The following is a 57,671-nucleotide window of genomic DNA, read 5'->3' on the forward strand; positions in this document are numbered from 1 at the left end:
TCCTTGCAGGACCACGCCAGCCGCCTGACGGCGAGCCGGAACGAATAAGCGCACCCGGGTGCCCCCGTCCCCGCGGCGGGGCCCGCGGCTCCCCTCCGGCGAGGGGGCGCCCCTCCGCCGGGCGCGGTGGGTGTGCGGCTCCTCTTCGGCAAGGGGGTGCCCCTCAGGGGCGCGGGGAACTGCGCGCTCGGCCGTCCACAGGCCGGTGGTCCGGATCGAACCGAACAGCCCCTTTCGGACGGTGGCGACCCGCGCGCGGTCGGTGGCTGGTCGCGCAGTTCCCCGCGCCCCTGGTGGGCACCCCCTTCCCGGAGGGGAACCGCACGAAGCCCCCCGCCAGGGGAAGGGCGCTCACCTGGGTAGGGGTGACCGCCCCGGAGGGGGACCGCGCGTCCCGGACGGGCGCAACGGACGAGACAAGGCGAGGCATGTACCACCTGTTCTTTCGGCTGGTCTTCCGGCGGATGGACGCCGAAAAGGCGCACCACCTGGCCTTCAGATGGATCCGACTCGTCGCGAGGGTCCCTGTGTTGCGAGCACTCGTGAGTGCCGTATCGGCCCCGCGCAACCCCGCCCTGCGGACCGTGGCGTTCGGGCGGGAGATGCCCGGCCCCTTCGGCCTGGCCGCCGGCTTCGACAAGAACGCCGTCGCCATCGACGGCATGGCGATGCTCGGGTTCGACCACGTCGAGATCGGCACCGTGACCGCACGGCAGCAGTCGGGCAACCCGACCCCGCGGCTCTTCCGGCTGGTGGGGGACCGGGCGCTGATCAACAGGATGGGCTTCAACAACGACGGCTCCACGGCGGTCGCGGCGAGGCTCGCCGCGCGGCGCACCGTCTTCCCGACGACCGTCGGCGTCAACATCGGCAAGACGAAGGTCGTCCCCGAGGGTGAGGCCGTACAGGATTACGTCACCTCAGCCGAGCGGCTCGCGCGTTATGCCGACTACCTGGTCGTGAACGTGTCGTCGCCCAACACCCCGGGGCTGCGCGACCTGCAGGCCACCGAGGCGCTGCGGCCGCTGCTCGCGGCCGTACGGGAGGCCGCCGACGGCGCGGCAGACGGCCGCCGCGTGCCGCTGCTGGTGAAGATCGCGCCCGACCTCGCCGACGCGGACGTGGACGCGGTCGCCGACCTCGCCGTGGAGCTGGGGCTCGACGGCATCATCGCCACGAACACCACGATCGCCCGCGAGGGCCTCGGCCTCACCTCGGACCCGGCGGTGGTCGCGCAGGGCGGCGGGCTGTCGGGGGCGCCGCTGGCGGACCGCTCGCTTGAGGTGCTGCGGCGGCTGTACGCCCGGGTGGGCGACCGGATCACGCTGGTCGGTGTCGGCGGTGTCACGACCGCCGAGGACGCCTGGCAGCGCATCCTCGCCGGTGCCACCCTCGTACAGGGATACAGCGCCTTCATCTACCAGGGACCGCTGTGGATGCGGGCGGTCCACAAGGGCCTGGCCGCCCGGCTGGCCGCGAGCCCCCACGCCACCCTCGCCGACGCGGTCGGCGCCGACACCAGGAAGGCCACCCCATGACGACCGAGCGGCAGGAAGACTTCGGTGTGCGGCTGCGCCGCGCCATGGACACCCGCGGACAGCTGTGTGTCGGCATCGACCCGCATGCCTCGCTGCTGGCCGACTGGGGCCTGGGCGACGGTGTGGACGGCCTTGAGCGCTTCACCATGACCGTGGTGGAGGCGCTGGGGGAGCAGGTCGCGGTCTTCAAGCCGCAGTCCGCGTTCTTCGAGCGCTTCGGCTCGCGCGGTGTCGCCGTGCTGGAGCGGGCGGTGGTGGCCGCGCGGCAGGCGGGCGCGCTGGTGCTGATGGACGCCAAGCGCGGCGACATCGGCTCGACCATGGCCGCGTACGCCGCCACGTATCTGGACAAGGACTCGCCGCTGTTCAGCGACGCGCTCACCGTCAGCCCCTACCTCGGCTTCGGCTCGCTGCGGCCCGCGCTGGACGCGGCGCGGGTCTCCGGCTCCGGCGTCTTCGTGCTGGCGCTGACCTCGAACCCGGAGGGCGCGCAGGTGCAGCGGGCGACGGTGGGCGACGGCCGGACGGTCGCGCAGCTGATGCTGGACGACATCAGGGCGGAGAACGCCGGCGCGGCCCCGCTGGGCTCGGTCGGCGCGGTGGTCGGCGCGACGCTGGGCGAGGCGGGCGTGGACCTGGCGGTCAACGGCCCGCTGCTGGCCCCCGGCGTCGGCGCCCAGGGCGCGACGCCCGCGGACCTGCCCGGGGTCTTCGGGGCGGCGCTGGGCAATGTCCTGCCGAGTGTGAGCCGCGGTGTGCTCAGGCACGGTCCCGACGCGGCCGCGCTGCGTGCCGCCGCGCTGCGATACGCGGACGAGGTGCGCGCCGCCGTGGAAGGCGCCTGAAGGCGATCTTCGGAAGGCCTCAAGGGCGGGGCAATAGTGCGGTAATACCCTCCGGTAATACGGTTGAATTTCGAACCTAGAAAGGGCCGCTTTCAACCACCTGCGGCATTGGGCCAGCGACCTGTTCCGCTTTGTCCCAAATATCCCCTCGGATCAAGGCTGACCAGGACTTTTCGACTGTTCTCGCTGACTTGAGCCGTCCGGACCGCTAGTCTCCGACAGGAGCGCGCAGTTCACCCGCGCGGCTCTTCATCCCGCAGGTGCGGGGTGAGTGTGTTTCACACGGTCCATATCCGATGCTCTACATCCGAGGTGACGTAGGCGTGGCACTTCCGCCCCTTACCCCTGAACAGCGCGCTGCCGCGCTCGAAAAGGCCGCCGCGGCTCGCCGGGAGCGCGCCGAGGTCAAGAACCGGCTCAAGCACTCCGGCGCCTCCCTTCACGAGGTCATCAAGCAAGGCCAGGAGAACGACGTCATCGGCAAGATGAAGGTCTCCGCCCTGCTCGAATCCCTCCCCGGTGTCGGGAAAGTGCGCGCCAAGCAGATCATGGAACGGCTCGGCATCTCCGAGAGCCGCCGAGTGCGCGGTCTTGGCTCGAACCAGATCGCATCCCTGGAGCGCGAGTTCGGCGGCACCCCCGCCTGAGGTCCCGGCTCCTCCGGGAACCAGGGATAATCGCTCCATGAGCTATGCAGTCTCCCGGGGGGCAACGCGCCCCCTCGCTTCGCAGGGGGTCGCCCCGACCCCCCCGGTCAGACGTCCGCGGCTGACCGTGCTCTCCGGCCCCTCGGGGGTCGGCAAGAGCACGGTCGTCGCGCATCTGCGCACGGTGCATCCCGAGGTCTGGCTCTCGGTGTCGGCGACCACCCGCAAACCGCGCCCCGGCGAACAGCACGGTGTGCAGTATTTCTTCGTCGACGACGACGAGTTCGACAAACTCGTCGCGAACGGCGAACTCCTGGAGTGGGCCGAATTCGCCGGCCACCGTTACGGCACACCCCGCCGGGCGGTGCTCGACAAGCTCGGCGCGGGCGAGCCGGTGCTGCTGGAGATCGACCTCCAGGGCGCCCGGCTGGTCCGGGAGTCGATGCCTGACGCCCACCTGATCTTCCTCGCCCCGCCCAGCTGGGACGAGCTGGTCCGCCGGCTCACCGGGCGCGGTACCGAGTCGCCCGAGGTCATCGAGCGGCGGCTGGCCGCCGCCCGCGTCGAACTGGCCGCCGAGTCCGAGTTCGACCGGACCCTTGTCAACACCTCCGTCGAGGATGTAGCGCGTGAGCTGCTAGCCTTGATGCAGATTGTCTGAACGGTCTTTGTGTTCGTCCCCGCCGGCCTTCGTCGGCAGGCACCATCAATCAGTAGGGGTAGGTAGAGCGTGTCCTCTTCCATCACCACGCCCGAGGGCATCATCAACCCGCCGATCGACGAGCTGCTCGAAGCAACCGACTCCAAGTACAGCCTGGTGATCTACGCGGCCAAGCGCGCCCGCCAGATCAACGCGTACTACTCCCAGCTCGGCGAAGGCCTGCTGGAATACGTCGGTCCCCTCGTGGACACCCACGTCCACGAGAAGCCGCTCTCGATCGCACTGCGCGAGATCAACGCGGGTCTGCTGACCTCGGAGGCCGTGGACGCCCCCGCGCACTGAGCGCTCGTACGACATTTCACAGGCCCGGCGGCGCGACCGCCGGGCCTGTGGTGTGTCATGGAACGAGTGGATTCGACGAGCGGTTCCGACGAGTGGATCCGACGAGCGGTTCCTTCGACACCGGCGGGAGAGACGATGACGCGCGAGGCCGACGAGGGGCGCACGGCGGGCGGCAGGCCACGGCCACGGGTGGTGCTCGGGGTGGGCGGCGGCATCGCCGCCTACAAGGCCTGCGAGCTGCTGCGCCGGCTCAGTGAGTCCGGGCACGACGTCACGGTGGTGCCGACCGCGTCCGCCCTGCACTTCGTCGGCGAGGCCACCTGGTCCGCGCTGTCCGGCAACCCCGTCTCCACCCGGGTCTGGGACGGCGTCCACGAGGTGCCACACGTCAGGATCGGCCAGCACGCCGACCTGGTGGTGGTCGCACCCGCCACCGCCGACCTGCTCGCCAGGGCCGCCCACGGCCTGGCCGACGACCTGCTCACCAACACCCTGCTCACCGCGCGCTGCCCGGTCGTCTTCGCGCCCGCCATGCACACCGAGATGTGGGAGCACCCCGCCACACAGGAGAATGTCGCGACCCTGCGCCGCCGTGGCGCCGTCGTGATCGAGCCCGCGGTCGGCCGGCTCACCGGCGTCGACACCGGCAAGGGGCGGCTGCCCGACCCCGCGGAGATCTTCGAGGTGTGCCGCCGCGTGGCGGCCCGCGGCACCCTGCCGCGCGACCTGGCCGGACGCCATGTGGTGGTCAGCGCCGGCGGCACCAGGGAGCCGCTCGACCCGGTCCGCTTCCTCGGCAACCGCTCCTCGGGCAAGCAGGGCTACGCGCTGGCCCGTACCGCGGTCGCCCGCGGCGCCCGGGTGACGCTGGTCGCCGCCAACACCGCGCTGCCCGACCCGGCGGGCGCCGACGTGGTGCCGGTCGGCACCGCCGCCCAGTTGCGCGAGGCCGTGCTCAAGGCCGCGGGTGACGCCGACGTGGTCGTGATGGCCGCCGCCGTCGCCGACTTCAGGCCCGCCGCCTACGCCACCGCCAAGATCAAGAAGAAGGACGGCGAGGAGCCCGCGCCGATCGCGCTGACCCGCAACGCCGACATCCTCGCCGAGCTGTCCGCCGACCGGCCGCGTACCGGACAGCTGGTCGTCGGCTTCGCCGCCGAGACCGACGACGTCCTCGCCAACGGCCGCGCCAAGCTCGCCCGCAAGGGCTGCGACCTGCTGGTCGTCAACGAGGTGGGGGAGCGGCGGGCCTTCGGCAGCGAGGACAACGAGGCCGTGGTCCTCGGCGCCGACGGCAGCAGCACCGCGGTGCCCTTCGGCCCCAAGGAAGCGCTCGCCGACACGGTGTGGGACCTGGTCGCGGCCAGGCTGCCCGCCGGTGCGGAACGGGATTCGTCCGGCCGGGCGTAGTAAAACGGGCAATTCACCCGATAAGGTGTGATTGCAGGACCGATCGTCGTACTGCCGGACGCGGCGACGCGGGTGTTGGCATATCCAAGGAACGAGATGTCGTGCCCGTACGAGCGGCGCGACCGATAAACTGGCGGCGGAGTGCCGGGCGCAGCCCTGTGCGCACTCCGCCAAAGATTCAGCCAGCAGCCGCTGCAACCCCAGGGAGCGATGTGTCCCGCCGCCTCTTCACCTCGGAGTCCGTCACCGAGGGCCACCCCGACAAGATCGCTGACCAGATCAGCGACACGATCCTCGACGCACTCCTGACGGCCGACCCGACATCCCGGGTCGCCGTGGAGACGATGATCACGACCGGCCAGGTGCATATCGCGGGCGAGGTGACGACGACCGCCTACGCGGACATCGCCACCCTGGTGCGCAACAAGATCCTCGACATCGGGTACGACTCGTCCAAGAAGGGCTTCGACGGCGCCTCCTGCGGCGTCTCGGTGTCCATCGGCGCGCAGTCCCCCGACATCGCGCAGGGCGTCGACACCGCATACGAGAAGCGGGTCGAGGGCGCGGGCGACGGCGCCGACGACGACCTGGACAAGCAGGGCGCAGGCGACCAGGGCCTGATGTTCGGCTACGCCTCCGACGAGACGCCCGAGCTGATGCCGCTGCCGATCACCCTGGCCCACCGGCTCTCCAGGCGCCTCACCGAAGTCCGCAAGAACGGCACCATCCCGTATCTGCGCCCCGACGGAAAGACCCAGGTCACCATCGAGTACGACGGCGACAAGGCCGTCCGCCTCGACACCGTCGTGGTCTCCTCGCAGCACGCCTCCGACATCGACCTGGAGTCGCTGCTCGCCCCCGACATCCGCGAATTCGTGGTCGAGGTCGAGCTGAAGGCCCTCCTGGACGACGGCATCAAGCTCGACACCGAGGGCTACAAGCTGCTGGTCAACCCCACCGGGCGGTTCGAGATCGGCGGCCCGATGGGTGACGCCGGCCTCACCGGCCGGAAGATCATCATCGACACGTACGGCGGCATGGCCCGCCACGGTGGCGGCGCCTTCTCCGGCAAGGACCCGTCCAAGGTCGACCGCTCCGCCGCCTACGCGATGCGCTGGGTCGCCAAGAACGTGGTGGCGGCCGGCCTCGCCGCCCGCTGCGAGGTCCAGGTCGCCTACGCCATCGGAAAGGCCGAGCCCGTGGGCCTCTTCGTGGAGACCTTCGGCACGGAGAGTGTCGACGTCGAGAAGATCGAGCAGGCCATCTCCCAGGTCTTCGACCTGCGCCCGGCAGCGATCATCCGCGACCTCGACCTCCTGCGCCCGATCTACGCCCAGACGGCGGCCTACGGCCACTTCGGCCGTGAGCTTCCCGACTTCACCTGGGAGCGCAAGGACCGCGTCGACGCGCTTCGCTCGGCCGCGGGGCTCTGAAAATCTGAAGACGCGCTGAAGGCGTTCTGAAGCGGCGCTGTGACCCTCGCCACTCGCGGGAGGCCGCTCCCGCCCGGCGGCGCCGTCGCGGGTGTTCGCGCCGTTCCGCCCCCCGGAGCTTCATCCGGGGGGCGGAATCGTGTGCGCCTCGCGATGCGGGGAGTCACGGCGCGCTGAAGGCGTCGGGGTGCTGCGGCCCTCGCCTCGCGGGCTCCTGTTCCCGTCGGGCCGCGCTGTCGTGGGCCTTCGTGCCGTTCCCCCTCGGAGCCGGGGGCCAGCTGTGCGACCCTGCGTGTCCGACCCCTCTGGGAGAATCGGACGGTGACCGTCGAAGAACCCCCTGCGGCCGAGCAGCTCGCTCTGATCCGCGCCACCGCGCGAAAGGCCAAGCCGCGCACCTGGCGCGGAGCGCAGCTGGCCGAGGGGCTGCCGGTGGCCCGCGTCCTGGTGGACAAGGGGCTGCTGCACCTCGACCAGTTCTTCGACTACGCGGTGCCCGCCGCGATGGACGCCGACGCCCAGCCCGGCGTCAGGGTGCGCGTCCGCTTCGGCGCCCGGGTCGTCAAGGGGCGCCGCGAGGGCGGCACCCTCCACGACGGCTTCATCGTCGAGCGCCGCGCCGACAGCGACTACGCAGGACCGCTGGCCCCGCTGGCCCAGGTGCTCTCCGACGAGGTCGTGCTCACCCCCCCGCTGCTCGCCCTGTGCCGCCATGTCGCCGACCGCTATGCCGGCGCGCTCGCCGACGTCGTCCAGCTCGCCGTCCCGCCGCGGATGGCTCGCGCCGAGCGGGACCCCTCGCCCGAGCCGCTGCCCGCCCCCGCACCGCCCGAGCCCGGCAGCTGGGAGCGTTACACCACCGGCCCCGCCTACCTGCAAGCCCTCACCCGGGGCGACATCCCCCGGGCGGTCTGGCTCGCCCTGCCCGGCCCGCACTGGCCCGCCGAGCTGGCCCGCGCCATGGCCGCCACGCTCGCCTCCGGGCGCGGCGCCCTGGCCGTCCTCCCCGACGGGCGCTCCGTCGCCCGCGCCGACGCCGCACTCACCGACCTGCTCGGCCCCGGCCACCACGTGATGCTCACCGCCGACGCGGGACCCGAGGAGCGGTACCGCCGCTGGCTCGCCATCAGCCGCGGCGCCGTCCGCGCCGTCGTCGGCACCCGGGCGGCGATGTTCGCCCCCGTCGCCGACCTCGGCCTCGTCGCCCTCTGGGACGACGGCGACTCCAGCCACGCCGAGCCCCACGCACCCCAGCCGCACGCCAGGGACGTCCTGCTGCTGCGGGCCGCGGAAGAGCGCACCGCCTTCCTGCTCGGCGGCCTCACCAGCACCGTCGAGGGCGCGCAGCTCGTCGACAGCGGATGGGCGCTGCCACTGGCCGCCACCCGCGACGAGGTGCGGGCCGCGGCGCCGCTGATCCGCACCGTCGGCGACGCCGACCAGGCCAGGGACGCCGCCGCCCGCGCCGCCCGGCTGCCCTCGCTGGCCTGGCAGGTCACCCGCGACGCCCTCGCCGGCGGCCCGGTCCTCGTCCAGGTGCCCAGGCGGGGCTACGTACCCAAACTCGCCTGCGACTCCTGCCGTACGGCTGCCAGGTGCGCGGCCTGCGCGGGTCCGCTGGAGCTGCGCGAACAGGGCGGCACGCCCTCCTGCGGCTGGTGCGGGCGGCCCGCGGCCGACTGGCACTGCCAGGAGTGCGGGGGGTTCCGGCTGCGGGCCCAGGTGGTCGGGGCGCGGCGCACCGCCGAGGAGCTGGGCCGCGCCTTCCCCCGGGTGCCGGTGCGGACATCGGGCCGCGACACCGTCCTCGCCTCGGTCGGCGCCGCACCCGCGCTCGTCATCGCCACGCCCGGCGCGGAGCCCGTCGCCGACGGCCCCGGCTACGCCGCCGCGCTGCTGCTCGACGGCTGGGCCCTGCTGAACCGGCCCGACCTGCGGGCCGGCGAGGAGGCGCTGCGGCGCTGGGCCGCGGCAGCGGCGCTTGTGCGGCCGGCGGGGGAAGGCGGCACCGTGCTGGTGCTCGCCGAGCCGACGCTGCGGCCCGTGCAGGCGCTCGTCCGGTGGGATCCGGCCGGGCACGCCGTGCGGGAGCTGGCCGAGCGGGCGGAGCTGCGGTTTCCGCCGGTCTCGCGGATGGCGTCCGTCAGCGGGCCGGCCGGTGCGGTGGCCGAGCTGCTCGCGCTCGTGCGGTTGCCGCCGGGGACGGACCAGCTCGGGCCTGTGCCGGTGGCCGGGCCGGGTGGGGGGGAGCGGCTTCTGCTGCGGGTGGCGCCGGGGGGTGGGGGGGCGCTGGCGGCAGCGCTCAAGGCTGCGCAGGTTGCCAGGGCTGCGCGGGGGGGTGGCGAGCCGGTTGCCGTCCGGCTGGATCCGACGGATATCGGTTAGCTCGGTTTTGCCGGCCCGCCCGTTTGCCCGCCCTCCCCCATGGCTCCGCATGGGGGTACCCCCATCTCGCCCCGCCCGCCCGTGCGGGGGGTTGGTCGGGTGCGGGTGCCGGTGGTGGTCGTGTCGGTGCCGCTCCGGGGGTATCTCCTCGGACTGCGCACCTGAGCCCTTCCCGAACGTTCCAGCGGGAGTCGTGCGCAGTCCTGCGGGGACACCCCCGGATCGTCCCCTTCCCACCGCCGGCGTCTGCACATCCGTGGAGGGCTGGGGGTGAGGCCGGTCGGGGGCGCCGCCAACGGTGAGTCACCCCCAGCCGGACTCTTTGTACCGCCGCACTCCGTCACGCACGGACCTGCAGCCGCCGACGGTGGCGCGGGCCCGCAGGGAGGCCCGCAGACGACATCGATCTGTCACGGGCGAGCGAAGCGAGATGGGGTACCCCCATGCGGAGCCACGGGGGAGGGCGGGAAACACCCCGCGCCGTCAGGCGCGGGGACCACGCACGGGCGCGCAGCCGCCGACGGTGGTGGGCACCGGATCGGCACGGGCGCCGACGGGTAGTCGGGTGTTCAGCCGTTGCGAGGGCTGGGGAGGACGGGATCCGTCGGCATGGAGCGGGCCGCCGGCACGGTGGGAAGGGGCTGCTCCTCCCCCGAGGAGGAGGGGGGCGCGGCAGGCCGGCGGCCCCCGTAGCGGCGGTGGACCGCCTGTTTGGTCACCCCGAGTGCGGAGCCCACCGCGTCCCAGGAGAAGCCGAGCGAGCGGTCGAACTCGACCGCCGCGGTGACCAGGGTCTCCACACTGTCCCGGAGCTCCTGCGCGAGCCGCACCGTGGGGGCGGGCGCGCGGCCGTAGACCACGAAGCCGGCGGTGGGGCCGCTGCGCCGCGGCCGGTAGACGTTGCCCAGTTGAGCGGTGAGGGTCCGCAGCGCATCCACCTGCCGGCGGACCCTTTCGATGTCCCGCACGAGCAGGTGCAGACTTGCCCGCGCCTGGGCGTCAGGGGTTGCGTGGTCGGGCATCAACAGGCCTCTCCAACCGACGGTTATGGGTCAAACTCTCTTGACCAACGCGCCACCGGCCCTCGGAGTCACGCCCCGGGGGCGTGGAGCCGGGTGTGCACCTCCTGGTGCGGGCCGAACTAGAATCGGCATTCGTCCCCCGTCCGGCAGGAGAAGCGCCCGTGACCGTCAAGCCCATCCGCCTGTTCGGCGACCCGGTGCTGCGTCTGGCGGCGCAGCCGGTGACGACCTTCGACGCGGAATTGCGCACCCTGGTCAGGGACTTGACCGAGACGATGCAGGCCGCGCCGGGTGCGGGGCTGGCCGCGCCGCAGTTGGGGGTGTCGCTGCGGGTGTTCACGTATTTCGTGGACGGCGAGCTGGGGCATCTGATCAACCCGGACCTCACGTTGACCGAGGAGGAGCAGGACGGCCCCGAGGGCTGCCTGTCGCTGCCGGGGCTGACGTACGACTGCCGGCGGGCGTACGGCGTGGTCGCCCGCGGGGTCGACATGTGGGGCGAGCCGGTGGTCGTGGAGGGCACGCAGCGGCTGGCGCGCTGCATCCAGCACGAGACGGACCATCTGGACGGCATCATCTTCGTCGACCGGCTCGACCCCGAGCAGCGGGCGGCGGCGATGCTGGCGATCCGCGAGGCCGAGTGGGCGGGGGAGTCCGCGCCGCAGGTCAGGATCTCCCCGCACGGCACGTCAGGCCGTGCTCTGTGACACCGTCGAACCGAGAGGCACACCCCGCACGATGAAGCTCGTCTTCGCCGGCACCCCCGAGGTCGCCGTTCCCGCGCTCGACGCCCTGATCGCCTCCGGGCGGCACGAGGTGGCCGCCGTCGTGACCAGGCCGGACGCCACGGCGGGCCGCGGGCGCAAGCTCGTCGCCAGTCCCGTCGCCGAGCGGGCGGCCGCCGCCGGGATCGAGGTGCTCAAGCCGGCCAGGCCGCGGGACGAGGACTTCCTCGACCGGCTGCGGGAGATCGCCCCCGACTGCTGCCCGGTCGTCGCGTACGGCGCGCTGCTGCCGAAGGTCGCGCTGGACGTGCCCGCGCGGGGCTGGGTCAACCTGCACTTCTCGCTGCTGCCCGCCTGGCGCGGTGCCGCGCCGGTCCAGCACTCGGTGATGGCCGGTGACGAGGTCACCGGCGCCTCGACCTTCCTGATCGAGCAGGGGCTCGACTCCGGGCCGGTCTACGGGGTCGTCACCGAGGAGATCCGCGGCACCGACACCAGCGGTGACCTGCTGGGGCGGCTCGCGGTGAGCGGCGCCGGGCTGCTGGTCGCGACGATGGACGGCATCGAGGACGGCCGGCTGTCGGCCAGGCCGCAGCCCGCCGAGGGGATCACCCTCGCGCCCAAGATCACCGTCGAGGACGCCGCCGTCGACTGGTCGGCCCCCGCGCTGCGGGTCGACCGGCTGATCAGGGGCTGCACCCCGGCCCCCGGTGCGTGGACCCTCATCGGGGGTGAGCGCCTCAAGCTGGGCCCTGTCGCGCTGGTGCCGGACCGTACGGATCTGCGGCCCGGGGAGCTGGCCGTCGGGAAGAACGCGGTGCATGTCGGCACCGGGAGCCACGCGGTGCTGCTGGGCGAGGTCCAGCCGCAGGGCAAGAAGCGCATGCCAGCCGCCGACTGGTCCCGCGGCACCCACCTGCCCGCCGGTACGGTCCTCGGCGGTTGAGCCCCGCTTGCGTGCCGCGTTGCCGTCAGCCGATGACGCAGGTCGTGGGCCCGGACGCAGGACGTAGGCTGGCGGGGAGTCGAGGACGAGGATGCGGAGCACATTGAACGCGAAAGACCAGCAGCGCCGCCCGCAGGGCACCCCGTACCGCCGGCCGCAGCGGGACCCGGTGCGGGTGCTCGCCTTCGAGGCGCTGCGGGCCGTCGACGAGCGGGACGCGTACGCGAACCTCGTGCTGCCGGGGCTGCTGCGGGCCGCGGAGCGCGAGGCGGCGGCCAAGGGCCGGGAGTTCGACCGGCGGGACGCCGCTCTCGCCACCGAGCTGGTCTACGGCACGCTCCGGCACCAGGGGACCTACGACGCGGTGCTCGCCGCGTGCGTGGACCGCCCGCTGAGCGAGGTCGACCCGCCGGTCCTCGACGTCCTGGCGCTGGGCGCGCACCAGTTGCTCGCGACCCGCATCCCGCCGCACGCGGCGGTCTCCGCGACCGTCGACCTGGCACGCGTGGTGCTCGGCGAGGGCCGGGCGCGCTTCGTCAACGCCGTCCTGCGCCGCGTCGCCGCGCAGGACCTCGCCGGCTGGCTCGAACAGGTCGCCCCGCCCTACGAGGAGGACGCGGAGCGGCACCTCGCCGTCGTGCACTCGCACCCGCGGTGGGTCGTCTCCGCGCTGTGGGACGCGCTCGGCGGCGGGCGGGCCGGCATCGAGGACCTGCTCGCCGCCGACAACGAACGCCCCGAGGTCACGCTGGTCGCCCGGCCCGGCCGCGCCACCGCGGCGGAGGTCGCCGCGTCGCTGCCGGACGGCTCCACCGAGCCGGGCCGCTGGTCGCCGTACGCCGTACGCCTCGCCGAGGGCGGCGACCCCGCCGCGGTCGACGCGGTGCGGGAAGGCCGGGCGGGCGTCCAGGACGAGGGCAGCCAACTGGTCGCCGCCGCGCTGGCCGCCGTGCCCGTCGAGGGCCGCGACGAGCGGTGGCTCGACGGGTGCGCCGGGCCCGGCGGCAAGGCCGCGCTGCTGGCCGGCCTCGCCGCCGGGCGCGGTGCCACGCTGGTCGCCGCGGAGAAGCAGCCGCACCGGGCGCGGCTGGTGGCCCGCGCGCTCGCCGGCAATCCCGGGCCCTACCAGGTGATCGTGGCCGACGGCACGCATCCGGTGTGGACGCCGGGGTCCTTCGACCGGGTCCTCGTCGATGTGCCCTGCACCGGGCTCGGCGCCCTGCGCCGCAGGCCCGAGGCGCGGTGGCGGCGGCGGGAAGAGGACGTCAAGGGCTTCGCGCCCTTGCAGCGCGGGCTGCTCACCGAGGCGGTGCGCGCGGTGCGCGTGGGGGGTGTCGTCGGCTACGCCACGTGCTCGCCGCACCCGGCGGAGACCCGGGCGGTCGTCGACGACGTCCTCGCCCAGCACCCGGGCGTCGAGCTGCTCGACGCCAGGCCCTTCTTCCCGGGTGTCCCCGCGGTGGGGCCCGGCCCCGACGTTCAGCTCTGGCCCCACCTCCACGGCACGGATGCCATGTACCTGGCCCTCCTCCGCCGCACCACCTGACCCCCGGGCTTCCCCCCACCGGGCCGCGGGGTGAGGGACGTACCGCAAGGGGCAGGGGGCGGTGGCACCCCCGGGACGCACCGGGGGGGGGCGGCCGGTGGTCGGCTAACGCTTGGCGCGAGCCAGGTGGCCGGGGAGCCAGATTCGGTCGCCCAGATCGAGGGTGATCGCGGAGACGAGCACGGAGCGTACGACAAACGTGTCGAGCAGGACCCCGAAAGCCACGGCGAAGCCGATCTCCGCGAAGGCCACGACGGGCAGCGTGCCGAGGACGGCGAAGGTGCCGGCGAGGACCAGGCCGGCCGAGGTGATGACGCCGCCCGTGGCGGCGAGCCCGGTGCGGACCCCTTCCCGCGTGCCCAGTGCGGCGCTCTCCTCCCGGATGCGGGTCATCAGGAAGATGTTGTAGTCGATGCCGAGGGCGACGAGGAAGACGAAGACGAAGAGCGGGAAGGCGGTGTCCTCGCCGGCGTAGCCGAAGACGTGGCGGAAGAAGACCGCGCTGACGCCGAGCGCGGCGGCGAAGGACAGCACGACCGTCGCGATCAGCACCAGCGGTGCGACGATCGCGCGCAGCAGCACCGCAAGGATGAGCATGACGACCAGCAGGATCACCGGGATGAGGAGTTTGTTGTCCCGGTTGGAGGCCTGTGCGGTGTCCTTGAGGACCGCGGTCCCACCGCCGACCTTCGCATCGGCGCCCGGGATCCGGTGGAGGGTGGTGCGGGCCTGGTCGACGGCGGTGCGGGCGGCGCCGCTGTCGGGGCGGTCGGTGAGGGTGGCCTCCAGGTAGACGTGGCCGTTCTTTTGCGGGGTGACGCCCGGCGGGGTGCCGACGGAGGCGGGGATGACGCCCGGGACGGCGCGGAGCGCGGCGGTCACCTCCACGGCGGAGTCTGCGTTGGCGATGACGACCATCGGCTGTCCGCCGCCCGCGGGGAAGAAGCGGTCCTGTACGCGCTGGCCGACGACGGAGTCGGGGGTGTCGGTGAAGGTGTCGGCGCTGGCCAGGCCGTCGGCGTTGAGGGAGAACAGGCCGAAGGCGAGCGCGCCGAGCACGACCACGGTGGTCACCCAGACGGTGCGCGGGCGGCGGCTGATGCGCTTGCCGATGCGCGCCCACACGCCGGTCGCTGTGGGTTCCGGGCTGCCGACGTGCGGGACGACCGGCCAGAAGACCCAGCGGCCGACGATCACCAGCAGCGCGGGGAAGAGGGTGATCATGGAGATGAGGGCGACGGCCACGCCGACCGCGGCGACCGGGCCGAGGCCGGAGGTGGAGTTCATGTCGGCGGCGAGCAGGCACAGCATGCTCAGGGCGACGGTGGCCGCGCTGGCGATGACCGCGGGGCCCGCCCGGTGCAGGGCCAGGGCCATGGCGTCGTGCCGGTCCTCGTGGCGGCGCAGCTCCTCGCGGTAGCGGGCCACCAGCAGCAGCGCGTAGTCCGTACCGGCGCCGAAGACCAGCACGGTGAGGATGCCGGCGCTCTGGGCGTTGACCACCAGGCCGCCGTGTCTGGCCAGCAGGTAGATCAGCGCCTCCGCGGTGAAGAGGGCGGCGACCACCGACAGGACGGGCAGCACGAGCAGGCTGAGGCTGCGGTAGGTGATCAGCAGGATGACGACGACCACGGCGAGCGCCGCGTAGAGGAGGGTGCCGTCGATGCCGGCGAAGGCCTTGTTGGAGTCGGCGGCATAACCGCCGGGTCCGGTGATGTGGACCTGGAGTCCGGCGGCGCCCCGGGTGGCGGTGGCCCGCAGGTCGCCCACCGCGTCCTGGACGGAGTTCCAGCCGCTCTCCTCGATGCTGATGGGCACGATGGCCTGGGCGGCACGCGGGTCGCGGGGGCGGTCGAGCAGCGGGCCGACCGTGCGGGCGCCGACGATGCCGTGTACGGTGAGCGCGCGCATCGCGGCGGTGTTCCTGCCGATCAGGGTGATGTCGGCGGGGGTGAGGCCGCCGGGCCGGGTGTAGATGATCACGGCGGGGGCGGACTCGGGGACGAACTGCTTCTGCATTTCGAGGACCTTGGTGGACTCCGCCTGGCCGGGCAGGAAGCTCGCCGCGTCGTTCTTCTCGGCGTCCATGAGCTTTTGCGCCAGCGGCGCGAGTGCCACGAGTGCGATCAGCCAGAGGACCAGCACGACCCACTTGCTGCGCCGCCCGCACACCAGGTGCGCCACTCGTCCCGCTTCGCCCGCCATCCGCGTGATCCCCCATGATCCGCTCGGTGGTGGCCCCCGTGCGCCCCGGCGGTGTGCGGGGTGTGGCCAGACACCAGCATTGCACCGGCGTTCGGTTCGCGCGCGGTGGTTCGGGTGGGACGCGCGGGGCCGGTCGGGCAGGGCGCCCGGGGGGCCGGGGACCGGGTTTTCCCCGGGGCCCGCGGATCTGGTTTGCTGGACGTATGAGCGTGCAGATCAGCCCCAGCATCCTGTCCGCGGACTTCGCCCGGCTCGCCGAGGAGGCGAAGGCCGTCGAGGGCGCGGACTGGCTCCATGTCGACGTGATGGACAACCACTTCGTGCCCAATCTGACGCTGGGTCTGCCGGTGGTGGAGTCGCTGCGCAAGGCGACGGAGACGCCGCTGGACTGCCATCTGATGATCGAGAACGCGGACCGCTGGGCGCCGGCCTACGTCGAGGCGGGCGCGTCGTCGGTGACCTTCCACGCGGAGGCGGCCGCCGCACCGGTGCGTATCGCCAGGGAGATCCGCGCCAAGGGCGCCCGCGCCGCGATGGCGCTCAGGCCCGCGACGGCGATCGAGCCGTACGAGGACCTGCTGCCCGAACTGGACATGCTGCTGATCATGACGATCGAGCCGGGCTTCGGCGGCCAGGCGTTTCTGGACATCATGCTGCCCAAGATCCGCCGCACCCGGGCGCTGATCGACAAGTACGGCCTGGACCTGTGGCTGCAGGTGGACGGCGGGGTGTCCAGCGAGACGATCGAGCGCTGCGCGGAGGCGGGCGCCGACAACTTCGTCGCGGGCACCGCGGTCTACGGCGCCGAGGACCCGGCGGCGGCGGTACGGGCGCTGCGCGAGCAGGCCGCCGCGGTCCACAGGCACTGACCGGGGAGCTGGGCTACGCGCCCGTAACCCCCGGCGTCTGCGAGGATGAGCGCGGAGCCGAACAGCTGGGCAACTGGGGAGAACCGACGTGAGCACAGGTCGCACGCACGTGCGCATGGGCCCCGGAGAGATGGTTCAGGCAGCGGCGATGGCACGCCGCTTCTACCTGGAGGGCAAGTCCAAGATCCAGATCGCCGAGGAGTTCGGGGTCAGCCGTTTCAAGGTGGCCCGGGTGCTGGAGACGGCGCTGGAGCGCGAGCTGGTCAGAATCGAGATCCGGGTCCCCGCGGAGCTGGACGCCGAGCGCTCCGACGCGCTGCGCGCGCACTACGGGCTGCGGCACGCGGTCGTCGTGCAGACCCCGGCGGACCAGGCCGACGCGCCCGACCCGGAGAATCTGGGCGGGGTCGCCGCCGGCCTGCTCGGCGAGCTGGTCGCCGACGGCGATGTGCTGGGCCTGGCCTGGGGCCGCTCGATCATCACCATGGCCAACGCCCTGGACCGGCTCGCCCCCTGCACGGTCGTCCAGCTCACCGGCGTCTACGACGTCGGCACCGCGGAGCGCGGCTCGGTCGAGGCGGTGCGCACCGCGGCGGCTGTCTCCGGCGGCGAGGCGCACCCGCTGTACGCCCCGATGGTGCTCGCCGACCCGGCCACCGCGGCGGCACTGCGCGCCCAGAGCGGTATCGCCGCGGCCATGGGCTACTACGACAAGGTGACCGTCGCGGTGGTGTCGGTCGGCTCGTGGGAGGCCGGGGTGTCCACCGTCCACGACGCGCTCACCGACGCCGAGCGCGAGCACTACGCCGGGCTCGGGGTGGCCGCCGAGATGTCCTCGCACCTCTTCGACTCGCAGGGCCGCAGGGTGGGCCGCGACCTGGGCGAGAGGTGCATCACCGTCGACGCGGACCGGCTGCGCCGCATCCCCGAGGTGCTGGCCATCGCGGGCGGTACGCGCAAGGCCGCCGCGATCGACGCGGTGCTGCGCTCCGGGCTGGTCACCAGCCTGGTCACCGACACCGCGGCCGCCGAGCAGCTGCTGCGCTCCACCGCGGCAGCGCGCCGCCCCGCCCTGGACCGCGCCGACCCCGACGGTTCCTGAGAGCGCTCCGCGAGCCCCGGGCGCGCTGCCGCGCCGCAGGCGACCTGCTGTGGCAGCATCGGCGCATGCGCGTCCTCGACCTGACCGGCGTCGGCGACCGGCAGGCGTTCATGGATCGGTGCGTCGCCGACCTGGGCCTGCCCGAGTGGTTCGGCCGCAACTGGGACGCCCTCGCCGACTGCCTCACCGACCTGTCGTGGTGGCCGGTGGAGCCCGGCGGGCGCCGCCGTCTGCACGTCAGGGGCTGGCAGGACTACTCGGTGACCCTGCCGCGGGAATGGCGGATCGTGAGGGACATCCTGCGGGACGCCGAGCTGTTCTGGCGCGACACCGACACCGAGCTGGCGGTCGTGCTGGAGGAGTGACCGGGGGAGCGCCGGGAGGCCGGCTGGAGGATCGAACAGCCGGCGGCGCGGGAGTGCTCGATGACGGCGAAGACGTACAGGCGTGCTCCGGTCAGGGAGCGGGTTTCGAAGAAGTCGCAGGCGAGCAGGACGCCTGCCTGACCGCGAAGGAAGTCCGGCCGGCTGCCCCGCCACCGGTAGGACGGTGACGGGGCAGCCGCGCGTCAGCGGAGGTTCAGTGGGTGGTGCAGACGAGCGACGGGGCGCCGTTGCTGCCCGAGTAGTTGGCGTTGAACCCGAATGTTGTACTCGCGCCGGCCCCCACGGCGCCGTTGTAGCTCGCGTTGTTCACCGTCACCGTGTTGCCGGACTGGGTGTAGCTGCCGTTCCACAGGTTGCTGACGGTCTGGTTGCCGGGGAAGGTCAACTTCACGCTCCAGCCGTTGATGCCGGCGGAGCCGTTGTTCTTGACGTTCACCGCTCCCGTGAAGCCGGCGCCCCAGTCGGAGGAGTTGGCGAAGGTCGCGGTGCACCCGCTGCCGCCGGTACCGCCGGTCGTGCCACCGGTCGTACTGCCGCCGGTGCCGCCGCCCGTGGTACCGCCGGTCGTGCCCCCGGTCGTGCCCCCGGTCGTGGTGCTGCCCGTGGTACCGCCGATGGTGCCCCCGGTCGTGCCGCCGCTGCTGCTGCCGACGGTGATGTTGGAGCTGCCGGAGGATCCGTAGCCCTCGGTGGCCAGGATCTGGTAGTTCGGGGTGCCGAGGTTCAGGCCGGCTTGGGCCCAGGCGTTGAAGAAGTTGGACACGGTGATGGTGCCGCCGGTGCGCTTGGCCTGGCGGATGGCCCAGTACTGGTAGAACGTCGCGGTGCCCTGGATGGAGGGCTGGTTGACGCGCTGCGTCCGGTACAGGTCGTACGTGCTGCCGTCGCTGGAGACCGAGCCCAGCCGGGAGGAGCCGGAACTGGGGTTGTAGTTCCCGTAGTTGTCGACGATGTAGTACTCGATGAGCGGGTTGGTGGTCCAGCCGTACAGCGACAGGTAGCAGTTGCCGTTGCAGTTCCAGGAGCCCGAGTAGGTCACGGGCGCGGTGTTGCCCGGGTTCCAGCCCTTGCCGGCCACGAAGTTGGTCACGTTGTTCCACTGGGTGCTGTACTGGCCGCCGGAGCCCATGGTCATGGAGGCCTGGCCGCTGTTCTGGCTCCAGAACGAGTAGAAGTACCCGTTGTTGGTGCCGGTGCTGTTCGAGTTGACGGTCGTGTCGGCCTGAGCCGCGCCGGGCAGTGCGAAGGCGACCATGACCGCCGCCGCCGCGGCGACAAGGCCTCGGACGGCGGCCAGGATGGTGCGTCTGCGACGCGTCTGGTGAGTCGGTGTTCTCATGGGGTGTTCTCTCCTGTGGGCGTGGGGGGCAGCTGCATGCCGTGGTCCCCGTCGCCGCAGGCCCGGTGACCTGGGCGGCAGGGGCATGACATGCACTCCGGCCGCCAGGAGTACGGCGACCGGAGGACCAGGCCGATGTGCGGCCCGGATCGCCGGCGACTGGTCACCGGCGATGCCGAACAGTCTGATCCCCGCTCCCGGAGTGTCAACACTTTCGGTAGATATTTCGAATCTTTCTGCCGCCTGTGAGTTCCCGGCTAAGGAACTTCGCCGATCAGAGACCACGCCTGGCGGCCTATGTCCGTCTGGCTGCTCGACTCGCCTGCAAGGCGAAGAATGTGACTGCCGTCGGGGAGCGCTGCCGCGACGAAAGTTTCGAGGTCGAGGTCCTCGTCGGCGCCGGCTGACGCGCAGGTGAAGTCCTCACCCGGTCGACGCTCCACGACGGAGCTCGCGGCGCCTGTCGCGCGGTTTCCGGTGCGATGGGGTAGTCAGGAACGGTGGACAAGGACGCGACCGACCCCTTCGTGCATGTCCGGGGCGCCAGTGAGAACAACCTGCGGAACATCGATGTCGACGTTCCGCGGGACGCGATGGTGGCCTTCACCGGCGTCTCCGGTTCGGGCAAGTCCTCGCTCGCGTTCGGCACGCTCTACGCGGAGGCCCAGCGGCGCTACTTCGAGTCCGTGGCACCGTACGCCCGAAGGCTGTTGCAACAGGTCGGCGCACCGCACGTGCAGGAGATCACCGGACTGCCACCGGCCGTGGCCCTGCAGCAGCGACGCGGGTCGCCCAGCTCGCGCTCGACGGTCGGCACCATCACCACGCTGTCCAACCTGCTGCGCATGCTGTACTCCCGCGCCGGCACCTATCCGCCCGGGGCCGCACGGCTGGAGGCCGAGTCGTTCTCGCCCAACACCGCGGCCGGCGCCTGCCCGGAGTGCCACGGACTGGGCGTCGTGCACGACGTCGACGAGGACCTGCTCGTCCCTGACCCCTCGCTGAGCATCCGCGAGGGGGCGATCGCCGCCTGGCCGGGCGCCTGGCAGGGCGCCAACCTGCGCAGTGTCGTGAGCGGCCTGGGGATCGACATCGACCGACCGTGGCGCAGGCTCAGGAAGAAGGACCGGGACTGGCTGCTGTACACCGATGAGCAGCCCTCCGTGTACATCGAGCCGGAGGAGGACCGCGTCGACTACGGCTACCAGGGCAGGTTCTGGAGCGCGCGCAAGCACGTCATGCACGTCCTCGCCGATTCCAAGAGCGACAAGATGCGCGAACGGGCGCTCCGGTTCGTCAGGAGTGTGCCCTGCCCCGAGTGTCACGGCAGCGGACTGCGGCCCGAGGCGCTCGCCGTGACCTTCGCCGGACGTTCCATCGCCGAGATCAACGCGATGCCGCTCACCGAGGTCGTGGCGCTGCTGCGGCCCGTCGCGGGGCGGTCCGAGGCCGACGCCACCACCTCGACCGCCCGATCCGGGGAGACGACCGAGGTCGCGGTCCGGATCTGCGGCGATCTGGCCGCGCGGGTCGACGTCCTGCTCGGCCTGGGCCTCGGATATCTCAGCCTCGGGCGCCGCTCGACGACCCTGTCGCCCGGCGAGGCGCAGCGCCTGCGGATCGCCACCCAGCTGCGCTCGGGGCTGTTCGGCGTCGTCTACGTCCTCGACGAACCCTCCGCGGGCCTGCACCCGGCCGACGCGGAACCGCTGCTGGACGTGCTGGACCGCCTCAAGGCGGCGGGCAACACGCTGTTCGTCGTGGAGCACGACATGGACGTGGTACGGCGGGCGGACTGGGTGGTGGACATCGGCCCCGGCGCGGGCGAGGGCGGCGGACGGGTGCTCTACAGCGGCCCGGTCGCCGGTCTTGAGCGGGTCGGGGAGTCGGCCACGAGCCAGTACCTGTTCGGGCGCGCCCAGCCGCTCGAACACCGCCCGCGCACACCGCACGGCTGGCTGCACCTGAGCGGCGTCTCCCGCCACAATCTGCACGGCGTGTCCGTCGACGTACCGCTCTGCGTACTGACGGCGGTGACGGGCGTGTCCGGTTCCGGGAAGTCGACGCTGGTGACGCAGGTGCTCGCCGAGGTCGTCCGCGGCCACCTCGGACTCGTACCCGAGGAGCCCGACGAGGCGCAGTTGGAGGTCGACGTCCAGGACGCTTCGGGGGTCGAGTCGTTCGACCGGCTGGTCCGAGTCGACCAACGGCCCATCGGCCGGACTCCCCGGTCCAACCTGGCCACGTACACGGGGATGTTCGACGCGGTGCGCAAGCTGTACGCGGCGACGGACGAGGCCAGGGCGCGCGGCTACTCGGCCGGGCGGTTCTCCTTCAACGTGCCCGAAGGGCGGTGCGAGACCTGCCAGGGCGAAGGATTCGTCGCGGTGGAACTGCTGTTCCTGCCCGGCACCTACGCCCCGTGCCCGACCTGCCAGGGCGCCCGCTACAACGCCGAAACGCTGGAAGTCACCTACCGCGGCAAGAACATCGCACAAGTGCTGGGGCTGTCCGTCGACGACGCCGCCACGTTCCTGTCCGCCGTCCCGGCCGCCTCCCGCAGTCTGGAGACGTTGCGCGAGGTGGGACTGGGATACCTGCGGCTGGGGCAGCCCGCGACGGAACTCAGCGGCGGTGAGGCGCAACGCATCAAACTGGCCACCGAACTGCAGCGAGCCCGCCGCGGGCACGCGCTCTACCTGCTCGACGAGCCCACGGCGGGACTGCACCCCTCGGACATCGCGCTGCTGCTGCGACAGCTGCACCGGCTCGTCGACGCCGGCAACACGGTCGTCCTCGTCGAGCACGACCTCGACACGATCGCCACCGCCGACTGGGTCGTCGACCTCGGGCCGGGCGGCGGCGACGCGGGCGGGCGGGTGGTCGCGGCGGGCACGCCGGCCCACGTGGCGAAGGCCCGCCACAGCGCCACCGCGCCCTATCTCGCGGCCCGGCTCGCGCGCTCCTGACGACAGCGCGAAGGCTGAGCACCGGCCGCCGGGTTCGGCGCGACGGCCGCTGCGCGCGGCCGATTGAAGGTTGTCCCGTCATCGGCCGTCCGCGCCGCGCCCGAGGCGTCGGCCGCGGCGGATCGTCGGATCAGCGGATCCCGTGCGGTGTGAAGTCGCGGAAACGACCGCTGTCGTAGAGCAGGCCCAGCATGTAGAGCATGCCGTCGTAGTAGCGTGCCTGGCCGGACGGGATGGCGGTGTTCCACATGTCCTCGACGAACGCCCCGCTGTTCGGGTCGGTCGCCGAGATCGCGGAGGTGGAGTTCATCGCCACCAGGCCCTGGGCGTGCGCCGGCTCGTATGTGTTCTGCCCCGCAGGCAGCGGCCTGCCGTCCAGATGGTAACGGCTCACGTAATCGGTCACGCCCTGGCCCTCGAAGAAGTGCTCCAGCGTGTTGGAGTACCGCGTCTCCCAGGGCTTCACGCCCTCCCACGAGGCGTCCACGTTCGCGTTCGCGATGACCCGCCAGGCGTCCTCCTGGAAGTTGTGGGAGTAGGCGTTGTCGTCCGCCGTCTCGCCGGGCCACATGAACGGCGTGCCGTCGAAGTTGGTGTAGCAGGGGGCGAGGCCGGTTTCCGCGTTCGGCGCTTCCTGCAGGAGTTTCTCGCCCGCGGCGTACGCCTTCTCCCACCGCGCCCTGTCGGACGGATCGGCCTTCGCGAAGACCTTGTAGAAGGCGGGCAGCGCGTAGGACGGGTCGGAGAAGCCGACCGCGCCGGGCGGAGAGAACGTCGGCAGGGAACTGGCGGCGTCGAACATGTTCACGCCGCCGCCGTCGGAGGCGTGCCACATCGCGTGCAGGATCTGCTCCGCCTGCTGCCCGTAGTCGTACGTGCCGGCACCGTCGTGCCAGCGGGCCGACGCCTCGGCGAGCGCCGCCGCGATCCACTGGTCGCCGTCCGGCGCGACACCGGTGTCGATGATCCGGCCGGTGGTGTCGGTGTGCCAGGCGAAGTAGTATTTCTCGCCACCGCTCTTGATCTGCATGTTCGTCTGCGCGAAGTTCCACAGCGAGTCGAACTCGTGCTTGTGGCCGAGCTGCACCGCGATCATCATCGCGTAGCCCATACCCTCGCTGCGCACGTCCTGATTGCCGATGTCCTCGACGTACGCCATGGCGGGCGACATCTGGTAGTAGATGCTCTGCCCGTCGGCGTGGGTCGGACCGGTGCCCGGGTCGCCGTGGAAAAGCTGCTGCCAGGCGGCCTTGATCTTCGCGTCGACCGCCTTGGGCGAGTAGCCGGCGCGAGCGAACACGTCCGGCAGCTTCTTGTGCACGTCGGGCGAATGGACCGGTTTTCCGTGCTCGGGCGGGCCCGCGGCCAGCGCGGTCGCCGGAGCGGTCGCCACCAGCGCGGCGGCGGAAAGCAGAGCCACGGTCAGTTTGCGTGTTCTTTTCACACGACACCTCCATGTGTCACCTGCGGGTGTGGTGCCGACTCCCACGGCGGCCGCACGGGTGCGCACGGCGGGCGCCGCCGGAGCGTCGAGCGCCGGTCGGGTACGGCAGGGCGGGCTGCGGCACCGGTATCCCTCGCGAGCCGGGGCAGCGGGGCTTCGCGGGGCGGGCGGCGGGGTTCGATGTCCGCGTCGGTCCCGCTGTCCGCGGACCGCCCCTGTGTGAGCCGCCACGGCTAGGACAGCCGTTACCGTAGCCGACGCCCGGTAATTTCGTCAACGGTTGAACAAATACGGTGACCTGGGCATTGAGGACTTCCGAGGTGGTAACGACCGGCGGCTCGACGCTCGTTGACGGGCCGCCGAGGACCGCTTCGCCGTGGTGCTGCTCCCGCGTGCGTCGTCGGGCCGGCGCTCCGAGCGGCCTTTTGCTGGCAGGATCGGTCCATGGGAGGCGAGCGGGGCAGCAGCGTCAACGCCGGGCCCGCGCCCGGGGAGCCGCGTGTGAGGGCCGCGCGGGAGGACGAGGCCGAGGCGCTCAGCGAGTTGGCACTTCGGTCGAAGGGGTATTGGGGCTACGACGCGGCGTTCCTGGCCGCCTGCCGGGAGGACTTGCGGCTGTACCCGGGCGAGGTGGCGGCCCGCAGGACCGTGGTCGCAGTGGAGTGCGCGCGGGAAGCGGACGTCCCGGCGCGGTCGGCGGACGGGGGAGAGGCCCCGCGGGTCCTGGGGTTCGCCACGCTCGAAGGCGCCGCGCCCGAGGGCGAGTTGGGCATGCTGTTCGTGGAACCGGCCGCGATCGGGCGGGGCGTGGGGCGGCTGCTGTACCGGCACGTGCTGGCCGAGGCGGGCCGGCTGGGCTTCACCCGCGTGGTGGTCGCCTCCGACCCGCACGCGGAGTCCTTCTACCTGGCCATGGGTGCCGAGCGGACGGACACCACGCCGTCCGGGTCGATCGCGGGCCGCGAACTCCCGCTGCTCACCGCCTGGCCCCGCCGGGCGCGGCCGCCCGCCTGGGTCTCCGCGTGGACCGGCGGCGGGCGCACCGTGCACGTCGGCAACGTCGGCGAGTTCAACGCCCAGTTCCCCGGCGCCCCTGCGGCGCTGCGGCGGGGCGGCCACCACTACGCGTGCCTGGCGGCCTTCGGCGGACCGCACCCGAAGGCCGTCGTCCTGCCCCGGCACACGGACCCGGCCTGGACGCGCGAGCTGGCGCGGACGCTCGGATGGGAGGACGTCGAGGTGTACGGCGGCCTCGCGGACGACACCGGGTTGTCCGAGGCCGTTCTCGCCCACCCGGCGCTGCTGGAACGCATCGCGGCGGCCGGCCTGCCGGTGATCCCGTGGGGGAGCACGGCGCAGTTCGCCCGGCTCGCGGCGACCGTGAGCCCGCGAGGTGGCGAGGACGCCGCCGTTCTCCGCGCCGTCCACCGCTACGAGTCCAAGTCCGCCGCGCACGCACTCTTCCGGACACTCGAACCCGAGCACCCCGGTGTGGCGGTCCCGGGGCAGTGGCCGGTGGCCTCCCGCCGCGGACTCGCCCGTGTCCTGGCCGCTCGCGCCGCCGCCGGGGCCACCACCGTGGTGAAGACGGAGTACGGCGTGGGCGGCTCAGGCACCCTCGTGGTCGCCCCGGGACAGGTCGGCTCGGCGCGCGATGCCCGTGCGCTGGCCGGCCGGCTGCCCGCCGGGGGCCTGCTGGTGGAGGACTACGTCGACGGGGACGGCTCAGGGCCGCCGCGCGACCTGACCTTCGACGCCGTCGTCGGCGCCGACGGCCGCGTCCACCCCGTCGGGGCCGGTGCCATGGACATCGAGGACACGAGCTACCGCGGCGTCACCGTCGGTCCCGCGGTCCTGCCCGAGGCGATCGCGCGGACCGCCGCCGACTTCGGCTCGGCCGTGGGCCGTGCGCTGTCCGCCGACGGCTATCGCGGCTGGTACGACGTCGACTTCGTCGCCGACCGGGCCGGACGGCTGTGCCCGACCGAGATCAACCTCCGGCTCACCGGCCCGGCGGTCGCCTTCGTCATCCAGGCCAGGCTCGCGGAGATCCACGGCGGCGCGTTCTGCGTACGGACCCTGGACTGCCTGCCGCTGGGCGCTCGGCTGCCTTCCGCGGCGCTGTTCGAGCACGTGGGCCGGGTGGCCCGGGAGTGCCGGTCGCTCGGCGTGACGCTGCTGCCGACCGTGCCGACGGCGAGCTTCGACCCGTACCCGTACGTGGGGGTCGCCCTCGCCGCCCGCACGCCGCAGGCGCTGGACGCGGCGCAGTCGGCGGTGGTCGCCGCCAACCGCGCGCTGGCCGCGATGTTCGAGGACGGGCAGCCGGGGACGGCCGGGGTCGCGTCGGCGTCGAAGGCCGGGCGCCCGGGTGTCAGGTCCGTTCTCTCGGCCGCGCGGCGAAGAATGCCGCCAGTATCCCGGCGGCGATCATGAGGGTGACGTTGAAGCCGTACACCAGGGCCGCCTGGCGCGGCCAGTCCGTCTTGCTCGCGAGCCGGTAGAAGTTGTCCTGCGGCCACCAGGCGACCAGCAGCCAGACCACCGAGAGGTGCGCGGCGGTGGTGATGCGGGGAGAACGCTCCTGACCGCCGACCAGCGGCCGTCCCCAGAAGAGGAACGCCACCCCCAGGCCCAAGGAGAGCCACTCGCACACGTAGAGCCCGAAGAACAGCAGGGCCTCCGGCTGGGGCACACCGGTGAGGTCGGTCGAGTGGGGCCAGAGGACGTCGGTGAGAATCGCGGCCAGGAAGGTCGCCAGGCCGCCCGCCGCCAGCGGTGCGCAGCCCGAGGTGTCGTCGGAGCCGGACCCCGGTCCACCCTTGCCGCCGTGCGCCGTCGCGGCTCCTGCCTGCCGCACCGGGAGCGGCAGGCCGGGCCGGTCGATGCGGCCGGCCCGGGTGCGCGGCAGCGAGGGCAGCGGGACGACGGTACGCGGGGCCCTGGCGGACGGCAGCCGGGCGGCGGCGTAGCTCCGTATGGCCGCCTGGCCGGACCCCGCGCCGTCGGTGAGGACGACGTAGGCGGCGAGGGTCCTGCGGCCGGGCGCGGCCTCGATCTCGGTGACCGCGCACTCCTCGACCGACGGGTGGCTGCGCAGCACCGCCTCGGCGTCGGCGTGCGCACCCTTGCGGCCGAGGTGTTCGAGGCGGCCGTCCTCGCCCACCCTGCCGAGGTCGCCGGTACGCAGCCACTGGCCACTGCTTGACGGCCGCCCGGCGGTCCGGTAACCGCTGGCGCCGCCGCGGCCCCCGACCGCGATCTCGCCGGTCCCGCCCTGGGCGACGGGCCGGCCGCGGGCGTCGAGCACCTGGACGTCGACGCCGGGGAAGGGCTCTCCGATCAGCGACACCCGCTCGGGGCGGCCGAGGGTCACGGGCCGGTCGGGCAGTTCGAAGGAGGTCGCGCAGCCGGCGGCCTCGGCCGGACCGTAGACGTTGAGCAGTCGGACGTGCGGTCCCAGCGTCCTGCGGAGCGCCTGCTGCTCGTCCAGGTACCAGAGGTCGCCGGTGACGCTGACGAGCCGGACGGCGCCGAGGTCCAGCCCGCGCCGCCGGATGTACCGGTGCAGGTCCCTGGCGGTGGCCGTGTCGCAGTCCAGCACCGTGACGGTCTCGGCGAGGATCAGCGCGTGCAGCGCCGCGACAGCGGACTCGGGCCGCGCGGCCGCGGCGGTCGGAGGTGCCGCTGCGTCGGCCGACCTGGCCGCCCTCGCGGCGGCGGACCGGAAGTCCTTTCCGGCGGGCGGCGCGTCGTGCGCGGTACCGCTCGGCGGCGGGAGCACCAGTGTGCCGCCGGAGCCGAGCGTACGCAGCCAGCCGGCCGTGAACGCGGCTGACTCCGTCGGGAAGGTGAGGAGTCGGCGGTCCCCGGACGTGGGGCGGTGGACGATCTGCGAGCCCTCGAAGGCACTGAGGAGGGCGCGGTGCTCGATCAGCACGCCCTTCGGCGGACCCGTCGTGCCGGCCGTGTACAGGACGCAGGCGAGGTCGGGTGTCCGCACGTCCAGCGGCTCCGCGGACCGGCCGGCTATCGCGTCGGCCTCCCGGTCGACGGCCACGATCCGGCGGCGCTCGCCCGACGCCGCGACCCGGAGCGCCTCCGTGGTGATCACCGCGGACGGATCGGCGTCGGCGAGCACCCGGCGGAGCTGCGGTTCCGGGACACCCGCCCCGAGCGGCAGGTAGGTGCCACCCGCCTTGAGGACGCCGAGCATCGCTGCCAACGCCTCGGGGCCCGGCTCCAGGCACACCGCGGCCAGACCGCCGGACGGCAGCCGCCCGTCCCGAAGGTGCCGGGCCAACTGGTCCGCCCGCCGGTCGAGTTCACCGTAGGTGAGACACTCCGCGCCGCACACCACGGCGGGCGCGGACGGGGTCAGCCGCGCCCACTCCTCGAAGAGCGAGTGGACCGATCCGTGCGGCATGGCGTGAGCCCCCCGTCGTCACCGATGCGGTGGCCCGCAGTCCCGCAATTCTGCCATCTCGTCGGAGACTGGGGGGAGTTCATGGTTCGGATGGCTGAAACCCCTGTCCGCTGTGAAGCTGCCCCCGGACTGTCCGCGCAGCGAGCCCCGAGCAGGTCTCCCGGTGGCCGGACGGGACCATCCTCCGCAGCGCGGATTTCGGCGCGACGGTCCACGGCCGGCGGGGCCTGTTCCGTTCCGACGGCACCGGGAAGAGCTGGGTACGCGTCAACGACGACCGCCACCAGTACGGCGGCCTCCCGGAGGCGCGGCGGGCGGCTGGATCGTTGACCCGCGCTACGGGGCTGTGAGGGTGTCGATCCGGGCGACACCAAGGGACGGGACCCTGCGCCCGCGTCGCCGGTTCGTACGCATCGAGCGGGACGGCGTACGGGCTGCTGAGCTTGACCCGCTGAAGGCGAGAGAGGACGGAGAGTCGCGCGACGTGCCCCCTCTCTTGCCGCCGCCGCGATCGGCCGGCACCGCCGTCGCGGGCGGGGTGTCCCTCCTGGAGGTCTCCCGCCGGCTGGGCCACTCTACAATTCAGATAACCGCGGACATCTATGGTCACCTGACCCCGGGCTCGGGCGAGAAGCTGAAGCGCGTGATGGACGAGGTGCTGACCAGCGCCACCGTGCTGGTTCCGTGCTGACTTCGGCTCGCCGGCAGGGCAAAGCCGCAGGTGGGAGCTACCCCGTGAAATTCCTCAACGATGTTCGGCCTCCGTACGACCTGACGTACGACGACGTCTTCATGGTGCCGAGCCGCAGCGCCGTGGGCTCCCGCCAGGGGGTGGACCTCAGGTCCCCCGACGGGACCGGCACCACCATCCCGCTGGTGGTCGCGAACATGACCGCCATCGCCGGCCGCAGGATGGCCGAGACCGTGGCCCGCCGCGGCGGCCTGGTCGTCATCCCGCAGGACATCCCGATCGACGTCGTCGCCGACGTCGTCGGCTATGTCAAGCAGCGCCACTTGGTGCTCGACACCCCGATCACGCTGGCCCCGGGACAGACCGTGGCCGACGCGCTGTCGCTGCTGCCCAAGCGGGCGCACGGGGCCGGTGTGGTGGTCGAGGACGGCCGCCCGGTCGGTGTGGTCACCGAGTCCGACCTGACCGGCGTGGACCGCTTCACGCAGCTGTCCGAGGTGATGTCCACCGACCTGCTGCTGCTGTCGGCCGACATCGACCCGCGGGACGCCTTCAACCGGCTGGTCGACGCGCACCGCAAGCTCGCCCCGGCGGTCGACGCGGACGGGCGGCTGGCCGGCATCCTCACCCGTACGGCCGCGCTGCGCGCCACGCTCTACGAGCCGGCCGTCGACGCCGAGGGCCGGCTGCGGATCGCCGCGGCGGTGGGCATCAACGGCGACGTGGCGGGGAAGGCCGCCGAGCTGCTGAAGGCCGGTGTGGACACCCTGGTGGTGGACACCGCGCACGGCCACCAGGAGTCGATGATCGCCGCGGTGCGGGCGGTCCGCTCCCTCTCGCCGACAGTGCCGCTGGTCGCGGGGAACGTGGTGGCGGCCGAGGGCGTACGCGACCTGATCGAGGCGGGCGCGGACATCGTCAAGGTCGGCGTGGGTCCCGGCGCGATGTGCACCACCCGGATGATGACCGGGGTGGGCCGCCCGCAGTTCTCCGCGGTGCTCGAGTGCGCCGCCGAGGCCCGCAAGTACGGGAAGCACGTGTGGGCCGACGGCGGGGTGCGGCACCCGCGGGACGTGGCGATGGCCCTGGCGGCCGGCGCGTCCAACGTGATGATCGGCTCGTGGTTCGCCGGTACGTACGAGTCGCCCGGCGACCTCCAGCAGGCCGCGGACGGGCGGCTGTACAAGGAGTCCTTCGGGATGGCCTCGGCCCGCGCGGTCCGCAACCGCACCAGCGAGGAGTCGGCGTACGACCGGGCGCGCAAGGCGCTCTTCGAGGAGGGCATCTCCACCTCGCGGATGTTCCTCGACCCGGCGCGGCCCGGTGTGGAGGACCTGATCGACGCGATCATCGCCGGGGTGCGCAGCTCGTGCACCTACGCCGGTGCCGGCTCGCTCGCCGAGTTCGAGCGCAAGGCGATCGTCGGCATCCAGAGCGCCGCCGGATACGCCGAGGGCAAGCCCTTGCACGCCAGCTGGCAGTAGCTGCCGTAGCGTCGGGGCTCGTGCCGCTGAACGAACTCGACGAACGCATCGTCCACGCCCTGGCCGTCGACGCCCGCCGCTCCTACGCCGACATCGGCGCCGAGGTGGGGCTGTCCGCGCCTGCCGTCAAACGCCGGGTCGACCGGCTGCTGGCGGCGGGCGCGATCACCGGTTTCACCGTACGGGTCGACCCGGCCGCGCTCGGCTGGCAGACCGAGGCCCTGGTGGAGCTGTACTGCCGCCACAACACCTCGCCGGCCGACATCAGGCGCGGCCTGTCCCGCTACCCCGAGGTGGCGTCCGCCTCGACGGTGACCGGCGAGGCGGACGCGGTGGTGCAGGTCTTCGCCGCCGACGTGCGGCACTTCGAGCAGGTGCTGGAGCGCATCGCGGGCGAGCCGTTCGTGACCCGTACGAAGTCGGTGCTGGTGCTCTCGCCGCTGCTGCGCCGCTACGGGGCAGGCAGCCCCGGATGATCCGACCTGCGGCTTTACCGTATCGCGTGACGATTTGCGCAATTTGCCGGACTTCCTAGGTTTCGTCGGACCCTCCCGGGTAATCCGTTCATTGACCGTTCCCAGGTCACGGCAGCCCCGAGGAGGCGACATGATCACGCGCGAACAGATACCCCAGGTGGTGGGCCATCCGGTCCATGACGCCGAAGGCAAGAAGGTCGGCGATGCCAAGCACATGTACCTGGACGACAAGTCCGGGAACCCGGAGTGGGTGACGGTCAAGACCGGGTTCTTCGGCAGCAACGAGACCTTCGTGCCAACCCGTTCCGCGCGGCTGGTTCAGGACCATCTGGAGGTGCCGTACCCGAAGGAGAAGATCAAGGGCGCTCCCAACGTGGACGTCGACTCCGGCGGCCACCTGTCGGTCGAGGAGGAGCAGCACCTCTACCGCTATTACGGCATCGAGCGGACGGGCGACAAGGCCATGTCCCCGGAGAAGACCGCGGGTGCGGCAGGCGCGGCCGGGGCTGCGGCCGGCGCGGGCACCGCGCGGGAGACGAAGTCCGACGCCGGCGTGAGCGAGGAGTCCGGCGGCATGGACATGGACAAGTCCGCGTCCGCCGGAGCCGGCTCGGGCGCCGCCTACGCGGCGGGGCGCAGCGGTGCCGCGGAGCGCCTGGGCGCGGGCGATGTCGAGGCCGAGGCGATGACCCGCTCCGAGGAGGAGATGCACATCAAGGTCGAGCGCCGCGCCTCGGGGAAGGCCAGGCTGCACAAGTACGTCGAGGTCGAGGAGGTCGAGCAGACCGTGCCGCTGAAGCACGAGGAGGTCAAGCTCGAACGCGAGCCGCTCAGCGCCGCCGACCGCGACGCGATGCGCTCGGGAGCGGAGATCAGCGAAGCCGACCGCTTCGTGACGCTGCACGAGGAAAGCCCCGTGGTGGAGACCGAGATCGTCGCCAAGGAGCGGGTCCGGATGCGCGTCGAGGAGCAGGTCGAGCAGAAGAAGGTGCACGGGCGGGTCCGCAAGGAGCGGATCGAGGCCGACATGGAAGGGCCCAGCGACACCCTTCCCGGCATGGACGACCCGTCCCGGGGCGGCCGCCCCGAACGCTGACCGCACCCCCCCGCACGGCGCCCGACCCTCCCCCGGAGGGCACGGGCGCCGTCGCGCGCAACAGATCGACGGGAAGTGGCGGAAAGACGCAACGAATCGCGCCGACAGGCGCAATGTTCGTGGCTAGCGTCCGCGGGCCGGAGGAATTAGCGTCGAGGGGGAGCTTCGCTCCATCCCCCTGACCAGGAGAAACACGTGCGGATCGCCATCGCCCAAGGGTGCGGGCCCGGGTTCGGCGCCTTGGAGGCGTCCGCCGCGCGAGCGGCGAGCCGCGGCGCCCGCCTGCTGATCACCCCCGAGCTGTCGCTGACCGGATACGTGCTCGGCCCACGGGCCGAGGCGTGGGACGGCGAGCGGACCGCCCGGCGGGTCGGCGGGATCGCCGCCGCGCACCGCGTCGCCGTCGTCTACGGCGTGCCCGAGCGCGACGGCGACGGCGTCCACAACACGGCGCGGCTGATCGGCCCCGACGGCAGCATGCTCGCCGCCTACCGCAAGACGCACCTCTACGGCGACCAGGAGCGCGCCGCCTTCACCCCCGGCGCGGAGCCCGTCGTCCAGGCCGACCTCGACGGCCTCAGGATCGGACTGCTGATCTGCTACGACGTCGAATTCCCGGAGACCGTGCGGGCGCACGCGCTGGCCGGCACCGACCTGCTCGCGGTGCCCACCGCCTTGATGCGGCCCTACGACTTCGTGCCGCGGGTGCTCGTCCCCGCGAGGGCGTACGAGAACGGCCTGCACATCGCCTACGCGAACCGCTGCGGCCCGGAGGGCGACTACGACTTCGCCGGGCTGAGCTGCCTGGCGGGACCCGACGGCGAGGCCCGCGCCAGAGCGGGAGCCGCGCCCGAACTGCTGGTCGCCGACGTCGACCCGGCCCTGGGCGCCGCCGCGCGGGCCGACACCCCGTACCTGACCGACCGCCGCCCCGACCTCTACCGCACCCTCGCCAGGAGCCCCCGCCCATGACGTCCGTGCCCACCGCCGTCCACGACGAGCAGCACATCGCGGCGCAGACCGAACCGCCCGTCACCATGTTCGGCCCCGACTTCCCCTACGCCTACGACGACTTCCTGGCCCACCCCGCGGGGCTCGGCGCGGTGCCGCCCACCGAGCACGGCACCGAGGTCGCGGTCATCGGCGGCGGCCTGTCCGGCATCGTGACGGCCTACGAACTGCTCAGGATGGGCCTGCGCCCTGTCGTCTACGAGGCCGACCGCATCGGCGGCCGGCTGCGTACGGTCGGCTTCGACGGATGCGACCCCGCGCTGACCGCCGAGCTGGGCGCGATGCGCTTCCCGCCGTCCTCCACCGCCTTCCAGCACTACGTGGACCTGGTCGGCCTGACCACCAGGCCCTTCCCGAACCCGCTGGCGCCCTGCACCCCCTCGACGGTCGTCGACCTCAAGGGCGAGTCGCACTACGCCACCACCGTGGACGACCTGCCCGAGGTCTACCACCAGGTCATGCACGCCTGGAACGCCTGCCTGGAGGACGGCGCCGACTTCTCCGCCATGCAGCGCGCGCTGCGCGAGCGGGACGTGCCCGCGATCCGGGCGATCTGGTCGGCGCTGGTCGAGAAGCTCGACAACCAGACCTTCTACGGCTTCCTGTGCGACTCGCCGGCCTTCCGGTCCTTCCGGCACCGCGAGATCTTCGGCCAGGTCGGCTTCGGCACCGGCGGCTGGGACACCGACTTCCCCAACTCCATCCTGGAGATCCTGCGGGTCGTCTACACCGGCGCCGACGACGACCACCGCGGCATCGTCGGCGGCAGCCAGCAGCTCCCGCAGCGGCTGTGGGAGCTGGCCCCCGACAAGGCCGTGCACTGGCCGCGCGGCACCTCGCTGGCCTCGCTGCACGGCGGCGACCCGCGCCCGGCCGTCACCGGCCTGCACCGCACCGCGGGCAACCGGATCACCGTCACCGACGCCACCGGCGACATCCGCTCCTACAAGGCGGCGGTCTTCACCGCCCAGTCCTGGCTGCTGCTGTCCAGGATCGCCTGCGACGACGCGCTCTTCCCGATCGACCACTGGACGGCGATGGAGCGCACTCACTACATGGAGTCCAGCAAGCTCTTCGTGCCCGTCGACCGGCCCTTCTGGCTCGACGAGGACCCGCGCACCGGCCGCGACACGATGTCGATGACCCTCACCGACCGGATGACCCGCGGCACCTACCTGCTGGACGACGGACCCGGCAGGCCCGCCGCGATCTGCCTGTCCTACACCTGGTGCGACGACAGCCTGAAGTGGCTGCCGCTGAGCGCGCACGAGCGGATGGAGGTCATGCTCAAGTCGCTCGGCGAGATATATCCGGGCGTCGACATCAGGAAGCACATCATCGGCAACCCGGTGACCGTGTCCTGGGAGAACGAACCCTGGTTCATGGGCGCCTTCAAGGCCAACCTGCCCGGCCACTACCGCTACCAGCGGCGGCTGTTCACCCACTTCATGCAGGACGCGCTGCCCGCCGACCGGCGCGGCCTCTTCCTCGCCGGCGACGACATCTCCTGGACCGCCGGATGGGCGGAGGGCGCGGTGCAGACCGCGCTGAACGCGGTGTGGGGCGTCATGCACCACCTCGGCGGCGGCACCGACCCGCTCAACCCGGGACCCGGCGACCGCTACGACGAGATCGCCCCCGTGCTGCTGCCCGAGGACTGACGCCCGAGCACCCGTAGTGGCGGGCCGAGGAACGAGGCCGTCCGCGGAGGGTGTGAGCAGGAAGGCCGACCAGGTCAAGGGGAGGACTGACAGCCGACCGGCGTCAGCAGCAGCCGGCCGACCAGGCCGACGGCCGCGTCGAGGCGGTGCACGCACTCGTCGTAGGCGTCGTCCGTGCCGCGCAGCGCCCACAGCAGCCGGGACGCCGCCCAGGCGGCGTCCCTGGCCCTGGCCAGCGACCACGAACCGACCAGATGGGTCAGCGGATCGGCCGCCTCCAGCAGGTCGGGGCCCGGCATCAGCAGCTCCCGCACCTCCACCTCGATCGAGGTCAGCGCCTCGCCGACCCGGTCGAAGTCCCCCTCCAGGTCCGGCAGCCCGCGACCGGTCGCCCGGCAGGTGTCCACCACCGCCAGCGCCAGGTCGTGGCCCACATGCGCATTGATGCCGGCCAGCGCGAACTGCAGCGGCCGGACGCCCGGACGGTCCCGCAGCCGCAGCAGCGGCCGCCAGCTCGCCGGCGGCCTGCGGCCCGCCGCGTCGTCCTCCAGCGCCGCCAGATACCGTCCCGCGAACCGCACGGCCAGCTCGCCGGCCACCGCCCGGTCCGCGAAGTGCCCGGCCGCCAGCTTCCGCCGCACCTCCTCGGTCACCGCGACGTAGACCCGGTTGAATACCGCGACCCCGTCACCGTGCGGCAGCCCCGCCGCCACCCCCCGCATCCGGGCGAGCACACCGCCCACATCCGTCGTCATGAGCCCCAGTCTGCGCACCCGCCGCCCCCGCACCAGGCGGCACGCCGCGGGCGGCGCCCCCGACAGGGGGAGTGGCACGCCCTGGATAGCCGGCCGCACCCGACGCATGCTGGAGGGGTGGACCGACCAGAACTCGCCGACTTCCTGCGCCGCGGCCGCGACCGGCTGAACCCCGCCGACGTGGGCCTCGGCAGCGGCGCCCGCCGCCGCACCCCCGGGTTGCGCCGCGAGGAGGTGGCCCAGCTCGCCGGCATGTCCGTGGACTACTACACCCGCCTGGAGCAGGCCCGCGGCCCGCGCCCGTCCCGCCAGATGCTCGCCGCGCTGGCCCGCGCCCTGCGGCTGACCGCCGACGAGCGCGACCACCTCTTCCACCTGGCGGGCGAGGAGCCGCCCCGGGAGACCGGCGGCAGCGGACACGTACGCCCCGGCCTGCTGCTGATCCTCGACCGGCTGCACGACACGCCCGCCCAGGTGGTCAGCGACCTCGGCGACGTCCTGGCGCAGAACGCGATGGCCTCCGCCCTGCTCGGCGACGTCTCCACCCGCCCGCCCGAGATGCGCAACATCGTCCGCTGGGCCTTCACCGAGCCCGCCGCCCTGGACATCTTCCCGCCCGAGGACCAGGAGACGCAGGCTCGCGGCCAGGTCGCACACCTGCGCGCGGTGGCCGCCGCCCGCCCCGACGACCCGCGGGCCGCCGGCCTGGTCGCCGAGCTGCTCGCGAAGAGCGAGCTGTTCGCCCGGCTGTGGAGCGAGCACGAGGTCGCGGTGCGGCGCTCGGACACCAAGCGCATCAGGCACCCCGTCGTGGGCGACATGGAGCTGGACTGCGAGGTGCTGCTCAGCTCCGGCCACGGCCAGCGGCTGATCGTCTACACCGCCCGCCCCGGCAGCGACGCGTACGAGCGCCTGCAATTGCTGCGGGTGGTCGGCCTGCAGGATCTGACGGTCGGTTGAGGCCGGTGCGCCACGGTCAACTCCCTTTCAGGGAGGGCGAGGTGACGGCGCGCGCGTGCCATGGCGTAATCCCGCGGAATGAATTGCCCGTTGCGGGCTCCCCGAGGGGTGGGACGCGCCGGTAACGTGGTTCTTGGTTCGGCGGGCGCGATTCCCCCGTGCGCGTCCGCCGAACTCTTCTTCTGACCTGCCGTGATGTGGTTACTCCCGCGGTATGGCACAGGCATGCTCCAGCGCGGTGGCACGCCCCGGCGAGCGGCTCAGCCGGGGTCGCACGCCCGGACTCCTGGCTCATCGGCGCCAAGGACATCCCCACCAGGGCTCACCGGGGTATCAGCGACTCGACGTGAATCAGGTCAAGGGCAAGGAGGGGGCGCCGGGCGGCGGGTGGCACCGGACCGGCTCCCACTCCGGTCGGGGCCGCCCGCCGCCCGGCGGGCTCAGTCGGCGGCGACGGGGGCCGGCGCGGGCGAGCCCGCGACCTTGGCGGAGGGCTGCCTGAGGACACCGGCCCCCACCACCAGGCCCAACGTCAGCACCGTGACCAGGGCGAAGGACGCGGTCAGCGAACTCGCACCGGCGATGCCGCCGATCGCCGCGGGCGCCACCAGGCCCGACGTGTACGTGACGGTGGCGACACCGGCGATGGCCTGACTCGGATTCGGCCCGCGGCGCCCGGCCGCGGCGAAGCACAGCGGCACCACCACGGATATACCCACTCCGATCAGCGCGAAGCCGGCGATCGCCGGGACCGGCGCGTGCGCGAGCACCACCAGCAGCCCGCCCGCGGTCGCGATCACCCCGCCGACCCTGACCGCGGTCACCGCGCCCAGCCGGCGCACGGCGAAGTCGCCCAGCAGCCGGGCCGTCGCCATCGTGCAGGAGAAGGCGGTGTACGCCAGTGCCGCAACCGCCGGCGAGGCGTTGGCGATGTCCCGCAGGTAGACCGCGCACCAGTCGGCGGTGCCGCCCTCGGCGAAGACCGCGCAGAAGCCGATCGCCCCGATCACCAGCGCCGCACGCGGCGGCAGCGCGAACCTCGGCGGCGCGTCCTCCTCCGGCGCCGGATGCAGATCGGGCACTTTGGCGCACACCAGGAAGCCGGTCAGCACCAGCGCGCCCGCCATCACGCCCAGATGGACCCGGCCGTCGAGCCCGGCATGCGCGGCCGGCACGCCTATCGCGGCTCCCGTCAGGGTGCCGACGCTCCACATCCCGTGCAGCCCCGACATGATCGACTTGCCCTTGTGCTCCTCGACGGCCACTCCGACGGCGTTCATCACCACGTCCGCCATCCCGGCACTGCCGCCGAAGACCAGCAGCGACAGGCACAGCCAGGGCAGTCCGGGCGACAGCGCGGGCAGCGCGAGCGCCGCGCACCACATCCCGAGCAGCAGCCGCAGCGCGGTCCGCGACCCGAGCTTGTGCATCAGCCGCCCGGCCAGCGGCATCGTCAGCATCGAGCCCAGCGCGGGGCACACCAGCGCGAGCCCCAGGGCGCCCGCGCTGAGCCCGAGATGGTCCTTGATCCAGGGAATCCGGGTGGCGAACGTGCCCGACACCGCGCCGTGCACGGCGAAGACGGTGGCGATGGCCATATGGGCCGTACGGACCTTGGCGGGCGACCACCCGACGTCAGCAGCACTCATGGGCGGTAAACTATCAGGAAGCCTGCCTGAAAGTTAGCCGCCCACGGCCACCGGTCTGGAAGGATCGCCCGCATGACCGCCACCCGCGCGCAACCCGGCAGGAACGCCTCCCCGCGTACGGCCAGGGCCATCAACGACCGGCTCGCCCTGCGGCTGCTCCAGGAGGAAGGGCCGCTCACCGCCACGCAGTTGAAAGAACTCACCGGCATGTCCCGGCCCAGCGTCGCCGACCTGGTCGAACGCCTCCAGGACTCCGGCCTGATCGAGGTCGTCGGCGAATCCGGCGCCGCCAGGCGCGGCCCCAACGCCCGGGTCTACGGCATCGTCGCCGACCGCGCGCACGTCGCCGGGCTCGACGTCCGCGTCGACAGCATCGGCGTCGAGATCGCCGACCTCCTCGGCCGCACCCTCTCCCGGGCCGAACTGGCCGTCCCCGCCGGCGCCGACCCGGCCCGCACCATCGAGAACGGCATCGACCTCCTCCTCGGCGCAGCGGGCGGCGCCCCCCTGCACACCGTCGCCTGCGGCGCCCCCGGCCTGATCAACCCCGTCACCGGCCGGCTCAGCACCACCGGCGAACTGCCCGCCTGGCACGGCGACCTCGTCGACGAGGTACGCCGCCGGCTCGGTGTTCCCGTCCTGCTGGAGAACGAGGTCAACCTCGCCGCCATCGCCGAGCAGCGCGTACGCGGGACCGCGGAGGGCGACACCTTCGCCCTGCTCTGGATCGGCGGCGGCGTCGGCGCCGCCCTCGTCCTCGAAGGGCGCCTGCGGCGCGGCAATTCCGGCGGCGCCGGGGAGGTCGGCTTCCTCCCCATCTCCCACTCCGGGCGGCTCCCCACCTCCACGAACTGCGACGACGGCTTCCACGGGCTCGCCGGCAGCCGGGCCGTCTGCGAGCTGGCCCGCGCGCACGGTCTCTCCGTACCCGGATCCGACGCGGCCGCGGCTGCCGCCGCGGTCCGGGGCGGCACCCCCGGCTTCCTCTCCGAGCTGGCCGCGCGTATCGCCCTCGGCGCCGCGGCCGTCTGCGCCGTGCTGGACCCCGGCCAGGTCATCCTCGCCGGCGAGGTCGGCTCCGCCGGGGGCTCCGACCTCGCCGACCTCGTCTCGGCCGACCTCGCGGACCTCTCGCCTCTGCGCACCGACGTCCGCCCCACCGCCGTCCCCGCCGGCCCCATCCTCCGCGGCGCCGTCATCACGGCGATGGATTCCGCCCAGCAGGCCCTCTTCACCCCTGCGGGGTGACCCCGCCGGTGCGCGGTTTCCCGCGCCTGCGGCGCGGGGCGGGCAAACGCAACCGGCGGCAAAACCCGAACCCCCTGGAGCCCGGCATGGAACCCGTGGCAGACTGGGGTACGTACCAGTGACGTTTGCGCACTCCGGGGTCGGTGTAATTCCGAACCGGCGGTTACAGTCCGCGACCCGTCCGCATCCAGCGGCCGGTTGACCAGGTGAAATTCCTGGACCGACGGTGAAAGTCCGGATGGGAGGCAGTGCGCGGCGGGCGTTCACACCGGTGCGCCGCCTTGAGCGGGCCGTTGAGGTCCGTGCCTACCGCGGTGCGTGTCCGGATGTGGTGACGTCCGCTCGCCCCGGAGTCCGTGCCCTATGCGGCAGGAGGACCCGGTGGCCACCACCACAGAGATCGACGCGATGCGCCGAGCCGTCGCGCTCTCGGCTCGCGCCCTCGGCGCCACCGCCCCCAACCCCGTCGTCGGCTGTGTGATCCTCGACACGGCGGGTGCCGTCGTGGGCGAGGGCTGGCACCGCGAGGCGGGCGGCCCGCACGCCGAGGTGCACGCGTTGCGTGCGGCCGGCGAGGCGGCGCGCGGCGGTACGGCCGTGGTCACGCTGGAACCGTGCAACCACACCGGCAGGACCGGCCCGTGCGCGCGGGCGCTGATCGAGGCCGGGGTGGCGCGGGTGGTGCACGCGGTGCCGGACCCGAGCGCGGCCGCGTCCGGCGGGGCGGCGACGCTGCGGGCGGCGGGCGTGGATGTGGAGAGCGGGGTGCTGGCGGCGGAGGCCGAGGCGGTGAATATCGCCTGGCTGACCTCGGTGCGCCAGGGCCGCCCGTTCGTACGCTGGAAGTACGCGGCCACGCTGGACGGCCGGATCGCGGCCGCGGACGGCAGCAGCCGCTGGATCACGTCGCCGGAGTCCCGCGCGGATGTGCACCGGCTGCGCGCGGAGGCGGACGCGGTGGTGGTGGGCTCGGGCACGCTGCTGGCGGACGACCCGCACCTGGCGGTGCGCGGTATCAAGGACGCGGTCCAGCCCCTGCGGGTGGTGGTGGACTCCCGGGCGCGGATCACCGGAGGGGCCCGCGTCCTGGACGACGCGGCACCGACGCTGATCGCGGTGTCGAAGGACGCGGACACGTCCCACCTCCCAGGCGTGGACGTGGTACGCCTCCCGTACACACAGAGCACAGGCACAGTCACAGCCCAAGCCCAGGACGAACCCCCTGGCCTGGACGTGCCGGCGCTCCTGGCCGAGCTGCACGCCCGCGGCATCCGCTCCGTCCTCCTTGAGGGCGGCCCCACGCTCGCCGGAGCCTTCGTGGCGGCCGGAGCCGTGGACGAAGTCCTCGGCTACCTGGCCCCGGCCCTGCTCGGCGCCGGCCCCGCCGCCCTCGGCGCCGCAGGAATCAGCACCATCGCGCAGGCGTTGCGGCTCGACGTGACCGACGTCGCCCGCTTCGGGCCCGACCTGCGTATCACCGCGACCCCGACCCCGACCACAGCAGAAGCCACCCCCGCCGTCCCCACTGCCGCACAGGAGAAGTGACGTGTTCACCGGAATCGTCGAAGAACTGGGTGAGATCACCGCGGTCGAGGACCAGAACGAGGCCTCCCGCTTCACGGTACGGGGCCCGGTCGTGACCGAGGGCGCCAAGCACGGCGACTCGATCGCGGTGAACGGCGTGTGCCTGACCGTGGTCGAGCACGGCGACGGCGCCTTCACCGCCGACGTGATGGCCGAGACGCTGAAGCGGTCCAGCCTGGGCGCGCTGCGGCCAGGCTCGCGGGTCAACCTGGAGCGCCCGATGGCGCTCGGCGGGCGGCTCGGCGGGCATCTGGTGCAGGGCCACGTGGACGGCACCGGCACGGTGCTGGAGCGGATCCCGGCCGAGCACTGGGAGATCGTGAAGGTCTCGCTGCCGGCCGAGTTGAGCCGCTACGTGGTGGAGAAGGGCTCGATCACCGTGGACGGCATCAGCCTGACCGTCGTGGACGCCGCGGCCGACTACTTCACCGTCAGCCTCATCCCGACCACCCTCGCGCTGACCACGCTGGGCATCAAGCAGCCCGGCGACCCGGTGAACCTGGAGGTCGACGTCATCGCCAAATACGTCGAGCGCATGATGACGCCGGGCGCCCCCGGCGACGGCAGCACCCCCGGGGACCAGCGATGAGCGGCGCACTGCACTGGCTGAACAGCGAGGCCTTCACGGCCTTCGACCAGCACGTCATGTGGTCCGACATGATCGGCAACCTGCTGGGCCTCGGCGCGCTCGCGCTGGGCTGGCGGCGGGCGATGCTGACCTGGCCGGTCCAGCTGCTCTCGGGTGCCGTGCTGGTGGCGGCCTTCTGGTCGGCGCACCTCGGCGGCGGCGTCGGGAAGCAGTTCGTGGTGATCACCGTCGCCGTGTGGGGCTGGTTCCAGTGGCGGCGCGGACAGGCCGGCAGCGGGCGGCTGGCGATCAGGTTCGCCACCTGGCGCGAGCGGGCGGTGCTGGTGGCGGCCACCGCGGTCGGCACCGTCGCGGTCGCCTCGCTCTTCCTGGCGTATCCGCGGCTGTCCTGGAACCCGTGGCCGGACGCGTACATCTTCGTCGGCACGCTGGCCGCGATGTACGCGCAGGCCCGTGGCTGGGTGGAGTTCTGGTTCGCCTGGCTCGCCGTCGACCTGGTCGGGGTGCCGCTGAACTTCCACAGCGGCCTGCCCTTCTCCGGCCTGGTCTACATCGTCTACTTCGTCCTGGTGATCGCCGGGATGTACGCCTGGTGGCAGCAGACCCGCAGGGCCGTTCCGGCCGCGGACCGGCCGTCGCAGGCGAAGCCGAGCACCACCGTCGCGGAAGGAGTGACGGCATGAGCGCCGTGACCGCACTGCAGGACGACTGGTACGACGAGGCCGACCTCGGGCTCGACCCGGTGGAGCGGGCCATCGCCGAGATCGCCGCGGGGCGCCCGATCGTGGTCGTCGACGACGAGAACCGGGAGAACGAGGGCGACCTGATCGTCGCCGCGGAGAAGATCACCCCGGAGATCGTGGCCTTCATGATGTCCGAGTGCCGCGGGCTGATCTGCGTCCCGATGGAGCCGCCGGACCTCGACCGGCTCGCCCTGCCGCAGATGGTGGACACCAACACCGAGTCGATGCGCACCGCCTTCACCGTGTCGGTGGACGCAGGCGCCGAGCACGGGGTGACCACCGGGATCTCGGCGGCCGACCGGGCCGCCACCATCCGGCTGCTGGCCGAGCCGACGTCGGTGGCCGCGGACTTCGTACGCCCCGGGCACGTCTTCCCGCTGCGGGCCAGGAGCGGCGGGGTGCTGGTGCGCCCCGGCCACACCGAGGCGGGCGTGGACCTGGCCAGGCTCGCCGGGCTGCGGCCCGCCGCGGCCATCGTGGAGATCGCCCGCGAGGACGGCACGATGGCCCGGCTGCCCGAGCTGGTGCCCTTCGCGCGCAAGCACGGCCTGGTCATCATCTCGATCGAGGACCTCATCGCCTACCGCCGCTCGGCGGAGCCCACCGTCCGCCGGGAGGCGGCGACCACGCTGCCCACCTCCTTCGGCGACTTCCGCGCCTACGGCTACCGCAGCACCGCCGACGGCGTGGAGCACATCGCGCTGGTCGCCGGCGATGTCGGCGACGGCACCGACGTGCTGGTGCGGGTGCACTCCGAGTGCCTGACCGGGGACGTCTTCGGCTCGCAGCGCTGCGACTGCGGCCCGCAGTTGCAGGGCGCGCTGCGCCGGGTCGCCGAGGAGGGCCGCGGGGTGGTGCTCTACCTGCGCGGCCACGAGGGCCGCGGCATCGGGCTGCTGCCCAAGCTGCGGGCGTACGAACTGCAGGAGCGCGGCCGGGACACCCTGGACGCCAACCTCGAACTGGGCCTGCCGGCCGACGCCCGCGACTACGGGGTGGCGGCGCAGATCCTCGCCGACCTCGGGGTGCGCTCGCTGCGGCTGATCACCAACAACCCCGCCAAGACCGGCGCGCTGGTCAGGCACGGTCTCGACGTGCTGGGCCGCGAGCCGATGCCGGTCGGCGCGGGGGAGCACAATCTGCGGTATCTGCGGACCAAGCGCGACCGGATGGGCCATGACCTGCCCTGGCTGGAGACCGCGGGACGCACGCATTCGGCCGTCGGCACCGCCAACGGCAGTACAGGCACTGAGCACCGAGGAGAGAAGTGAGCGGTAAGGGCGCCCCCGAGCTGACGGTCAAGAACTGCGGGGACCTGCGGGTCGCGGTGATCGCGGCCCAGTGGCACAACCAGGTGATGGACGGACTCGTCGACGGGGCGATGCGCGCCCTGCACGACCTCGGGATCGAGGAGCCGACCGTGCTGCGGGTGCCCGGCAGCTTCGAACTGCCGGTCGTGGCGCGGGCGGTGGCGGGCCGCGGCTACGACGCGGTCGTGGCACTCGGGGTGATCATCCGCGGCGGCACCCCGCACTTCGAGTACGTCTCGCAGGGCGTCACCGCGGGATTGACGCAGGTCAGCGTGGACAGCGGGGTCCCGGTGGGCTTCGGTGTGCTCACCTGCGACACCGAGGAGCAGGCGCTGGACCGGGCCGGACTTCCCGGGTCGAACGAGGACAAGGGGCATGAAGCGGTCACCGCGGCGGTGGCGACCGCGACGGTGATCCGCTCACTATCCGAACCATGGCGCTGATCGGCGGACGGTTCCCCGTAGGCTAGGACCACCATGGCCAACAAGACATTCGAGCAGCTCTTCACCGAGCTGCAGCACAAGGCCGCCACCGGCGACCCCGGCACGTCACGCACCGCCGAACTGGTCGGCAAGGGCGTGCATGCGATCGGCAAGAAGGTGGTCGAGGAGGCCGCCGAGGTCTGGATGGCAGCCGAGTACGAAGGCGCCGCCGCCACCGCCGAGGAGATTTCCCAACTGCTCTACCACGTTCAGGTGATGATGGTCGCCCGGGGCATCTCCCTGGACGACGTCTACGCCCACCTGTGAGCCGTACGGCCCGCGCACCGCGTGCACGGGCCGTACGCCCACGTCCGCAGGACCCCAGAGACCACCGCACCCACAGCGATAGGAACCCGACCCCATGCTGCGCATCGCCGTCCCGAACAAGGGCTCACTGTCCGGACCCGCGGCGGCCATGCTCCATGAGGCCGGCTACCGCCAGCGCAAGGAGTCCAAGGAGCTGGTGCTCTTCGACAGCGCCAACGCCGTGGAGTTCTTCTACCTGCGCCCCCGCGACATCGCCATCTACGTCAGCTCCGGCCGCCTCGACGTCGGCATCACCGGGCGCGACCTGCTGCTGGACTCCGGGGCCGGTGCCGAGGAGATCCTGCAGCTCGGCTTCGCCCGCTCCACCTTCCACTACGCCGCCAGGCCCGGCACCGCGAACGGCGTCGCCGACCTCGCCGGCATGACGGTGGCGACGTCCTACGAGGGCGTCGTCGAGAAGCACCTCGCCGACCACGGTGTGGCCGCCTCCGTCGTGCACCTCGACGGCGCCGTCGAGACCGCCATCCAGCTCGGCGTGGCCCAGGTCATCGCCGACGTGGTGGAGACCGGCACCTCGCTGCGCAACGCGGGCCTTGAGACCTTCGGCGAGCCGATCATGGCCTCCGAGGCGATCGTCGTCCGCCCCACCGGCGCCCCCGCCGACGCACCCGAGGTGCAGAAGTTCCTGCGCCGCCTGCAGGGCGTCCTGGTCGCCAGGCGCTACGTGATGATGGACTACGACATCCGCGCCGAGCACGTCGACCAGGCCGTCGCCCTGACCCCCGGCCTGGAGTCGCCGACCGTCTCCCCGCTGCACCACGAGGGCTGGGTCGCGGTCCGCGCCATGGTCCCCACCAGCGACGCCCAGCGCATCATGGACGAGCTGTACGACCTGGGCGCCCGTGCCATCCTCACCACCGGCATCCACGCCGCCCGGCTGTGACCACCCACGACGACGACCGCGCCCTGGCCGCCGTCGCGCGCCTGCCGGTCACCTTCCGACCCCTGCTCACCCGGGTGGTGCTGCTCACCATGGGCACGCTGCTGCTCGCCGTGCTCAGCACGCTGGCCGTGGTGATGCCGCACGAGGGCGCGTCCCCGTGGACCACCGGCGACCGGGTCACCATGGTGGTGGTCGGGCTGCTGGCGCTGGCCCTGCTGACCTTGCTCAGCCGCCCCAAGGCGGTCGCCGACGCCGCCGGCCTCACCGTGGTCAACCTGACCGTGAAAAGGCGGCTGGCCTGGGCCGAAGTGCTCGCGGTGCGGCTGCGGCCCGGCGACGCCTGGGTCCACCTGGACCTCGCCGACGGCACCACCCTGGCGGTCATGGGCATCCAGCCCGGTATCGCCAGGCGGCAGGCCCTCGACGACGCCCGGCGGCTGCGCGCCCTCGTCGAGGCGCTCGGCGAGGCGCCGGGCGACGGCCGGGGCGGCGGCTGAATTCCCCGCCGAATGGGGCGCCCGCCGTCCTTCGCGGCCGCGACCGCAATGATTACTCTGGATCCGGGGCGGTGCCGTGACGGCGCCGCCCGCCGAACCGCCCGACCGACCGAGGAGTGACACTCACACCCCGATGGACGAACCGTCCGGTAGTACCTGCGCCGCCCCTCCCGCCCAGTCCCATGGAGCGGCGGCCTCATGAGCACGTCACTGCTGCTGCTCGCAGCGGCTCTTGTCCTGATCCTCGCCAACGGCTTCTTCGTCGCCGCCGAATTCGGCCTGGTGACCGTGGAGCGCCCGGCCGCGGAACGCGCCGCCGCCGCAGGCGACCGCAGGGCGGCCGGCGTCGTCGCCGCCCTGCGCAGACTCTCCTTCCAGCTGTCCGGCACCCAGCTCGGCATCACCATCACCTCGCTGGTCGTCGGCATGCTCGCCGAGCCCGCGCTCGCCGACCTGCTCACCGGGCCGGTCAGCGCCACCGGGATACCGGACGGCGCCGCACCCGGCGTCGCGGTGGTGGCCGGCATGATGGCCGCCTCCGCCGTCCAGATGGTGATCGGCGAGCTGGTCCCCAAGAACTGGGCCGTCTCCCGGCCGCTGGCCGTCGCCCGGATGGTCGCAGGCCCGCAGCGGGCCTTCTCCCGGGCCTTCGGGCCGGTCATCGAACTGCTGAACACCGCGGCCAACCACCTGGTGCGGATGCTCGGCGTGGAGCCCGCCGACGAGCTGGCCTCCGCCCGCACCCCCACCGAGCTGGTCTCGCTCGCCCGGCACTCCGCACGGGCCGGCGCCCTCGAACAGGACACCGCCGACCTGTTCGTGCGCACCCTCTCGCTGGCCGATCTCACCGCGGAGAACGTGATGACGCCCCGGGTCAGGGTCAGCGCCCTGGAGGACACCGCCACCGCGGCGGACGTCCTCAACCTCACCCGCGCCACCGGCCTGTCCCGCTTCCCGGTCTACCGGTCCCGCCTGGACGACATCGTCGGCATGGTCCACCTCAAGGACGCCCTCGCCGTCCCCGCCGGGCTGCGCGACCGTACCGCGGTCGGCCGGATCGCGGTCGTCCCGCTGCTGGTCCCCGAGACGCTGGCCGCCCAGCCGCTGCTCGAACTGCTCCGCAGCCAGCAGCCCATCGCGGTGGTGGTCGACGAATACGGCGGCACCGCCGGGGTGGTCACCCTGGAGGACATCGTCGAGGAACTGGTCGGCGAGGTCCGCGACGAGCACGACGCGGTCGACCTGCCCGACCTCGCGCAGGCCCCGCCGGAGAACGGCCGGCCCGCCTGGGACGCCGACGGCGGCTGCCGCATCGACACGCTGGCCCGTATCGGCCTGCACGCGCCCGAAGGCCCGTACGAAACGGTCGCCGGACTCGTCGCCGACCTGCTGGCGCGCATCCCCGAGATCGGCGACACCGCCGAGCTGCCCGGCTGGCGGCTGCGGGTCGCCGAAGTCGGGCACCACCGGGCCGAACGGGTCAGGATCGTGCGTACGGCGCCGGCCGCGGGGGAGGAGAGCGAGCGATGAGCGCACTGCAACTCCTCTTCGCCCTGCTCCTGGTCCTCGGCAACGGCTTCTTCGTCGGCGCCGAATTCGCCCTGGTCTCGGTCCGCCGCAGCCAGATCGAACCGCTGGCCGCCGTGCAACGCAGGGCACGTACCGTGCTCTACGGCCTCGAACACCTGCCGCAGATGATGGCCGCCGCGCAGTTCGGCGTCACCGTCTGCTCGCTGACGCTCGGCGCGGTCGCCGAACCCACCGTGGCGCACCTGCTGGAGCCGGTCTTCGTCGCCGCCCACGTGCCCGACGACCTGGTGCACGCGATCGGCTACGTGCTGGCGCTGGCCCTGGTGGTCTTCCTGCACCTGGTCATCGGCGAGCTGGTGCCGAAGAACCTGGCGATGGCCGACCCGGAGAAGACCGCGCTGTGGCTCAGCCCCGGACTCGTCGGCTTCGCCCGGGTCTTCCGGCCGGTGATCGTGGTGCTCGGCGCCAGCGCCCGGCTGATCCTGCGCGCCTGCGGGGTCGAGCCCAAGGACGAGGTCGACGCGGTCTTCACCAGCGCCGAGCTGACCGTCCTGGTGGAGGACGCCAGGAGGGCCGGACTGCTGGACTCCGACGAGCAGGAGCGCCTGGAGGACGCGCTGGAGCTGGGCACCCGTCCCGTCACCGACGTGCTGCTCACCCCGGACCAGCTGATCACCCTGTCCCCGACGGCGACCGCCCGCGAGGTCGAGGAGCTGACCGTGCGCACCGGCTACTCGCGCTTCCCGGTCGCCGCCGACCCCGGGGCCGGCTACCTGGGCTATCTGCACGTCAAGGACGTCCTCGACCTGGAGGACCAGGACCGGCCGGTGCCGCAGCGGCTGTGGCGCCCGATCACCACGCTGCGCGCCGACCTGCCGCTGGACGACGCGCTGACCTCGATGCGGCGGGCCGCGTCGCACCTGGCGGCGGTCGCCGACCCCGCCGGGCGGGTGCTCGGCCTGGTCGCCCTGGAGGACGTGCTGGAAATGCTCGTCGGCGAGGTCCGCGACCCCTCGCACCGCTCGGCGCCCGGCGAGCTGGTCCGCTGACGCCCGCGCCCGGTCCGGCCTACTCGGCCGGGTCGGGCGGCGGGATGCCAGGCCCGCGGCCCGACAGCACCTCGCCGTACGCCTGCATCAGGTCGGGCAGCCGCAGCGTCGACAGCTCCTCGCGGCTCGGCGTCGTCGGATACTCCGACAGCCGCAGGTCGCGGTAGGCGCAGCTCTTCTCGTACAGCGTGCGCAGCAGCCGCCCGTTGCCCAGCTCGTCGATCCAGCCCTGGTCCACCACGTGGCCGCTGATCGCCCGCAGCTCCTCCAGCGCCTCGTCGTCCCACTGGTCGCCGTTCTCCGCGGCCAGCACCTGGCCGATCCGGGTCAGCTCCGGCGGGCGGTAGCTGGGGAAGTCCACCCGGGTGGTGAAGCGCGAGCTGAGCCCGGGGTTCACGGCCAGCAGCCGGTCCATGCCCTCGGGATAGCCGGCCAGGATGACCACCAGGCGGTCGCGGTTGTCCTCGGCGCGCTTGAGCAGCACCTGGAGGGCCTCGTCCCCGTACGCGTCGCCCTTGCTGTAGCCGGAGTTGGACAGCGCGTAGGCCTCGTCCACGAACAGCACGCCGCCGAGCGCGGAGTCGATCAGCTCGTTGGCCTTCACCGCGGTCTGCCCGAGGAATTCGCCGACCAGGTCGGAGCGCTGGGCCTCCACCAGGTGGTCGCCGCCCAGCAGGCCGAGGGCGTAGAAGACCCGGCCCAATATGCGGGCCACCGTGGTCTTGCCGGTGCCGGAGGGGCCGGAGAAGACGAAGTGCCGCTTCGGCGGCTGCACCGGCAGCCCCTGGCCGGCCCGCAGCCGCGCCATTCGCAGCTGCGCGGACAGCGCCTTGACCTGCCGCTTGACCGGCTCCAGGCCGACCATGCCGTCCAGTTCGGCCAGCGCCTGGGCCAGCAGCACCGGATCCGAGCCGCCGAGCGGCAGCTGGGCGGGCAGCGCGCCGGTCAGCGGGGCGGCGGCCCGGTCCCTCATGTCGTCGTCCAGCGCGCCCGCCGACGCCAGCAGCGCGTCGTCCAGCTCGGCGCTGCCCTGCGGGCGGCCGTCACCGGGCTCCGGGTAGAGGGCCGCGTCCAGGTCCCCCGCGCCCTCGGGCACCGCCTGCCCGCCGCCCGCCAGCGACACGGCGGTGGCCAGGCCCGCGCTCTCGTCCAGGCCGTCGTCGGTCTCGTGGATCGCGGCCAGCCGCGCGGCGGTGTCCATGAAGGCCGGGTCCACCCGGTGCACCGCCCGGTAGAGCGGTACGGCCGCCGCGGTCCGCCCGGTGCCCTCGTACGCACGGGCCAGCCAGTATCGCAGCTCCTTGCGCTGCGGCTGCTCGCTGCGGCACCGCATCAGGGCGGCGGCGAGCAGCGGCTCCGCCTGCCCGCACATCTCCAGGCGCACCCGGGCCATACCGCCGAAAAGGCCCGCCTCGATACCGAGCAGCGGGTCGCCGAGCAGCGGCTCGGTGTGCCGCACCAGGTGCTCCCAGTCCTTCACCAGATAGGCCCGGCACGCGTGCAGGAAGCGCACCTGCGGATCGGTGTCGACCGGCGGGCAGTCCGCCAACGCCCGGTCCAGCTCGGCGACATGGCGGCCGTCCAGCCAGTGCGAGGCGTGCGCCAGCAGCAGGTCCCTGCTGGTCTCCAGCACCGGCTGCACCCACCAGCCCAGCCAATACCAGGAGTTCAGGGTGCGGCGGTGCGCGGCGCGCTGCTCGCCGAAGCGGTCCCGGTGCCGGTACATCTGCAGCAGCGCGGTGGCGGTGTCGGCCCGCAGCGCGTGCAGCCCCAGCCAGGCGTCGGCCATACCCGGGTCGATGCGGACCGCGGCCTTGAACTCCTCCTCGGCCTGGACGTAGGCGCCCATGGTGTACGCGTCGATGCCGCGCAGCCATGCGAGATCGGCCGGGGCGCCCGCGCGGTCGGTGCCGAAGTCCATTTAGTCCCCACCCATCGTTCCCCCGCGCCCCTCGCCGCCGTCCGCGCCAACCGCTATGCGGCGCACGGAAGTTGAACCAGGCGGAGGCACCCCATGCGCCCGCCCACACCCTCCGGCATCGTACCCGCGAACAGGTCGCCACCGTAGAGCGCGTTTCCCTGCGGGGCTTTGAGCTGACGTGCCACTCGCGGTGGCTCTGCCTCCGCGCCCGCCGTCGCGCAGTTCCGCGCGCCCCCTGGGGGTTGCCCTCCGCGGAGAGGGTGGGCGTTTTCAGGGGCGCGGGGAACTGCGCGCTCAGCCAGGGTGCACCGTGAGTAGCGATCTCACTGCAAGTGGCAATCACCCAGGGGCTGCGGAGCGCGAGCGGCGGTGGTGCGGGTGGGTGCGGCGGGCAAGACGAAGCCCCCGGTCACGGGGGAACAACCGGGGGCTCCGTGCTACGTGGCGGCCTTCCGGGGCCGCTTGGTTGAAAACGTAATTGCTCCGCGCGGAGCGGTCAAGTGTGTCACCGCGTGTGACTGTTCAGGCCGGGAGCGACGCGATACCCGGTGGGGGTCTGGTGGACCAGGAGGTCCGCGAAGGGCCGCGTCGGATCGTGCGCGAAGTGCTCGTCCTCCGCCGCCGACCACCCGGTCCAGAAGTGCTCGAGTCCGGGGCCGTCCCGGCGGATCCCGCGCTGCCGGGCGGTGGCCGGGCCGACCTCCAGCCACAGGGTGAGGGCCAGCGAGGGGCGCAGGGCGCGCTGCCCGGTGCCGACCCCTTCGAGGAGGACCACCGGCGCCGCCGGGACGACCCGCTCGCCGGCGAACCGCCGCGCGGTCCAGTCGTAGACCCGGTGCCGGGCGTCCCGGCCTTCGCGGAAGGGCGTGAGCACCTCCGCGACGAGCCGTCCCGCCCAGCCGAACGGCTCCTCGTGGGTGGCCAGATCGTCGGTGTGCAGCACCGGTACGCCGCCGGCCTCCTCCGCGAGCCGCGCGGCGAGGGTGGACTTGCCGGCGCCCGCGTGGCCGTCGACGGCCACCAGGCGCACCGGGCCGCAGGACGGCGGCAGCAGGTCCAGCATGCCGGCGAGTTCGCGCAGCGACAGCGGCGGGGGCCCGGCCGGGCCGTGTGCGTCCATGAACGGCGAGCATAGGGCCGCCCGCACGGCGGCCCGGTGAGCGCCGGGCCGTAAAAGATCGCGAGTTCGGGGGGCACCGCCGTCTACCGTGGTCGGTGTGACCGACTCAACCGACGCAAGCGACTCGCTCCATCCCGCCGAGCGGCTCGGACTCGCCAGGAAGGCCACCGCGGACGCGGGGGTGGACGCACTGCTGGTCTCGCCCGGCGCGGACCTGCGGTATCTGACCGGCTACCAGGCGCTGCCGCTGGAGCGGCTGACCTGCCTGGTGGTGCCGGCCGAGGGGGAGCCCTTCCTGGTGGTGCCCGCGCTGGAGCGGCCCGCCGCGCAGGCCTCGCCGGCCGGTGCCCTCGGCGTGGAGATCACCGGCTTCGCCGAGACCGACGACGCCTACGCGCTGATCGCCCGCCGGCTGCCTCCCGGGGTGCGCCGCTTCGCGGTCGACAACCACATGTGGGCCGAGAAGCTGCTGGCCTTCCAGGCCGCGCTGCCCGACGCGCAGGCGTGCCTGGCCGGCGATGTGCTCACCGAGCTGCGGGTACGCAAGAGCCCCGCCGAGGTGGCGGCGCTGCGCCGGGCGGGCGGTGCCATCGACCGGGTGCACCGCAGGATGGGGGAGTGGCTGCGGGCAGGGCGCACCGAGCGCGAGGTCGCCAAGGACATCGCGGACGCCATCGTGGAGGCCGGCCACGTGACGGTGGACTTCGTGATCGTCGGTTCCGGCCCCAACAGCGCGAGCCCGCACCACGAGGTGTCGGACCGGGTGATCCGCGCGGGCGACCCGGTGGTGGTCGACATCGGCGGCACCACGGCCGACGGCTACTGCTCGGACTCCACCCGCACCTATGCGGTCGGCGAGCCGCCCGCGGCCTTCCGCGAGCTGTACGAGGTGCTGCTGCGCGCGCAGACCGCGCAGACCGACGCGGTGCGGCCCGGCGTCACCGCCGAGGAGCTGGACGCGGTCGGCCGGGACATCATCACCGCGGCCGGCTACGGCGAGCACTTCATCCACCGCACCGGGCACGGCATCGGCATGGAGTCACACGAGGAGCCGTACATCGTGGCGGGCAGCCGGCGGGCGCTCGCGCCCGGCATGGCCTTCTCGATCGAGCCCGGCATCTATCTGCCCGGCACCTTCGGCGCGCGCATCGAGGACATCGCGGTGTGCACCGAAGACGGCGGCGAGCGGCTGAATCTGACCGGGCGTGACCTGGTGGTCCTTCCCGGCTGAGCGCCACAGGACCAGACCAATGTTGGTGGCGCCACGCGGCCGGAAAACCTGGTGGAAAGGGCTGCCGGGCTGCGATGGTGGTGCGACCCTGCCGCCGGGCGGCGCGCGGGGGTGTCCCGTACCCGTCGAGGGAAAACGAGGGGATTCAGCCATGAGCAGTAACGCTCCCCGCCGGGCCGTGATCGCCGCGGCGCTGGCCGCTGCCGCGGCCGCGGCGACCACCGCCACGGCGCAGTCCGCGTCGGCCGAGCCGTCCGGCGCCGCCGCGCCCGGCGCCCTGCCGGCGCGGCACGGCCGGAGCGGTGCGTCCGACAGCGCGCCGGTGGACTACCACGGCTGGACGAGCTTCGCCGACTGGCTCTTCGGCGCGCACGCGGGCACCCGCCCGGTGCCCGGTCCGCGGCCGGGCCTGGAGATCGGCCGGGCCACCGGCACGCTGGACTACACCGACCCGCACACCGGTATCACCGGCACCTGGGAGTCGGCGTCCTGGACCTCCCCGGTGCGCAAGGTCCCGCACCCGGCGAGCGAGCTGATCTCGTCGTGGAACGCGCACACCCCGGCGGGCACCTGGATCCAGGTGGAGCTGCTCGGCACCTACACCGACGGCACCGCGACCCCGGCGTACATCATGGGCCGCTGGACCGCGGGCGACGGCGACGAGGACATCCGGCGCACCTCGGTGGACGACCAGACCGACGGCAGGAGCAGCATCTGGACGGACACCTTCTCCATCGACGACGCGGCGGTCGGCCCGCTGCTCGCCTCGTACCGGCTGCGGCTGACGCTCTTCCGCAAGCCCGGCAGCAGGCTGACGCCGACGGTGTGGCGGCTCGGCGCGATGGCGTCGAACATCCCGGACCGCTTCACCGTGCCGGCCTCGGTGCCCGGCGAGGCCAAGGGCGTGGAGCTGCCGGTGCCCGCGTACTCGCAGAACATCCACAAGGGGCAGTACCCGGAGTACGACAACGGCGGCGAGGCCTGGTGCAGCCCGACGTCGTCCACCATGGTCATCGAATACTGGGGCCGCGGCCCGACCGCGCAGCAGCTGTCCTGGGTGGACCCGTCGTACGCGGACCCGCAGGTCGACCAGGGCGCCCGCTACACCTACGACTACCAGTACGAGGGCTGCGGCAACTGGCCTTTCAACGCGGCCTACGCGGCCACGTACAAGGACATGCAGGGCGTCATCACCCGGCTGCACTCGCTGAACGACGTGGAGAAGCTGATCAAGGCCGGCATCCCGGTGATAACCTCCCAGTCCTTCCTCGCCTCCGAGCTGGACGGCGCCGGCTACGGCACGTCGGGGCACCTGATGTGCCTGGTGGGCTTCACCGCCGAGGGCGACGTGGTCGCCAACGACCCGGCGAGCGACAGCGACGCGGTGGTCCGCAACGTCTACAAGCGGGCGCAGTTCGAGACGATCTGGCTGCGCACGAAGCGGATCAACGCCTCCGGCGGGGTCAGCGGCGGCACCGGCGGGGTCTGCTACCTGTACTTCCCCGCGAAGCCGAGCCCGGGGCAGCGGCGGGCGCTCGCCGCGGTCGGGGTGGTGTGACAAGGGGGCGCTGCGGGCGCTCCTGACCCGCGGTGGCGGCCGGCGCCCGTGACGTGCGGCGGCCGCCCGGGGCACACGATTGGTAGAGACCAATTTGTGGATTGCTCTAAAGGTCTGGACCAACTTATTGACGGGTCCGCGTCAGAGCAGGATTCTGCTGGCACGTTCCCCCACAGGAGGTCCATACGTGAAGCGTCTCCATGCACTGTGTTCCGGCGTGGCCGCCGCCGTCCTCGCCGTGGCAGGGCTCGGCGCGACCGCCGCGCTCGGCGCCGGCCAGGCCGGCGGCGCCACGGTGTCGGCGAACGCGCTGAGCAGTCAGTGGTACGCCGCCGCCCCCTACCTGATGCCGACCGACAACAATCCGCCGGACGCGGCCGCGATCATGGACGCCACCGGCCTCAAGGCCTTCCAGCTCGCCTTCATCCTGGCCCCCAACGGCGGCGGCTGCAGCCCGACCTGGGGCGGCACCAGCGCGGTCTCCTCGGACACGGCGGTCGGCAACGTGATCTCGGCGATCCGCGCCAAGGGCGGTGACGTCTCGGTCTCCATCGGCGGCTACGGCGGCACCAAGCTCGGCCAGGCCTGCTCCGACTCCGCCTCCACGGCCGCCGCCTACCAGCAGGTCATCAACAAATACCAGCTCAAGGCGATGGACTTCGACCTGGAGGAGCCGGAGTACGAGAACACCGCCGCCGTCTCGCACGAGATCGGCGCCGCCAAGATCCTCCAGCAGAACAACCCCGGCCTGTTCATCTCGGTGACCACCGCGGGCACCGCGGCCGGCACCGGCTGGTTCGGCCAGCAGATGCTCAACGAGGCCAAGGCGCAGGGCTTCACGCCCGACAACTTCTCCATCATGCCCTTCGACGGCGGCTTCAACGGCGCCGCGTCGCAGACCTCCGCGCTGACCGCCTTCAACGGCCTGCTCAAGACCACCTTCGGCTGGGACACCGCCACCGCGTACGCGCACGAGGGCTTCTCCGGCATGAACGGCCGCAGCGACTCGGGCGAGTACTTCTACCAGGCGGACTTCCAGACCGTCCTGAACTACGCGACCAGCAACCACATGGGCCGCTTCACCTTCTGGTCGCTCAACCGGGACCGCCAGTGCAGCCCGCCGGACAACGGCACCACGTCCGGCACGTGCAGCAGCGTGGCGCAGCAGCCCTGGGACTTCGCGAAGTTCTCGGTGAAGTTCGCCGGCGTGACCCCGCCGACCAACCCGCCCACCACCCCGCCGACCACCCCGCCGGGCGGCGGCACCTGCACGGTCGGCGAGTGGAGCGCGTCCGCGGTCTACGTCGGCGGCAACGAGGTCGCGCACAAGAGCCACAAGTGGAAGGCCAAGTGGTGGACCACCAACGAGGAGCCCGGCACGACCGGTGAATGGGGAGTGTGGCAGGACGAGGGCGCCTGCTGACAGGCCATCGATCTGGCCGAAAAACGATGGTGGACCCGTGGTGACCGTCACCACGGGTCCACCATCGTTTCTGCGCTTGCCCTGCACTGTGTGCGCAGATTCGCCGTGGCGCGTTTTCGCACCTGTACATGCCGGTGTTTGTTGACCGAAAACGGACCTGTCATCTCCGGTTGCGTGTTTCGCTCCGAACACGTGATCAGTAGCCTCGCTGAGTACGCGGCCCACCGTCCGCGAGAGTTGACTCCGGACGCGCATACCCGGCCCCACGACCTGGAGACTCCCACCGTGACCGACCGTCCCTCCTGGGCTCCCCCCGGCATCGACATCACCGTGCCCAGCGTGTCGCGGGTCTACGACTACTACCTCGGCGGTTCGCACAACTTCGAAGTCGACCGTGAAGCGGCCAGGCACGTGCTCAAATCCGTGCCCGCGATGCCGAAAGTCGGCCAGGCCAACCGGGCGATGATGCGCCGCGCGGTGCGGTACGCGCTCGGGCGGGGCATCGACCAGTTCCTCGACATCGGCTCGGGCATCCCGACCTTCGGCAATGTGCACGAGGTCGTCCACGCGCTGAACCCCGAGGCGAACGTCGTCTACGTCGACAACGACCCGGTCGCGGTCGCCCACAGCAAGGCGGTGCTCGCCGGCAACGAGCACGCCACCATCGCCGCCGGCGACCTGCGCGACCCGCGCTCGGTCCTCGGCCACCCCGAGACGCGGCGGATGCTCGACCTCGACCGCCCGGTCGCCCTGCTGCTGGTGGCGGTGCTGCACTTCCTGTCCGACGCCGACGACGCGCACGGCGTGGTCGCCACCCTGCGCGACGCCCTCGCGCCCGGCAGCGTGCTGGTGGTCACCCACGCCACCCAGACCCCGCACGACCGCCTGCTGGACGACGACATGCGCGCCGGCGCGGCGGTCTACCAGCGCACCAGGACCCCGCTGGTCCTGCGTCAGGTGAGCGAGGTGGAACGCTTCTTCACCGGCTTCGACATCGTCGAGCCCGGCGTCGTCCCGATGCCGCTCTGGCGCCCCGACACCCCGCCGGGCGACGACATCGACCCAGCGGTGCTCACCGGGTTCGCCGGTGTGGGGCTCAAGGCGTGATGGAGCGACCGGCCGGCTCCGTGCGCGGGCAGGGCGGCACCGCGGTGCTGAAGGAGGACTGCCTCTCCCGCTTCGCCGCGATCTGGAGCCGGGCGATCTACCCCGTCACCGCCACCTCGATGACCAGGGCCGAATTCGAGCAGCACCTGCTGCCGCTGGCCCGCACCCTGCGGGACGCGCTGCACGCCGAGCGCTTCGACCCGCGCGGCGCCGCCCGGGTCGGCGAGGGGCTGGTCGCCGCGCACTGCACCGACCCCGAGGCGCTGCCCAGCATCCTCGGCGTCATCGACGCCTACCTGGTGCTCTACTGCGGCCCGGTCCTCGACCTGCCGGCCGACGAGTGCCGGGTGCGCTGCTCGCGCCTCCAGCACGCGGTCGCCGTCGGCTTCTCGCAGGCGCTGCGCGAACGCACCCTGCACGAGCAGGAGTCGATCTCCCGCGCCGCGCTGAACGCCAAGAGCGAGGCGGAGAGCGCGCTGGCGGCCAGCGAGGCCCGCTTCCGCGCGGTCTTCGAGACCGCCGCGGTCGGCATCGGCATCGCCGACCTCGACGGCAACGTGCTGGAGGTCAACGACGCGCTGACCCGGATGTTCGGCAGCGAGGCCTACGCCAAGCACCGCAAGGTCGGCGAGTGGACGCAGCTTGACCCCTCCGCCGCCACCGACCTGGCCGCGCTCAACCGCGGCCTGGTGCGCGGCGACCGCGACCACTACGAGGTGGAGAAGGCCTACCCGCGGGCGGACGGCTCCGTGCTGTGGGCCGACGTCCAGGTGTCGCTGCTGCGCAACGCGGACGGCCTGCCGCGCTACCAGCTCGCGCTGTTCGAGGACATCACCGAGCGCCGCCGGCTGCTGGAGCGGCTGCGCCACCAGGCCACCCACGACGCGCTCACCGGGCTCCCCAACCGGGCGCTGTTCTTCGAGCGCCTCGACCAGGCGCTCGCCGACCCGGCCCGCGACATCGGCGTGTGCTACCTCGACCTGGACGGCTTCAAGGCGGTCAACGACAGCCTCGGCCACGCGGTGGGCGACCGGCTGCTGGTCGCT

The 57,671-nt window shown here is 72.9% G+C and carries 48 protein-coding genes, 1 pseudogene and 1 riboswitch (2 of these 50 running past the window's edge); of the genes and pseudogenes, 40 read left to right on the plus strand and 9 right to left on the minus strand.

Annotated elements, in window-relative coordinates; translation table 11 throughout:
- The 9 genes from carB to OG900_34360 form a co-directional block, all read left to right on the plus strand.
- A protein-coding gene (carB, locus tag OG900_34320) for a carbamoyl-phosphate synthase large subunit (protein WUH94727.1) crosses the window boundary here: on the plus strand, positions 1-48 show its final stretch. It extends 3,264 nt beyond the left edge of the window; 48 of the gene's 3,312 nt are visible here — the last part of the coding sequence; its start codon lies beyond the left edge, outside the window; its stop codon occupies positions 46-48.
- A gap of 380 nt (positions 49-428) precedes the next feature.
- On the plus strand, positions 429-1,538 hold the full coding sequence (locus OG900_34325) for a quinone-dependent dihydroorotate dehydrogenase (GenBank protein WUH94728.1): 1,110 nt from the start codon (positions 429-431) through the stop codon (positions 1,536-1,538).
- The gene (gene pyrF / locus OG900_34330; GenBank protein ID WUH94729.1) at positions 1,535-2,383 is read left to right on the plus strand and encodes an orotidine-5'-phosphate decarboxylase; all 849 of its coding nucleotides are present in this window, start codon (positions 1,535-1,537) and stop codon (positions 2,381-2,383) included. The genes OG900_34325 and pyrF overlap by 4 nt, the downstream gene beginning before the upstream one ends.
- Positions 2,384-2,706: 323 nt before the next feature.
- Positions 2,707-3,030 carry an integration host factor gene (locus OG900_34335; GenBank protein WUH94730.1) on the plus strand — a complete coding sequence of 108 codons (324 nt, stop codon included), beginning with the start codon at positions 2,707-2,709 and terminating at the stop codon, positions 3,028-3,030.
- Between the two features lie 37 nt (positions 3,031-3,067).
- Entirely contained in the window at positions 3,068-3,691 is a 624-nt protein-coding gene (gmk, locus tag OG900_34340) for a guanylate kinase (protein ID WUH94731.1), read from the plus strand.
- A 69-nt stretch (positions 3,692-3,760) separates the two neighbouring features.
- Entirely contained in the window at positions 3,761-4,033 is a 273-nt protein-coding gene (gene rpoZ, locus OG900_34345; protein WUH94732.1) for a DNA-directed RNA polymerase subunit omega, read from the plus strand.
- 135 nt (positions 4,034-4,168) lie between these two features.
- Entirely contained in the window at positions 4,169-5,443 is a 1,275-nt protein-coding gene (coaBC, locus tag OG900_34350; GenBank protein ID WUH94733.1) for a bifunctional phosphopantothenoylcysteine decarboxylase/phosphopantothenate--cysteine ligase CoaBC, read from the plus strand.
- Positions 5,444-5,655: 212 nt separating this feature from the next.
- Complete coding sequence (metK, locus tag OG900_34355; protein ID WUH94734.1) at positions 5,656-6,876, plus strand: methionine adenosyltransferase; 1,221 nt, start codon at positions 5,656-5,658, stop codon at positions 6,874-6,876.
- A gap of 321 nt (positions 6,877-7,197) precedes the next feature.
- The gene (locus OG900_34360; protein WUH94735.1) at positions 7,198-9,261 is read left to right on the plus strand and encodes a primosomal protein N'; all 2,064 of its coding nucleotides are present in this window, start codon (positions 7,198-7,200) and stop codon (positions 9,259-9,261) included.
- A 569-nt stretch (positions 9,262-9,830) separates the two neighbouring features.
- On the opposite strand, the gene OG900_34365 is transcribed toward OG900_34360, so the two are convergent.
- Positions 9,831-10,283 carry a hypothetical protein gene (locus OG900_34365; protein WUH94736.1) on the minus strand — a complete coding sequence of 151 codons (453 nt, stop codon included), beginning with the start codon at positions 10,281-10,283 and terminating at the stop codon, positions 9,831-9,833.
- A 161-nt stretch (positions 10,284-10,444) separates the two neighbouring features.
- Between OG900_34365 and def the strand changes: the two genes are divergently transcribed.
- From def to OG900_34380, 3 genes are all read left to right on the plus strand, one after another.
- Positions 10,445-10,990 (plus strand): peptide deformylase, encoded by a 546-nt coding sequence (gene def, locus OG900_34370; GenBank protein ID WUH94737.1) that lies wholly within the window; start codon positions 10,445-10,447, stop codon positions 10,988-10,990.
- A gap of 31 nt (positions 10,991-11,021) precedes the next feature.
- Positions 11,022-11,954 carry a methionyl-tRNA formyltransferase gene (gene fmt, locus OG900_34375; protein WUH94738.1) on the plus strand — a complete coding sequence of 311 codons (933 nt, stop codon included), beginning with the start codon at positions 11,022-11,024 and terminating at the stop codon, positions 11,952-11,954.
- Between the two features lie 103 nt (positions 11,955-12,057).
- Positions 12,058-13,500 carry an rRNA cytosine-C5-methyltransferase gene (locus OG900_34380; GenBank protein ID WUH94739.1) on the plus strand — a complete coding sequence of 481 codons (1,443 nt, stop codon included), beginning with the start codon at positions 12,058-12,060 and terminating at the stop codon, positions 13,498-13,500.
- Positions 13,501-13,605: 105 nt separating this feature from the next.
- On the opposite strand, the gene OG900_34385 is transcribed toward OG900_34380, so the two are convergent.
- A complete protein-coding gene (locus OG900_34385) occupies positions 13,606-15,705 on the minus strand; it encodes an MMPL family transporter (protein WUH94740.1) in 2,100 nt (699 codons plus the stop codon).
- A gap of 203 nt (positions 15,706-15,908) precedes the next feature.
- On the opposite strand from OG900_34385, the gene rpe reads away from it, so the two are divergent.
- From rpe to OG900_34400, 3 genes are all read left to right on the plus strand, one after another.
- Positions 15,909-16,574 carry a ribulose-phosphate 3-epimerase gene (rpe, locus tag OG900_34390; protein ID WUH94741.1) on the plus strand — a complete coding sequence of 222 codons (666 nt, stop codon included), beginning with the start codon at positions 15,909-15,911 and terminating at the stop codon, positions 16,572-16,574.
- Positions 16,575-16,689: 115 nt separating this feature from the next.
- A complete protein-coding gene (locus OG900_34395) occupies positions 16,690-17,676 on the plus strand; it encodes a sugar-binding domain-containing protein (GenBank protein ID WUH96022.1) in 987 nt (328 codons plus the stop codon).
- Between the two features lie 65 nt (positions 17,677-17,741).
- Positions 17,742-18,041, plus strand: coding sequence for a barstar family protein (locus OG900_34400; protein ID WUH94742.1), 300 nt, complete (start codon positions 17,742-17,744; stop codon positions 18,039-18,041).
- Positions 18,042-18,255: 214 nt separating this feature from the next.
- On the opposite strand, the gene OG900_34405 is transcribed toward OG900_34400, so the two are convergent.
- Positions 18,256-19,317: a glycoside hydrolase family 11 protein gene (locus tag OG900_34405; protein WUH96023.1), complete on the minus strand. Its 1,062-nt coding sequence runs from the start codon at positions 19,315-19,317 to the stop codon at positions 18,256-18,258.
- Positions 19,318-19,901: 584 nt separating this feature from the next.
- On the opposite strand from OG900_34405, the gene uvrA reads away from it, so the two are divergent.
- Positions 19,902-22,370, plus strand: coding sequence for an excinuclease ABC subunit UvrA (uvrA, locus tag OG900_34410; GenBank protein ID WUH94743.1), 2,469 nt, complete (start codon positions 19,902-19,904; stop codon positions 22,368-22,370).
- A 130-nt stretch (positions 22,371-22,500) separates the two neighbouring features.
- On the opposite strand, the gene OG900_34415 is transcribed toward uvrA, so the two are convergent.
- Complete coding sequence (locus OG900_34415; protein WUH94744.1) at positions 22,501-23,814, minus strand: glycosyl hydrolase family 8; 1,314 nt, start codon at positions 23,812-23,814, stop codon at positions 22,501-22,503.
- A 444-nt stretch (positions 23,815-24,258) separates the two neighbouring features.
- Between OG900_34415 and OG900_34420 the strand changes: the two are divergent.
- Positions 24,259-24,792 (plus strand): annotated as a pseudogene (locus tag OG900_34420) (GNAT family N-acetyltransferase).
- 1,396 nt (positions 24,793-26,188) lie between these two features.
- On the opposite strand, the gene OG900_34425 reads toward OG900_34420, so the two are convergent.
- Complete coding sequence (locus OG900_34425) at positions 26,189-28,240, minus strand: AMP-binding protein (protein ID WUH94745.1); 2,052 nt, start codon at positions 28,238-28,240, stop codon at positions 26,189-26,191.
- A gap of 484 nt (positions 28,241-28,724) precedes the next feature.
- Here OG900_34425 and OG900_34430 point away from each other — a divergent pair, with 484 nt between their 5' ends.
- The 6 genes from OG900_34430 to OG900_34455 all read left to right on the plus strand — a co-directional run bounded on the left by OG900_34430 (position 28,725) and on the right by OG900_34455 (position 34,659).
- Entirely contained in the window at positions 28,725-28,931 is a 207-nt protein-coding gene (locus OG900_34430) for a hypothetical protein (protein ID WUH94746.1), read from the plus strand.
- Between the two features lie 44 nt (positions 28,932-28,975).
- A complete protein-coding gene (locus OG900_34435) occupies positions 28,976-30,415 on the plus strand; it encodes a GuaB1 family IMP dehydrogenase-related protein (GenBank protein ID WUH94747.1) in 1,440 nt (479 codons plus the stop codon).
- A gap of 20 nt (positions 30,416-30,435) precedes the next feature.
- Positions 30,436-30,891, plus strand: coding sequence for an Lrp/AsnC family transcriptional regulator (locus tag OG900_34440; GenBank protein WUH94748.1), 456 nt, complete (start codon positions 30,436-30,438; stop codon positions 30,889-30,891).
- A 130-nt stretch (positions 30,892-31,021) separates the two neighbouring features.
- Positions 31,022-31,987, plus strand: coding sequence for a PRC and DUF2382 domain-containing protein (locus tag OG900_34445; protein ID WUH94749.1), 966 nt, complete (start codon positions 31,022-31,024; stop codon positions 31,985-31,987).
- Positions 31,988-32,182: 195 nt separating this feature from the next.
- A complete protein-coding gene (locus tag OG900_34450) occupies positions 32,183-32,959 on the plus strand; it encodes a carbon-nitrogen hydrolase family protein (GenBank protein WUH94750.1) in 777 nt (258 codons plus the stop codon).
- Positions 32,956-34,659 carry an NAD(P)/FAD-dependent oxidoreductase gene (locus tag OG900_34455; GenBank protein ID WUH94751.1) on the plus strand — a complete coding sequence of 568 codons (1,704 nt, stop codon included), beginning with the start codon at positions 32,956-32,958 and terminating at the stop codon, positions 34,657-34,659. The genes OG900_34450 and OG900_34455 overlap by 4 nt, the downstream gene beginning before the upstream one ends.
- A gap of 74 nt (positions 34,660-34,733) precedes the next feature.
- Here OG900_34455 and OG900_34460 read toward each other — a convergent pair whose 3' ends face one another.
- Positions 34,734-35,414: a DUF5995 family protein gene (locus tag OG900_34460; protein WUH94752.1), complete on the minus strand. Its 681-nt coding sequence runs from the start codon at positions 35,412-35,414 to the stop codon at positions 34,734-34,736.
- A 117-nt stretch (positions 35,415-35,531) separates the two neighbouring features.
- On the opposite strand from OG900_34460, the gene OG900_34465 reads away from it, so the two are divergent.
- Positions 35,532-36,374, plus strand: coding sequence for a helix-turn-helix transcriptional regulator (locus tag OG900_34465; protein ID WUH94753.1), 843 nt, complete (start codon positions 35,532-35,534; stop codon positions 36,372-36,374).
- 440 nt (positions 36,375-36,814) lie between these two features.
- On the opposite strand, the gene OG900_34470 is transcribed toward OG900_34465, so the two are convergent.
- Positions 36,815-38,023 (minus strand): MFS transporter, encoded by a 1,209-nt coding sequence (locus OG900_34470; protein ID WUH94754.1) that lies wholly within the window; start codon positions 38,021-38,023, stop codon positions 36,815-36,817.
- Positions 38,024-38,095: 72 nt separating this feature from the next.
- Here OG900_34470 and OG900_34475 point away from each other — a divergent pair, with 72 nt between their 5' ends.
- The 11 genes from OG900_34475 (at position 38,096) to OG900_34525 (ending at position 48,265) form a co-directional block, all read left to right on the plus strand.
- The gene (locus OG900_34475) at positions 38,096-39,271 is read left to right on the plus strand and encodes an ROK family transcriptional regulator (protein WUH94755.1); all 1,176 of its coding nucleotides are present in this window, start codon (positions 38,096-38,098) and stop codon (positions 39,269-39,271) included.
- 125 nt (positions 39,272-39,396) lie between these two features.
- Positions 39,397-39,527, plus strand: a riboswitch (FMN riboswitch).
- Positions 39,528-39,652: 125 nt separating this feature from the next.
- Entirely contained in the window at positions 39,653-40,816 is a 1,164-nt protein-coding gene (gene ribD, locus OG900_34480; protein ID WUH94756.1) for a bifunctional diaminohydroxyphosphoribosylaminopyrimidine deaminase/5-amino-6-(5-phosphoribosylamino)uracil reductase RibD, read from the plus strand.
- 1 nt (position 40,817) lies between these two features.
- Positions 40,818-41,444: a riboflavin synthase gene (locus OG900_34485; protein ID WUH94757.1), complete on the plus strand. Its 627-nt coding sequence runs from the start codon at positions 40,818-40,820 to the stop codon at positions 41,442-41,444.
- Entirely contained in the window at positions 41,441-42,127 is a 687-nt protein-coding gene (locus OG900_34490) for a nicotinamide mononucleotide transporter family protein (GenBank protein ID WUH94758.1), read from the plus strand. Before OG900_34485 ends, OG900_34490 begins: the two co-directional genes overlap by 4 nt.
- Positions 42,124-43,458: a bifunctional 3,4-dihydroxy-2-butanone-4-phosphate synthase/GTP cyclohydrolase II gene (locus OG900_34495; GenBank protein ID WUH94759.1), complete on the plus strand. Its 1,335-nt coding sequence runs from the start codon at positions 42,124-42,126 to the stop codon at positions 43,456-43,458. Before OG900_34490 ends, OG900_34495 begins: the two co-directional genes overlap by 4 nt.
- Positions 43,455-43,940, plus strand: coding sequence for a 6,7-dimethyl-8-ribityllumazine synthase (gene ribH, locus OG900_34500; GenBank protein ID WUH94760.1), 486 nt, complete (start codon positions 43,455-43,457; stop codon positions 43,938-43,940). The genes OG900_34495 and ribH overlap by 4 nt, the downstream gene beginning before the upstream one ends.
- Before the next feature lie 33 nt (positions 43,941-43,973).
- Positions 43,974-44,246 carry a phosphoribosyl-ATP diphosphatase gene (locus tag OG900_34505; protein WUH94761.1) on the plus strand — a complete coding sequence of 91 codons (273 nt, stop codon included), beginning with the start codon at positions 43,974-43,976 and terminating at the stop codon, positions 44,244-44,246.
- A gap of 94 nt (positions 44,247-44,340) precedes the next feature.
- Positions 44,341-45,189 carry an ATP phosphoribosyltransferase gene (hisG, locus tag OG900_34510; GenBank protein WUH94762.1) on the plus strand — a complete coding sequence of 283 codons (849 nt, stop codon included), beginning with the start codon at positions 44,341-44,343 and terminating at the stop codon, positions 45,187-45,189.
- Positions 45,186-45,686 carry a PH domain-containing protein gene (locus tag OG900_34515; GenBank protein WUH94763.1) on the plus strand — a complete coding sequence of 167 codons (501 nt, stop codon included), beginning with the start codon at positions 45,186-45,188 and terminating at the stop codon, positions 45,684-45,686. Before hisG ends, OG900_34515 begins: the two co-directional genes overlap by 4 nt.
- 198 nt (positions 45,687-45,884) lie before the next feature.
- Entirely contained in the window at positions 45,885-47,216 is a 1,332-nt protein-coding gene (locus tag OG900_34520; GenBank protein ID WUH94764.1) for a hemolysin family protein, read from the plus strand.
- On the plus strand, positions 47,213-48,265 hold the full coding sequence (locus tag OG900_34525) for a hemolysin family protein (GenBank protein WUH94765.1): 1,053 nt from the start codon (positions 47,213-47,215) through the stop codon (positions 48,263-48,265). Before OG900_34520 ends, OG900_34525 begins: the two co-directional genes overlap by 4 nt.
- A 19-nt stretch (positions 48,266-48,284) precedes the next feature.
- On the opposite strand, the gene OG900_34530 is transcribed toward OG900_34525, so the two are convergent.
- Positions 48,285-50,186: an AAA family ATPase gene (locus OG900_34530; GenBank protein ID WUH94766.1), complete on the minus strand. Its 1,902-nt coding sequence runs from the start codon at positions 50,184-50,186 to the stop codon at positions 48,285-48,287.
- 505 nt (positions 50,187-50,691) lie between these two features.
- Positions 50,692-51,249, minus strand: coding sequence for a hypothetical protein (locus tag OG900_34535; protein ID WUH96024.1), 558 nt, complete (start codon positions 51,247-51,249; stop codon positions 50,692-50,694).
- A gap of 145 nt (positions 51,250-51,394) precedes the next feature.
- On the opposite strand from OG900_34535, the gene OG900_34540 reads away from it, so the two are divergent.
- The 5 genes from OG900_34540 to OG900_34560 form a co-directional block, all read left to right on the plus strand.
- On the plus strand, positions 51,395-52,537 hold the full coding sequence (locus OG900_34540) for a Xaa-Pro peptidase family protein (protein WUH94767.1): 1,143 nt from the start codon (positions 51,395-51,397) through the stop codon (positions 52,535-52,537).
- 151 nt (positions 52,538-52,688) lie between these two features.
- Complete coding sequence (locus OG900_34545; GenBank protein WUH94768.1) at positions 52,689-54,095, plus strand: peptidase C39 family protein; 1,407 nt, start codon at positions 52,689-52,691, stop codon at positions 54,093-54,095.
- A 187-nt stretch (positions 54,096-54,282) separates the two neighbouring features.
- The gene (locus OG900_34550; GenBank protein ID WUH94769.1) at positions 54,283-55,518 is read left to right on the plus strand and encodes a chitinase; all 1,236 of its coding nucleotides are present in this window, start codon (positions 54,283-54,285) and stop codon (positions 55,516-55,518) included.
- 285 nt (positions 55,519-55,803) lie between these two features.
- Positions 55,804-56,625: an SAM-dependent methyltransferase gene (locus OG900_34555; protein ID WUH94770.1), complete on the plus strand. Its 822-nt coding sequence runs from the start codon at positions 55,804-55,806 to the stop codon at positions 56,623-56,625.
- A protein-coding gene (locus OG900_34560; GenBank protein ID WUH94771.1) for an EAL domain-containing protein crosses the window boundary here: on the plus strand, positions 56,625-57,671 show its beginning. The gene runs 1,122 nt beyond the window's last position; only the first 1,047 of its 2,169 coding nucleotides appear in the window; the start codon lies at positions 56,625-56,627; its stop codon lies off the right edge, out of view. The genes OG900_34555 and OG900_34560 overlap by 1 nt, the downstream gene beginning before the upstream one ends.

The sequence above is a fragment of the Streptomyces sp. NBC_00433 genome, from assembly GCA_036015235.1.
Classification (GTDB): Bacteria; Actinomycetota; Actinomycetes; order Streptomycetales; family Streptomycetaceae; genus Actinacidiphila.

Excerpts from the sequence above, each read along its gene's own strand:
- OG900_34490 (WUH94758.1), top strand. The coding sequence starts at position 41,441 with ATGAGCGGCGCACTGCACTGGCTGAACAGCGAGGCCTTCACGGCCTTC.
- OG900_34425 (WUH94745.1), bottom strand. The coding sequence starts at position 28,240 with ATGCCGCACGGATCGGTCCACTCGCTCTTCGAGGAGTGGGCGCGGCTG.
- OG900_34400 (WUH94742.1), top strand. The coding sequence starts at position 17,742 with ATGCGCGTCCTCGACCTGACCGGCGTCGGCGACCGGCAGGCGTTCATG.
- OG900_34325 (WUH94728.1), top strand. The coding sequence starts at position 429 with ATGTACCACCTGTTCTTTCGGCTGGTCTTCCGGCGGATGGACGCCGAA.
- coaBC (WUH94733.1), top strand. The coding sequence starts at position 4,169 with ATGACGCGCGAGGCCGACGAGGGGCGCACGGCGGGCGGCAGGCCACGG.
- OG900_34395 (WUH96022.1), top strand. The coding sequence starts at position 16,690 with ATGGGCCCCGGAGAGATGGTTCAGGCAGCGGCGATGGCACGCCGCTTC.
- OG900_34385 (WUH94740.1), bottom strand. The coding sequence starts at position 15,705 with ATGGCGGGCGAAGCGGGACGAGTGGCGCACCTGGTGTGCGGGCGGCGC.
- OG900_34460 (WUH94752.1), bottom strand. The coding sequence starts at position 35,414 with ATGACGACGGATGTGGGCGGTGTGCTCGCCCGGATGCGGGGGGTGGCG.
- OG900_34530 (WUH94766.1), bottom strand. The coding sequence starts at position 50,186 with ATGGACTTCGGCACCGACCGCGCGGGCGCCCCGGCCGATCTCGCATGG.
- OG900_34445 (WUH94749.1), top strand. The coding sequence starts at position 31,022 with ATGATCACGCGCGAACAGATACCCCAGGTGGTGGGCCATCCGGTCCAT.
- OG900_34475 (WUH94755.1), top strand. The coding sequence starts at position 38,096 with ATGACCGCCACCCGCGCGCAACCCGGCAGGAACGCCTCCCCGCGTACG.
- rpe (WUH94741.1), top strand. The coding sequence starts at position 15,909 with ATGAGCGTGCAGATCAGCCCCAGCATCCTGTCCGCGGACTTCGCCCGG.
- OG900_34535 (WUH96024.1), bottom strand. The coding sequence starts at position 51,249 with ATGCTGGACCTGCTGCCGCCGTCCTGCGGCCCGGTGCGCCTGGTGGCC.
- OG900_34520 (WUH94764.1), top strand. The coding sequence starts at position 45,885 with ATGAGCACGTCACTGCTGCTGCTCGCAGCGGCTCTTGTCCTGATCCTC.
- OG900_34545 (WUH94768.1), top strand. The coding sequence starts at position 52,689 with ATGAGCAGTAACGCTCCCCGCCGGGCCGTGATCGCCGCGGCGCTGGCC.
- OG900_34455 (WUH94751.1), top strand. The coding sequence starts at position 32,956 with ATGACGTCCGTGCCCACCGCCGTCCACGACGAGCAGCACATCGCGGCG.
- OG900_34365 (WUH94736.1), bottom strand. The coding sequence starts at position 10,283 with ATGCCCGACCACGCAACCCCTGACGCCCAGGCGCGGGCAAGTCTGCAC.
- OG900_34505 (WUH94761.1), top strand. The coding sequence starts at position 43,974 with ATGGCCAACAAGACATTCGAGCAGCTCTTCACCGAGCTGCAGCACAAG.
- OG900_34525 (WUH94765.1), top strand. The coding sequence starts at position 47,213 with ATGAGCGCACTGCAACTCCTCTTCGCCCTGCTCCTGGTCCTCGGCAAC.
- fmt (WUH94738.1), top strand. The coding sequence starts at position 11,022 with ATGAAGCTCGTCTTCGCCGGCACCCCCGAGGTCGCCGTTCCCGCGCTC.
- OG900_34495 (WUH94759.1), top strand. The coding sequence starts at position 42,124 with ATGAGCGCCGTGACCGCACTGCAGGACGACTGGTACGACGAGGCCGAC.
- gmk (WUH94731.1), top strand. The coding sequence starts at position 3,068 with ATGAGCTATGCAGTCTCCCGGGGGGCAACGCGCCCCCTCGCTTCGCAG.
- hisG (WUH94762.1), top strand. The coding sequence starts at position 44,341 with ATGCTGCGCATCGCCGTCCCGAACAAGGGCTCACTGTCCGGACCCGCG.
- pyrF (WUH94729.1), top strand. The coding sequence starts at position 1,535 with ATGACGACCGAGCGGCAGGAAGACTTCGGTGTGCGGCTGCGCCGCGCC.
- OG900_34405 (WUH96023.1), bottom strand. The coding sequence starts at position 19,317 with ATGGTCGCCTTCGCACTGCCCGGCGCGGCTCAGGCCGACACGACCGTC.
- OG900_34470 (WUH94754.1), bottom strand. The coding sequence starts at position 38,023 with ATGAGTGCTGCTGACGTCGGGTGGTCGCCCGCCAAGGTCCGTACGGCC.